The 57,143-nt window shown below is 71.0% G+C and carries 51 protein-coding genes and 3 pseudogenes (1 of these 54 running past the window's edge); 31 read left to right on the forward strand and 23 right to left on the reverse strand.

Annotated elements, in window-relative coordinates; all coding sequences use genetic code 11:
• The first annotated feature begins 101 nt into the window (after window positions 1-101).
• On the forward strand, window positions 102-1,937 hold the full coding sequence (locus tag KZX60_RS08640; RefSeq protein ID WP_348983748.1) for a hypothetical protein: 1,836 nt from the start codon (window positions 102-104) through the stop codon (window positions 1,935-1,937).
• A gap of 448 nt (window positions 1,938-2,385) precedes the next feature.
• Complete coding sequence (locus tag KZX60_RS08645) at window positions 2,386-4,113, forward strand: AAA family ATPase (protein ID WP_248117450.1); 1,728 nt, start codon at window positions 2,386-2,388, stop codon at window positions 4,111-4,113.
• Between the two features lie 143 nt (window positions 4,114-4,256).
• Here KZX60_RS08645 and KZX60_RS08650 read toward each other — a convergent pair.
• The 3 genes and pseudogenes from KZX60_RS08650 to KZX60_RS08660 all read right to left on the reverse strand — a co-directional run.
• Window positions 4,257-4,528 (reverse strand): annotated as a pseudogene (locus KZX60_RS08650) (phosphatidylinositol kinase); the annotation flags it as partial.
• 36 nt (window positions 4,529-4,564) lie between these two features.
• Complete coding sequence (locus tag KZX60_RS08655) at window positions 4,565-5,719, reverse strand: glycerate kinase (protein WP_248117452.1); 1,155 nt, start codon at window positions 5,717-5,719, stop codon at window positions 4,565-4,567.
• A gap of 29 nt (window positions 5,720-5,748) precedes the next feature.
• Entirely contained in the window at window positions 5,749-7,152 is a 1,404-nt protein-coding gene (locus KZX60_RS08660; protein ID WP_248117454.1) for a GntP family permease, read from the reverse strand.
• A 185-nt stretch (window positions 7,153-7,337) separates the two neighbouring features.
• On the opposite strand from KZX60_RS08660, the gene KZX60_RS08665 reads away from it, so the two are divergent.
• The 4 genes from KZX60_RS08665 (at window position 7,338) to KZX60_RS08680 (ending at window position 8,754) form a co-directional block, all read left to right on the forward strand.
• The gene (locus tag KZX60_RS08665) at window positions 7,338-7,598 is read left to right on the forward strand and encodes a type II toxin-antitoxin system prevent-host-death family antitoxin (protein WP_248117456.1); all 261 of its coding nucleotides are present in this window, start codon (window positions 7,338-7,340) and stop codon (window positions 7,596-7,598) included.
• Window positions 7,599-7,853, forward strand: a complete 255-nt coding sequence (locus KZX60_RS08670; protein ID WP_049159304.1) for a Txe/YoeB family addiction module toxin — start codon at window positions 7,599-7,601, stop codon at window positions 7,851-7,853.
• 1 nt (window position 7,854) lies between these two features.
• Window positions 7,855-8,316 (forward strand): uracil-DNA glycosylase family protein, encoded by a 462-nt coding sequence (locus KZX60_RS08675; protein WP_248117458.1) that lies wholly within the window; start codon window positions 7,855-7,857, stop codon window positions 8,314-8,316.
• Window positions 8,317-8,508: 192 nt separating this feature from the next.
• A complete protein-coding gene (locus KZX60_RS08680) occupies window positions 8,509-8,754 on the forward strand; it encodes a hypothetical protein (protein ID WP_248117460.1) in 246 nt (81 codons plus the stop codon).
• A 13-nt stretch (window positions 8,755-8,767) separates the two neighbouring features.
• Here KZX60_RS08680 and KZX60_RS08685 read toward each other — a convergent pair whose 3' ends face one another.
• From KZX60_RS08685 to KZX60_RS08715, 7 genes are read right to left on the reverse strand one after another with little or no spacing between them, the layout of a single operon-like run.
• A complete protein-coding gene (locus KZX60_RS08685) occupies window positions 8,768-9,550 on the reverse strand; it encodes an SCO1664 family protein (RefSeq protein ID WP_248117462.1) in 783 nt (260 codons plus the stop codon).
• A complete protein-coding gene (locus KZX60_RS08690; protein ID WP_248117464.1) occupies window positions 9,550-10,092 on the reverse strand; it encodes a DUF3090 domain-containing protein in 543 nt (180 codons plus the stop codon). The genes KZX60_RS08685 and KZX60_RS08690 overlap by 1 nt, the downstream gene beginning before the upstream one ends.
• A complete protein-coding gene (locus tag KZX60_RS08695; protein WP_248117466.1) occupies window positions 10,089-10,814 on the reverse strand; it encodes a histidine phosphatase family protein in 726 nt (241 codons plus the stop codon). Before KZX60_RS08695 ends, KZX60_RS08690 begins: the two co-directional genes overlap by 4 nt.
• 31 nt (window positions 10,815-10,845) lie before the next feature.
• Entirely contained in the window at window positions 10,846-11,235 is a 390-nt protein-coding gene (locus KZX60_RS08700) for a hypothetical protein (RefSeq protein WP_248117468.1), read from the reverse strand.
• Entirely contained in the window at window positions 11,232-12,638 is a 1,407-nt protein-coding gene (locus KZX60_RS08705) for a Dyp-type peroxidase domain-containing protein (protein WP_248117470.1), read from the reverse strand. The genes KZX60_RS08700 and KZX60_RS08705 overlap by 4 nt, the downstream gene beginning before the upstream one ends.
• Window position 12,639: 1 nt before the next feature.
• A complete protein-coding gene (locus tag KZX60_RS08710; RefSeq protein ID WP_248117472.1) occupies window positions 12,640-13,335 on the reverse strand; it encodes a hypothetical protein in 696 nt (231 codons plus the stop codon).
• 60 nt (window positions 13,336-13,395) lie between these two features.
• Complete coding sequence (locus KZX60_RS08715; RefSeq protein WP_248117474.1) at window positions 13,396-14,484, reverse strand: catalase family protein; 1,089 nt, start codon at window positions 14,482-14,484, stop codon at window positions 13,396-13,398.
• Window positions 14,485-14,593: 109 nt separating this feature from the next.
• Here KZX60_RS08715 and KZX60_RS08720 point away from each other — a divergent pair, with 109 nt between their 5' ends.
• Entirely contained in the window at window positions 14,594-15,187 is a 594-nt protein-coding gene (locus tag KZX60_RS08720; protein ID WP_248117476.1) for a TetR/AcrR family transcriptional regulator, read from the forward strand.
• Window positions 15,188-15,203: 16 nt separating this feature from the next.
• Here KZX60_RS08720 and KZX60_RS08725 read toward each other — a convergent pair whose 3' ends face one another.
• Window positions 15,204-16,817, reverse strand: coding sequence for an inorganic phosphate transporter (locus KZX60_RS08725; protein ID WP_248117478.1), 1,614 nt, complete (start codon window positions 16,815-16,817; stop codon window positions 15,204-15,206).
• A gap of 256 nt (window positions 16,818-17,073) precedes the next feature.
• Here KZX60_RS08725 and KZX60_RS08730 point away from each other — a divergent pair, with 256 nt between their 5' ends.
• The 3 genes from KZX60_RS08730 to KZX60_RS08740 are packed head-to-tail and all read left to right on the forward strand — an operon-like array spanning window position 17,074 to window position 19,642.
• On the forward strand, window positions 17,074-17,757 hold the full coding sequence (locus tag KZX60_RS08730) for a type 1 glutamine amidotransferase domain-containing protein (RefSeq protein WP_248117480.1): 684 nt from the start codon (window positions 17,074-17,076) through the stop codon (window positions 17,755-17,757).
• A gap of 41 nt (window positions 17,758-17,798) precedes the next feature.
• Window positions 17,799-18,809 (forward strand): NADP-dependent oxidoreductase, encoded by a 1,011-nt coding sequence (locus KZX60_RS08735; protein WP_248117482.1) that lies wholly within the window; start codon window positions 17,799-17,801, stop codon window positions 18,807-18,809.
• A gap of 26 nt (window positions 18,810-18,835) precedes the next feature.
• On the forward strand, window positions 18,836-19,642 hold the full coding sequence (locus KZX60_RS08740) for an alpha/beta fold hydrolase (RefSeq protein WP_248117484.1): 807 nt from the start codon (window positions 18,836-18,838) through the stop codon (window positions 19,640-19,642).
• 32 nt (window positions 19,643-19,674) lie between these two features.
• Here KZX60_RS08740 and KZX60_RS08745 read toward each other — a convergent pair whose 3' ends face one another.
• Window positions 19,675-20,166, reverse strand: a complete 492-nt coding sequence (locus tag KZX60_RS08745) for a MarR family transcriptional regulator (RefSeq protein WP_248117486.1) — start codon at window positions 20,164-20,166, stop codon at window positions 19,675-19,677.
• Window positions 20,167-20,277: 111 nt separating this feature from the next.
• Between KZX60_RS08745 and KZX60_RS08750 the strand changes: the two genes are divergently transcribed.
• Together KZX60_RS08750 and KZX60_RS08755 are read left to right on the forward strand one after the other, a co-directional pair.
• On the forward strand, window positions 20,278-20,697 hold the full coding sequence (locus tag KZX60_RS08750) for an organic hydroperoxide resistance protein (protein WP_248117488.1): 420 nt from the start codon (window positions 20,278-20,280) through the stop codon (window positions 20,695-20,697).
• Entirely contained in the window at window positions 20,697-21,122 is a 426-nt protein-coding gene (locus KZX60_RS08755) for a membrane protein (protein WP_036382887.1), read from the forward strand. Before KZX60_RS08750 ends, KZX60_RS08755 begins: the two co-directional genes overlap by 1 nt.
• Before the next feature lie 62 nt (window positions 21,123-21,184).
• Here KZX60_RS08755 and KZX60_RS08760 read toward each other — a convergent pair whose 3' ends face one another.
• The 3 genes from KZX60_RS08760 to KZX60_RS08770 form a co-directional block, all read right to left on the reverse strand.
• Window positions 21,185-22,369, reverse strand: a complete 1,185-nt coding sequence (locus KZX60_RS08760) for an amidohydrolase (RefSeq protein WP_248117490.1) — start codon at window positions 22,367-22,369, stop codon at window positions 21,185-21,187.
• A 29-nt stretch (window positions 22,370-22,398) separates the two neighbouring features.
• Window positions 22,399-23,970 carry an AbgT family transporter gene (locus KZX60_RS08765; protein WP_248117492.1) on the reverse strand — a complete coding sequence of 524 codons (1,572 nt, stop codon included), beginning with the start codon at window positions 23,968-23,970 and terminating at the stop codon, window positions 22,399-22,401.
• A 124-nt stretch (window positions 23,971-24,094) separates the two neighbouring features.
• On the reverse strand, window positions 24,095-25,609 hold the full coding sequence (locus KZX60_RS08770; protein WP_248117494.1) for an acetyl-CoA hydrolase/transferase family protein: 1,515 nt from the start codon (window positions 25,607-25,609) through the stop codon (window positions 24,095-24,097).
• A 68-nt stretch (window positions 25,610-25,677) separates the two neighbouring features.
• Between KZX60_RS08770 and KZX60_RS08775 the strand changes: the two genes are divergently transcribed.
• The 6 genes from KZX60_RS08775 (at window position 25,678) to KZX60_RS08800 (ending at window position 32,392) form a co-directional block, all read left to right on the forward strand.
• Window positions 25,678-26,241 carry a mismatch-specific DNA-glycosylase gene (locus KZX60_RS08775; protein ID WP_248117496.1) on the forward strand — a complete coding sequence of 188 codons (564 nt, stop codon included), beginning with the start codon at window positions 25,678-25,680 and terminating at the stop codon, window positions 26,239-26,241.
• Between the two features lie 261 nt (window positions 26,242-26,502).
• On the forward strand, window positions 26,503-27,837 hold the full coding sequence (locus tag KZX60_RS08780; RefSeq protein WP_248117498.1) for a DUF4921 family protein: 1,335 nt from the start codon (window positions 26,503-26,505) through the stop codon (window positions 27,835-27,837).
• Window positions 27,838-27,870: 33 nt separating this feature from the next.
• Window positions 27,871-29,529 carry an AarF/UbiB family protein gene (locus KZX60_RS08785; protein ID WP_248117500.1) on the forward strand — a complete coding sequence of 553 codons (1,659 nt, stop codon included), beginning with the start codon at window positions 27,871-27,873 and terminating at the stop codon, window positions 29,527-29,529.
• 5 nt (window positions 29,530-29,534) lie between these two features.
• Entirely contained in the window at window positions 29,535-29,762 is a 228-nt protein-coding gene (locus KZX60_RS08790) for a hypothetical protein (RefSeq protein WP_248117502.1), read from the forward strand.
• A gap of 89 nt (window positions 29,763-29,851) precedes the next feature.
• Complete coding sequence (locus KZX60_RS08795) at window positions 29,852-31,306, forward strand: serine hydrolase (RefSeq protein ID WP_248117509.1); 1,455 nt, start codon at window positions 29,852-29,854, stop codon at window positions 31,304-31,306.
• A gap of 102 nt (window positions 31,307-31,408) precedes the next feature.
• Window positions 31,409-32,392 (forward strand): cation diffusion facilitator family transporter, encoded by a 984-nt coding sequence (locus KZX60_RS08800; RefSeq protein ID WP_248117511.1) that lies wholly within the window; start codon window positions 31,409-31,411, stop codon window positions 32,390-32,392.
• A gap of 20 nt (window positions 32,393-32,412) precedes the next feature.
• On the opposite strand, the gene arfB is transcribed toward KZX60_RS08800, so the two are convergent.
• Window positions 32,413-32,853, reverse strand: a complete 441-nt coding sequence (gene arfB, locus KZX60_RS08805; RefSeq protein WP_248117513.1) for an alternative ribosome rescue aminoacyl-tRNA hydrolase ArfB — start codon at window positions 32,851-32,853, stop codon at window positions 32,413-32,415.
• A gap of 254 nt (window positions 32,854-33,107) precedes the next feature.
• Between arfB and KZX60_RS08810 the strand changes: the two genes are divergently transcribed.
• Window positions 33,108-34,199 carry a hypothetical protein gene (locus KZX60_RS08810; protein ID WP_248117515.1) on the forward strand — a complete coding sequence of 364 codons (1,092 nt, stop codon included), beginning with the start codon at window positions 33,108-33,110 and terminating at the stop codon, window positions 34,197-34,199.
• A 13-nt stretch (window positions 34,200-34,212) separates the two neighbouring features.
• Window positions 34,213-34,407 (forward strand): annotated as a pseudogene (locus KZX60_RS08815) (alkylphosphonate utilization protein); the annotation flags it as partial.
• 40 nt (window positions 34,408-34,447) lie between these two features.
• On the opposite strand, the gene KZX60_RS08820 reads toward KZX60_RS08815, so the two are convergent.
• From KZX60_RS08820 to KZX60_RS08830, 3 genes are all read right to left on the reverse strand, one after another.
• Window positions 34,448-36,232, reverse strand: a complete 1,785-nt coding sequence (locus KZX60_RS08820) for a bifunctional 3'-5' exonuclease/DNA polymerase (protein WP_248117519.1) — start codon at window positions 36,230-36,232, stop codon at window positions 34,448-34,450.
• A 50-nt stretch (window positions 36,233-36,282) separates the two neighbouring features.
• Window positions 36,283-37,572, reverse strand: coding sequence for a dicarboxylate/amino acid:cation symporter (locus KZX60_RS08825; protein ID WP_248117520.1), 1,290 nt, complete (start codon window positions 37,570-37,572; stop codon window positions 36,283-36,285).
• 206 nt (window positions 37,573-37,778) lie between these two features.
• Window positions 37,779-39,272 carry an alkaline phosphatase D family protein gene (locus KZX60_RS08830; protein WP_248117656.1) on the reverse strand — a complete coding sequence of 498 codons (1,494 nt, stop codon included), beginning with the start codon at window positions 39,270-39,272 and terminating at the stop codon, window positions 37,779-37,781.
• Between KZX60_RS08830 and KZX60_RS08835 the strand changes: the two genes are divergently transcribed.
• A complete protein-coding gene (locus KZX60_RS08835; protein ID WP_248117522.1) occupies window positions 39,261-40,724 on the forward strand; it encodes a sugar porter family MFS transporter in 1,464 nt (487 codons plus the stop codon). The genes KZX60_RS08830 and KZX60_RS08835 overlap by 12 nt on opposite strands.
• Before the next feature lie 111 nt (window positions 40,725-40,835).
• Window positions 40,836-41,678, forward strand: coding sequence for an alpha/beta fold hydrolase (locus KZX60_RS08840; RefSeq protein ID WP_248117524.1), 843 nt, complete (start codon window positions 40,836-40,838; stop codon window positions 41,676-41,678).
• Between the two features lie 71 nt (window positions 41,679-41,749).
• Here the strand turns inward: KZX60_RS08840 and KZX60_RS08845 are convergent, their stop codons facing one another.
• Window positions 41,750-42,697 carry a DUF808 domain-containing protein gene (locus tag KZX60_RS08845; protein WP_248117526.1) on the reverse strand — a complete coding sequence of 316 codons (948 nt, stop codon included), beginning with the start codon at window positions 42,695-42,697 and terminating at the stop codon, window positions 41,750-41,752.
• A gap of 146 nt (window positions 42,698-42,843) precedes the next feature.
• A pseudogene (locus KZX60_RS08850) lies at window positions 42,844-43,272 on the reverse strand (ferritin); the annotation flags it as partial.
• A 23-nt stretch (window positions 43,273-43,295) separates the two neighbouring features.
• On the opposite strand from KZX60_RS08850, the gene KZX60_RS08855 reads away from it, so the two are divergent.
• Window positions 43,296-43,802 carry a PACE efflux transporter gene (locus tag KZX60_RS08855; protein WP_248117528.1) on the forward strand — a complete coding sequence of 169 codons (507 nt, stop codon included), beginning with the start codon at window positions 43,296-43,298 and terminating at the stop codon, window positions 43,800-43,802.
• A gap of 4 nt (window positions 43,803-43,806) precedes the next feature.
• Here the strand turns inward: KZX60_RS08855 and KZX60_RS08860 are convergent, their stop codons facing one another.
• Entirely contained in the window at window positions 43,807-44,697 is an 891-nt protein-coding gene (locus KZX60_RS08860; RefSeq protein WP_248117530.1) for a patatin family protein, read from the reverse strand.
• A gap of 82 nt (window positions 44,698-44,779) precedes the next feature.
• Here KZX60_RS08860 and tpx point away from each other — a divergent pair, with 82 nt between their 5' ends.
• Window positions 44,780-45,280 (forward strand): thiol peroxidase, encoded by a 501-nt coding sequence (tpx, locus tag KZX60_RS08865; protein WP_248117532.1) that lies wholly within the window; start codon window positions 44,780-44,782, stop codon window positions 45,278-45,280.
• Between the two features lie 8 nt (window positions 45,281-45,288).
• Window positions 45,289-46,521 carry a S1C family serine protease gene (locus tag KZX60_RS08870; RefSeq protein ID WP_248117540.1) on the forward strand — a complete coding sequence of 411 codons (1,233 nt, stop codon included), beginning with the start codon at window positions 45,289-45,291 and terminating at the stop codon, window positions 46,519-46,521.
• 21 nt (window positions 46,522-46,542) lie between these two features.
• Here the strand turns inward: KZX60_RS08870 and KZX60_RS08875 are convergent, their stop codons facing one another.
• Window positions 46,543-47,340, reverse strand: a complete 798-nt coding sequence (locus tag KZX60_RS08875) for a ZIP family metal transporter (protein WP_248117542.1) — start codon at window positions 47,338-47,340, stop codon at window positions 46,543-46,545.
• Window positions 47,341-47,467: 127 nt separating this feature from the next.
• Between KZX60_RS08875 and KZX60_RS08880 the strand changes: the two genes are divergently transcribed.
• The 6 genes from KZX60_RS08880 to typA form a co-directional block, all read left to right on the forward strand.
• Window positions 47,468-48,949 carry an NAD(P)/FAD-dependent oxidoreductase gene (locus KZX60_RS08880; RefSeq protein ID WP_348983749.1) on the forward strand — a complete coding sequence of 494 codons (1,482 nt, stop codon included), beginning with the start codon at window positions 47,468-47,470 and terminating at the stop codon, window positions 48,947-48,949.
• Window positions 48,950-49,152: 203 nt separating this feature from the next.
• Complete coding sequence (locus KZX60_RS08885; protein WP_248117546.1) at window positions 49,153-51,030, forward strand: ABC transporter family substrate-binding protein; 1,878 nt, start codon at window positions 49,153-49,155, stop codon at window positions 51,028-51,030.
• A gap of 161 nt (window positions 51,031-51,191) precedes the next feature.
• Window positions 51,192-52,712: an ABC transporter permease gene (locus KZX60_RS08890; protein ID WP_248117554.1), complete on the forward strand. Its 1,521-nt coding sequence runs from the start codon at window positions 51,192-51,194 to the stop codon at window positions 52,710-52,712.
• Window positions 52,713-52,719: 7 nt separating this feature from the next.
• Window positions 52,720-53,922: an ABC transporter permease gene (locus KZX60_RS08895; protein ID WP_248117556.1), complete on the forward strand. Its 1,203-nt coding sequence runs from the start codon at window positions 52,720-52,722 to the stop codon at window positions 53,920-53,922.
• Window positions 53,919-55,964 (forward strand): ABC transporter ATP-binding protein, encoded by a 2,046-nt coding sequence (locus KZX60_RS08900; RefSeq protein WP_248117558.1) that lies wholly within the window; start codon window positions 53,919-53,921, stop codon window positions 55,962-55,964. Before KZX60_RS08895 ends, KZX60_RS08900 begins: the two co-directional genes overlap by 4 nt.
• A gap of 126 nt (window positions 55,965-56,090) precedes the next feature.
• Window positions 56,091-57,143 carry the 5' portion of a translational GTPase TypA gene (gene typA, locus KZX60_RS08905; protein WP_248117568.1) on the forward strand. 858 nt of this gene lie beyond the right edge of the window, so only the first 1,053 of its 1,911 coding nucleotides appear in the window; it begins with the start codon at window positions 56,091-56,093; its stop codon lies beyond the right edge, outside the window.

Below are 57,143 nucleotides of genomic sequence, written 5' to 3' on the forward strand. Positions count from 1 at the left end.
CGACTCGTACAAGTCCACCGCCCGCTGCCGGAACCCGTCCGTGTAGTTCTTCCTAGCCATCCCTTGGATTCTCGCTTCCCCATCATCGTGCTGGAATCAGCGTGTCCAAGATCAGGGGTCAAGCGCCCCGTTCGCAGTTCGGTGACATGCACACCGACATAACGCGCGCGTTCAAGAAGTACAACCTGTTCGGATTCACCGGCACGCCGATCTTTGCGGCGAACGCCGGCAGCGGTGGAAACCCTCAGCTGCGCACGACAGAGCAGGCGTTCGGCGACAAGCTGCATACCTACACGATCGTCGACGCCATCACAGACAAGAACGTGCTGCCGTTCCGGATCGACTACATCAACACCATCAAGGTCGGAAACCCCGACGACTCACAGGTGTCAGCGATCGACCGCGAGCGAGCTCTCCTGGACGTGCGCCGGATCCGGGACGTCGTGGCATACACCCTGGAGCACTTCGATCAGAAGACGAAGCGCTCATCGAGCTACGAACACGCAGTCGTGACGAATGTTGCCGACTCGGTGCGGGGCCGGCGTCAGGCGGAGGCGCTCAAAGAGCGGAAGCGAGTTCGCGGGTTCAATGCGCTGTTCGCGACCGCGTCGATCGATGCCGCCCGCCGTTACTACAACCAGTTCCAGATGCAGATGGAGGAGCTGCCACCGGACAAGCGGCTGAAGGTCGGACTGATCTTCAGCTACGGCGCGAACGAGGCCGAAGCCGGCGGAATCCTTGATGATGAAGCGTTCGACACCGATGCGCTCGACCGTGACACGCGCTCGTTCCTGGAAGACGCGATCCAGGACTACAACGACATGTTCGGGACCAGCTACGACACGAGTGCCGACCGGTTCCAGAACTACTACAAGGATCTGTCGCAGCGGATGAAAAACCGCGAGATCGACCTGGTCATCGTGGTGAACATGTTCCTCACCGGCTTCGACGCGACGACGCTGAACACGCTGTTCGTCGACAAGAACCTGCGCGCCCACGGCCTGATCCAGGCATACTCGCGCACGAACCGCATCCTCAACTCGGTGAAGACCTACGGCAACATCGTCGCTTTCCGCGACCTCGAGGAAGAGACGAACGCCGCCCTGGAGCTGTTCGGCAACAAGGATGCCCGAGGCGTCGTGCTGCTGAAACCGTACGGCGACTACTACGGCGAGTACGTCGACAAGGTTACCGAACTGCTCACCCACTTCCCGATCGGGCAGCAGATCGTGGGGGAGCAGGCGCAGAAGGACTTCATCCAGCTGTTCGGCGCGATCCTACGGCTGCAGAACATCCTCACGTCGTTCGACGACTTCGACGGCAACGACCCGCTCACCGAGCGACGCCGTCAGGATTACACCAGCATCTACCTGCGGCTCCGCGACGAGTACACGCGAGACCGTGACGGCGACAGAGAAGTCATCAATGACGACGTCGTGTTCGAGATCGAACTCGTCAAGCAAGTCGAGATCAACGTCGACTACATTCTCATGCTCGTCGAGAAGCTCCGCGCTGAGAAGGGCGACGGCGACGACAAGGAAGTCCGCGCCGAGATCAAGCGCGCGGTCGACGCGAGCCCGAGCCTGCGCAGCAAACGCGACCTCGTCGAGGACTTCGTCGAGTCGGTGTCGCTGCAGGGCGCAGTCGATGAGCAATGGCAGGCGTACATCGTCGCGAAGCGCGAGGCCGAGCTTCAGGAGCTCATCGAAACACACAAGCTCAAGCTGGAGGAAACGCGGTCGTTCGTGGATGCGGGTTTCCGGGACGGTCAGTTGCGCATGGCGGGAACTGAGATCACCCGTATCCTGCCACCCGTGTCACGGTTCAACCGCGAGTCCAACCACGGCGACAAGAAGAAGCGGGTCATCGAAGCACTCTCCAGATTTTTCGAACGATTCCGAGGACTTGCCACGGGGAATGAAGAGTCTAGGGACTGAGGCCAGCAACGAGTGGGATCATGAGTTCATGACCAAAGACAACATCGATCGCGCGTCTAGGGTCATCCGCTGTGAGCACTGGTCCGATGACGCTGGTCGATACTACGGCTGGCACCACCATGAAGGTCCCCACGCGTGCGACTGGACGAACCACGACGGAGAGTGCCCGTACCAGGCGTGCGTGAGGGCCAGCCTGTAGAATGGCCTGCGCCAGCCTGTCCTCGATCGGCCCGCCATTGACCTCGGGTGCTATCGTGGTGGGTAGTCGCCGATGGGCAGTGCCTTCGAGGTCGCAACGCCCCTGAATCCCCAGGTCAGAGGCTCAGAAGCCCGCTTCCCGGCAGCCCATGGGACAGCCTTAGCACCAAATGTTCCGAAATGACCGGAACGCGGTGGAGTTCAGGTTCAACGTTTAAACAGGAAAGCTGGTCCGCAAAGGGGTCCCTCCATGCGCCTAACTGAAGTAACTGTCGGCAACTATAGGTCCATCACTCAAAAAACCCACTTCAAAGTTACCACTCTAACGACTCTCGTTGGCCCAAATAACGAAGGAAAGTCAAACTTACTGCGGGCGCTGGTCCTGGGAATGACGGTAATTCGCCGCTGGGCCCAGATTAGCCCTGACATAACCAGTGCGGGAAGAGTAGAGGGTCCTGCCGCCAGGCACATGTTTAGGCTCCCACATTCTCAACGAAATCGACTGCCAGAATATGCGTATGTATGGCCGGAGGACTACCCGCTTAACAAGCAGGACTCCTCCCGGGCCCTTCCTACGGTAATTCGACTTCGATTTCAGTTAACCACAGAAGAAATTGCTGAGTTCAAACTGCAAACGGGGATTACGAGCAACGGAGATCTCCCCGTCGAGATAAAACTCGACCGTAGGTATATTTCCCTTGGTATTGTAAAACCTGGTCAGGGTGCCACTTCTCACCAGAAGAAGGCGAATCTGATAACGAAGTTTATTGCTGATCGAATTGCTCTCGTACAAGTTCCGGCAATTCGCACGGGCGATCAAGCAGTGTCACTTGCGAGTGAACTCGTATTGCTTCGCACCCGGTCCATGAAATTCAGTGAGGAATTCCTCGATCTCACTTCCCGATTGGACCAATTGCGAAGAGAGGCAGTCCAGACTGTTGCAACTGAACTCTCCGGTGCGCTTAAAAAATATATACCCTCGATTGATAGCCTCTCGCTGAAGATGGCAACGCTTGAGTCGTCACTCACTATCAATGATATGATCATCCATGATGGGGTCGAGACCTCGATCGACAAAAAGGGCGATGGGATCAAGAACCTTATCACGATGGCTCTAATTCAAGAGCTAGCTACTGAAAGGTCGGCCGCTCAGAGTGTCATCTTGGCCGTAGATGAACCTGAGGCCCACCTACATCCTGCATCCGTTCATGGGCTGCAGACCCTTTTCACCGAGATCTCTGAGGATCAGCAAGTTATCCTGGCGACACACGATCCAATCTTTGTAAATCGGGATAACGTGGGTTCAAATATCTTGGTGCGGTCAAATGCGGCAAAGCCGGCACGATCGGTCAAGGAAATTCGCCAGGCTTTGGGTGTGCATCTTGGGGACAATCTTGAATCTGCCGAGATCGTTGTTCTCGTTGAAGGGCTTACGGACCAGAAATCGATTCCGTTCTTACTTAGTCAATTTGACAAGAAGATCATGGATGACGTTAAAGGTGGACGTATCCAATTCCGTTCTACCCACGGTACCGGAAAGATTCGTTATCAGATTCAGCGCGAAAAGGCAACTATTTGCAAGATTCGTGTCGTAATGGATGACGATCAGGCTGGACGCGATGAATCTAAGAAAATTGAGGATAGTCGAATTCTTGCTTCCCGTGACATTTTTCTAGTCGGCGGGCGACGCGCGCCTGCTGAACTCGAAGATATAGTAGACCCTGCTGTGTATTTGACAGGATTGCAAGAGAAATTTGGCCGAGAATTTAGCGACCGCCACTTCGCTAATCGATCCAGAAAATGGTCCGAGAACTTCCTATCTGCATGCAGGTTACTTGGTGTAGCTGGGGAAGAGGCCACCCTCCTGGAGGATGCAAAATTGTCCGTATGCGACTCCATTCAGCAGACGAGAGGGTCCCTAGTTCGAGCCGAGTGCACTGACCATGTTAAGGCACTTGCGACATTTATTAGGTCGTAGCACGCGTAGCAACAAGCCTTGTTAAGGCCCTGAATTGAAGTCATCTAGTGTTCCTAGTGCTTTGGAGTTGCGGTTGAGGTGGGTTCGAGTCCATGAAGGGCGGCGAAGCTCTGGCAGCGGGCGGGGACCGCGGCCAATTCTTAGCTATCGAGCAACCCCGCCAGCCCCCGCCCCAGCTCACCGTCGAGCCCCTCGAGAACCCAGCTGACGCCGTCGGGCTCCTCCTCGCTCAGCGTCTCGTCCAGCCACCCCCACAGGACGGTCCGCAGCTTGTCCTCCGCGTGGAAGGAGAGCCCGTGGTCCACGCCGTGGCGGTGCCCGCCGGGCATGGCGAGGATGTGTGCCCCCTGAGGTCGGTGTTGTTGACAATCACGTCGAACACCGCCAATCCTCGCAGGGCAGGCGTCGAGTCCTCAGGGGCCAGGACGAGGCCCGCCCGTCCTTACCCTCCTCAACGTGTGAGCCCGGCGGGGGAGCAGGCCCTCACCAGCCGCCCGACGTCGCGGGCGGTCGCGGTCAGGTCCTCTGCCGTACGGCGGATCGCTGTCGCCAAGTCCTGAGGCCCGCGGCCAATGGGCACGATCGCGGTGATGCCCTCGTCGTAGAGGGTGTCCGTGTCCTGTCCCACGGAGCCGGCGAGGACGATCACCGGGATCGCACGGCCGGCTGCGCGCACGGCCTGGGCCACGCCGATCGGCACTTTCCCGGCCAAGGACTGGCCGTCGATGCGCCCCTCCCCGGTGATGACGAGGTCAGCGGTCTTCACGAGATCGTGGAAACCCGCCGTCTCGAGGACGACGTCGATACCCGGCTTCAAGGTGGCCCCGATGAAGGCGTGCAGGCCACCGGCGAGACCCCCCGCCGCTCCCGAGCCGGGGAGCGCGTCGATCGCGACCCCGAGGTCTCGCTCGACGATGCCCGCGAGATGGACCAGTCCGGTGTCCAGGCTCGCCACTGATGCAGGATCCGCCCCCTTCTGGGGGCCGAACACGTGGGCTGCACCCTGCGATCCCGTGAGGGGGTTGCTGATGTCGCACATCACCTCCACCTCGACGTCGCGGAGCCGGTCTCGTGCCGGGGTGGAGTCGATCCGCGCGATGCGGGTGAGGGTGTCGCCGGTCGGGACGAACTCCTCACCCGCGACGTCGAGGAACCGGACGCCGAGGGCTGCGGCAGCGCCCGTGCCGCCGTCCGTCGTGGCGCTCCCGCCGGCCCCGACGATGACTTTGCGCGCGCCAGCGGACACCGCGTCGAGGATCTGCTCGCCGACCCCGAACGTCGTCGCCCGTCCCGTGTCCTCGCGTCCGGAGGCGAGAGGGAGCCCGGCACATGAGGCTGTCTCCACCACCGCCACGTCCGGCTCGATCAGTCCGTAGTGGACGGGCACGCGTTCGCCGTAGAACACCCCGCAGACTGTCGCGGATCGCAAGGCGCCCCCTGCGGCAGCCACGAATGCCTCGACGGTGCCCTCCCCGCCGTCGGCAATGGGCACCACGAGAACCTCGGCGTCGGTGACCGACGCGAGACCTGCCGCGATCGCGGAGCCCGCCTCCCGCGACGACAGGGCCCCCTTGAACGAGTCTGGGATGACGATGATGCGCTGCACGCGTGGATCTCCTAAGTCAGGTGACGGGGTCAGACGAGGACGAGGCCGAGGATCCAGATGAACACGATGGAGGTGAGTCCCATCAGAAGCGTGACCATCGTCTGGGTGCGGTAACCCTGTGAGGGCGTCATGCCGCTGAAGTTGGTGACCACCCAGAAGTACGAGTCGTTGGCGTGGGAGACGGTCATGGCGCCGGCCGCAATGGCCATGACCACGAGAGCACTGGCCACCGGGGTCTCGAAGCCCAGTGCAGGCATCATCGGGAAGACCATGGCCGACGTGGTCGTGAGTGCCACGGTGGAGGAGCCCTGCGCGGTCTTCAGGGCGGCGGAGACGAGGAAGGGGAAGAACAACCCGATGGCCGACAACTGTGCAGCGTTGCTCTCGATGAAGGTGACGAGGTCGGTGGCGGCGATGACGCGCCCCAGCACACCACCGGCCGCCGTGATGAACAGAATGGGGCCGACGACCCGGAGGGTCTCCTCTGTCAGGTCGTAGAACGTCTCGCCACGGCGCACGCTGAACAGCACGCCGACTGCGCAGAGGGTTCCGACGGCGAGGGCGATCATCGGCGTGCCGAGGAATCGGGCGAAGTCGCCCGCGGGGCCGGTCCACTTCAGGACGGATGCGAGCGAGCCCAGAGCCATGAGCAGGATGGGGGCGATGATGGGCGCGAAGGACGCAGCGGTCCCAGGCATCCGCCCGTAGGACCGGCGAAGCGCGTCGTAGGCCGCCTCGAGCTCATCCGCGTCCTCCGTGCCGGTCTCCTCAGGGGAGGTCACCCTCTTGCCGATGTAGAGGGCGTACAGGTACGCGACGAGGAGCGCGGGGATCGAGACGAGGACGCCGAGGCCGATCACCAACAGAAGGTGGTCACCGATGCCGAGGTTCTGGGCGGCTGCGATGGGCCCCGGGGTCGGTGGGATGAAGACGTGCGAGGTGTACAGGCCCGCGGCCAGGGCCACGGTCATCGCCACGGGTGACGCCCCGGTGCGACGGGCTAAGGCCTTACGGATGGGGTTGAGAATGACGAACCCGGAGTCGCAGAACACGGGGATGGAGACCACCCAGCCCATGAGCTGCATAGCCAGGACGGGGTAGCGCTTGCCGACGACCCTCACGAGCGCATCGGCGATCCTGAAGGCGCCGCCGGTGCGCTCCAAGATGAGTCCGATGAGCGTGCCCAGGATGATGACGATGCCGATCGAGGTGAAGATCCCGGAGAATCCCTCCCCGATCACGTCGGCGATGCCCTTGACGGGCGCTTCCCCTTCGGCGCCGGTCGACTTCACCAGCGGGATCCCACCGATGATCCCCAGGGCGAAGGCGATGGCCATGATCGAGAGGAAGGGGTGGACCTTCCATTTGGAGATCATGACGATCATCAGGGCGACGGCGAGGATGAAGACGAGCAAAAACGGTATTCCAGTCATCGGGTGTCCTTTGTGCGGCAGGGGATTCCAGCCAGACTAGGACCGATGGGACTTCAGCGGCGATGTTCTGGCGAGCAGGGCTCGGTCGTCTCGATGGTCCTCTGCATCCCGCAGGGTGCCTCCTGAGGTCCACCTCACCGACTGGTACCATAAGCAAGTACCACATCGCGCCGGAGGAGGCCCGCATGTCCATCAGTGCCAGTGAAGCCCGCAAGACCCTGTTCCCGCTCATCGAGCGAGTGAACGCGGACCGCGACGCCGTCGAGATCGTCTCCCGCAGGGGCAACGCCGTCCTCATGCCCGCGGACGAGTACGCCGCCTGGCAGGAGACCGCCTACCTGTTCCGCTCCCCGGCCAACGCCCGACGGCTGCTGGACGCCTACGAGCGCGCCCGCGCAGGGAGCGTTGAGGAGCACGCTCTGGACCGCATGGACGGGGACGCCTGAGTGCGCCTCGTGTGGGACCGCTCCGCCTGGGAGGACTACACGCACTGGCAGACCACAGACCGCAAGGTCCTCAAGCGGATCAACACCCTCATCGACGCCGCCCTGCGTGATCCCTTCGAGGGGATCGGCAAGCCCGAGCAGCTGAAGTACGGCGCGGCCGGGGCATGGTCCCGGCGCATCACGGAGGAGCACAGGCTCGTCTACCTCGTCGACGGCGAGGACCTGATCATCCTCCAGGCGAGGTATCACTACTGACATGCGCTTCACCCAGGCCGAGCTCCAGCAGTTCCGCGACCGCACCGTCCCCGACCTGCTGCCGGACCCGCTGCGGCTGCTGTTCATCGGCATCAACCCCGGCCTGTGGACCGCCGCCACCGGTGCGCACTTCGCCCGCCGCGGCATCGGGATCTCCAACCTCGTCCCGCGGGCCTCCGCCCGCGCCGACGAGCTCACCGCGGAGGAGCTCGCCGCTGCCCCCGCCCGCCTGGACGCGCTCGTGGCAGCGCACGCGCCGGCCGTCGTCGCCGTGTTGGGGGTGACGGCCTACCGGCAGGCGTTCGGACGCCCGAAGGCGGCGCTGGGGGAGCAGGAGACGCCGTGGCCGGGCACGCGGCTGTTCGTGGCGCCGAACCCCAGCGGGCTCAACGCCCACGCCACCCTGGACTCGCTCGCCGCGGATTACCGCGCGGCCGGTGCCGCGGCGGGGCTCGTGGACTGAGTGCACCCGCCGTCCCTGCGGCCGCGCTGGACCCCCGCTGGGATCTCCGATCGAGTGGGCACCGTGCGCACGCGAGTCACCACCTCGCTCCTGGGCCTCGGCCTGACCGCCGCGGCCCTCGGGCGCTGCCAGACGTAGACGTGGACCTCGACGTGCTCCACAGACACCACCCTGCGCAGCTGAGGGATCTCCGTGTCAGGCAACGCGTTCCAGGACCTGCCCTTCCCCGTCTCCGGGCCGATCCTCGGCAGCGCCGGCGATGGATTCCGGCTCGAGACGGCGAGCGAGGAGGGGACGGCCACCTTCTCCGCCGGCGGCACCGAGGGGGGCACCTACTCCTGCGGAGCGGGGCAGACGCTCCTGATCGGTGACAGTGCGCTGCTGTGCCGCGCCGTCGGCGAGAACTCGCTGGACTTCACGATCAGCCGGACTCGCTGACGCCTCAGGCCCGTCAGAAGAGCGGCCAGGGCACGGCCGGCGTCAGGCCGCTCGGGGCCGGGAAGATCCCGTCGTCGAGCAACCGGGCACAGCGTTCGGCAAGGGCTTCGACTTCCTCGGCACTCAGCAGCTCCGCCAGCCCCCGCCCCAGCTCACCGTCGAGTCCCTCGAGAACCCGGGCGACGCCGTCGCGCTCCGCGGCACTCAGCTCCTCACCGATCCATCCCCACAGCACGGTGCGCAGCTTGTCCGCCACATGGAACGTGAGCCCGTGGTCCACCCCGTAGCGGTGCCCGCCGGGCATGGCGAGGATGTGGGCGCCCTTGCGGTCGGCGTTGTTGACGACCACGTCGAACACCGCCATCCGGCGCAGCGCCGCCGAGTCCTCATGGGCGAGGACCAGCTGATTCCCGCCCTCGTCCTCGCCCTCCAGGATCGTGAGCCACCCCGAGGCCGGCACCTCGTCCGCCGGGAACAGGTCAACGGCGTCCTGCTCAGGATCCTGCTCCTGCCAGAGCTGCACCATGCCCTCGCCGAACGGGCCGTCGCGCAGCCAGGTGCGCGGCACGACGTCCCACCCCAGCGCCTCGGACACCAGGTACGCGGCCACTTCGCGGCGGGCCAGGGTTCCGGCGGGGAAGTCCCAGAGCGGGGCCTCGCCGGCCACCGGCTTGTAGACCACCGGGGTGTCACCGATCCGGCCGAGGAACGTGGCGTTGGACGCCGTCGTGATGCGGCCGGTGAGCGTCAGCTCCCCGGCCATCAGCTCGCCGGCGGGCACGTCCGCGGCGCTCATCAGGAGTCGGGGAGAGTGCAGTCGTGGCCGTCGGGGTCGATGGGCTGACCGCAGTCCGAGCAGAACGGACGCCCGGCGTCCACGACCTCCCGGGTGCGCCGGGCGAACGCCCGGGCGGCGCCGACGGGCATCCGCACGCGCACGGCCTCGGCGTCCGCCTCGAGCGCCGGGTCGGCGTCGTCGTCGGAGAGCGGGTGCGCGTCGATGAGCACCTGCGCGGTGGTGGGGTCCCAGCCCAGGCCGATGGCCCCCACCCGGAACCACTCCTGCACCGGGTCCAGCGGATCGTTGTCCACGAGTTCCACGGGCGTGCTGGCCGGGACGCTGTGCGGGTTCCCCTCCAACGCCATCAGATCGTCGAGGATCTCGTCGAGCATCTCCGCCATCAGGGCCGCCTGCTGCTTCTCCAGGGCCAGGCTCACCAGCCGGGGCCCGGTGCGCACCTGCAGGTAGAACGTGCGGGCTCCAGGACGCCCGAGCGTCCCGATCACGACCCGATCCGGCCAGTCGAACTCATGGACGGGGGCAGGTGCATCAGTCATGTCACGATCCTAGGCGTCCGCTCGTCCACCGCGCCGGGGCCGGTGCCCGCACCGCCGCCCACCGGCGCGTCGTCGGACGGGCCGAGGGCCGCCAGCCAGGACAGGTCCCCGGCGTCGGTGTTGGTCGCCCAGACCCGCGGGCGGGCCGGACCGTAGCTCACGATGGACACGGAGGCGGGCCCCACCTCGATCCGCTGGAACAGATCCAGGTGCGTGCCGAGCGCATCGGCCAGGATCGACTTGATGACGTCCCCGTGGCTCACCGCCACCCACACCGCCCCGGGCCCGTGCTCGGCTTCGACCGCGGCGTCGTGCCGGCGGATCGCCGCCACCGCGCGGGCCTGCATGCCCGCCATGGACTCCCCGCCGGGGAAGACGACGGCGGACGGCTGGGTCTGCACGCTCGCCCACAGGGGCTCGGTGGCCAGGTCGCTGAGCATGCGCCCCTGCCACTGGCCGTAGTCGCACTCGGTGAGGTCGTCGTCCACCAACGAGGGCACCGTCCCCGGCTGGCGATCGAGGAGGGCGCGGGCCGTCTGCGCGCACCGCTCCAGGGGACTGGCCACCACCGCGGCCACGGGCACAGCCGCGATCCGGTCCCCGGTGCGTGCCGCCTGCTCCCGTCCGTGATCATCCAGGCTGACCCCGGGGGTCCGCCCCGCCAGCAGTCCGGACGCGTTGGCCGTGGTGCGGCCGTGCCGCACGAGAAGTACCGTCGCCATCACCCCAGCCTACTGACGGGGGAGGCGGGCCTCAGAGGGATGGGCGGCGGGGCAGGGGAGTCCACCGCAGGGTGAGGCCCCCGACGGCGGCCAACGCCGCGTGGGCGTCGTCGGCGGCGTCCTCCAGCCCGTCCGCCACGTCTTCACCCGCCGAGGTGAGCAGCAGGACCACGTGGTCGTCCACGTCGGGCCGGCCGCCCGGGTCGGCGCGCCAGCCGCCCCTGCCCCGCACGCCGTTCTCATCCCCGGGCAGGGAGCCCAGCCACGCGGCGGCCGCCCGGGTCGCCCCGGGGCCGACGACGTCCAGCCGCAGCGTCGCGGGGGAGCCGTCGTTGCCCGGCGGGGTGCCCCACAGCCAGTCCAGGTCCACCTGCCACGGCTGGGCGCCCGCGGGGCCGCCCGGGGACGGAGGCTGCATCACGCCTCGGCGTCAGACTGGTCCGAGGTCCAGCCCGCCTCACCGATCCACCGCAGGGCGCTGAGCGAGGGCATGAAGAGGTACTCGCCCCCGGCCATCCGGTTGAAGGTGGTGATGCCGTTGATGCGCTTGCGGGCCGGATCGGCGGGGATGGTGAACTGCCCCTGCGTGGGGTCGTCCTCGTGCAGACCGACGATCGGGTCCCGCTCGGAGCCGAGGTCGACGAAGTTGCCTCCGTTGATCCACTCCTGCTGCATGAACTCGATCGTGTCGAAGGCCCGGGCACTGATGAAGATGAAGTAGATCCCGCGGTCCTCCTTCGCGTCGTCGGCCGAGCTCACCTCAGGCGACCACCCGGGACCGTAGGTCGAGGAGCGCCGGATGATCCGCTTGATGTTGACGTCGGTCATGATCGACAGGTCGCTGTCCCGCGGGTTGAGGCGACGCATGTGGCTGGAGTGCGGGCACATCATGCCCTTCGGGTCGTCCTCGAAGGTGAAGTCGTTGCGCCGCTCCGGGTCGTTGCCCAGCTCCTCGTCGTCGTGGTCCGGGGAGAGCACGAGCGGGGCGCCGCTGCGCCACCGGCCGAACATCTTCGCGGCGATCCGGTGCTGCTCCTCCGGGTCCGGGCTCTGCGAGGCAAGGTACTCGTTGAAGGCGCCCACCCGGCTGGCGAACTTGCGCAGCACCACGTAGGTCCCGTTGCGGCCCAGCACGTCCGGCTGCGGCACAGCCAGCGGAGAGCCGGTCTCGCTGTTCTCGCCCAGGATGAACTCGCCGGCGGAGATGGAGCGCTCCTGGCCCGGCTGCGGTCGCACCCCGCTGCCGGCCACCGTCGGCTGCGAGATGGAGTCCCGGAAGCCGAAGGGGTTCTTGTTCAGCTCGTCCACCCCGAACCGGTGGGTGGCCGCCAGGGTCACTCCGGTGGAGTGCTCCAGCACCTCCCGCGCCTGGTCGAGGGCGGCGTCCAGGGCGTCGGCGTCGGCCGCGTAGATCGTCAGCGCGATGTGACAGGCGTCCTGGGTGAACGCCTCGTCCCAGTGCTCCGGGGCGTTCGGCCCGGTGTCCACGAGCTGCTGAGCGCGGGCGGCCATCCCCTGCTGGTAGGGCAGCGGGAAGCTGGCCAGGGAGTCCTCGGGCAGGCCGAGGGCACGCAGGCCGGCGTAGCTGACCGCCACACCGGTCCAGGACTGCAGGTCGTCGGCCCAGTCCTGCGCGGAGGTGACGTACTCGGCCAGGCGGCGGACGAAGTCCCGGCCACCTTCGGCCTCCTCCACGGTCAACATGGCGTGGGCGCCGACGTAGGGCTCAGGCCGCTCCCGCAGCACCAGGCCCTGGATGTCGTCCAGGTCCAGCTCGACCCGCTCCCGATCGAAGCGTTCCTTCAGGTTCTTGAGCACGCCCATCTCAGTAGTCCACCGCCTCGGGGGTGGAGATCGTGTCCGTGAGCTGCTTCAGGGCGGCCGCGGTGTCCTCGTCCAGGTCGGTGCGCCCGGCCATCTGGTCCAAGAAGGTGTTCACCGCGTGTTCAGTGCGCTGCAGCCGACGCGTGTCCACCACGGTGACCTGCGGGTTCGCCACGAACCACCCGGAGGCGGTGAACTGGTGCTCGGCGATGAAGTCCTTCACGGCCGGGCTGTCGATGCCGGGCCACCCCTCCACGTTCTGGAAGAGGAGGTCCATCAGCTCGGGGATCTTGGTGGCGAAGTCGTTGATGTACGCATCCCAGTCGCCGTCGTAGGCCGTGGCGAAGAGGATCCGGGTGTTGTCGTCGAAGAAGACGAAGCGCATGTCGTGGAGCGTGGACACGCGCTGGGCGCCGTCCATGTTGCCGCGGGTCAGGTCGAAGATGCGCTGCAGCCGTTCGGCGCCGCCCGGCTTGAGCCGGGCGATCGCGGTCAGCTCCGAGACCTTGCCCGAGCGCATCCCCACGCGGCCGGCGGAGTCGGCCGTGCCGGACAGGTCCGGGTTGTGGTCGCGGACCATCGCCTCGAGGGCGATCTTGGCCAGCGTGGGGGCGTCCTGGGCGGCGTCCTCGACGGCGCGCTTGATGTCGTCGAGACGGCTCTCGTCCTTGAGCCGGGGGTCTGAGCGGTCAGTCATGAGGTCCTCCTTCGAGAATCCTTTGGGGTGAGTGGTGAGTGGTGAGGGGCGAGGCCGGGATCAGTCCGGGATCTCGTCGAGCGACGTCGGCTCGGGGGCCGGGCGGTCGTTGAACTCGTGGCGGTAGCGGGTGGACTGCTCATAGGCGCGCTTGCGGACGCGCATGATGGAGCCCAACGGCTGGTGCTCGACCACGCCGTTCCACGGGTTGAAGGTGAGGACGTCGTCGCCGTAGACGCGGCGGCGAGGGCTGTAGGTGTCCTGCGGGGCGATCCGCAGGGTCGCGACGGGCTGATGGGGGGCCTGCTCCTCGTCCCAGAGCACGGAGGCGTCCTCCACCGGCATCTGCTCCAGGTCCGTCGCCAGCTGGGCCCGCAGCGTGTACTCCGCGCCCTCGCGGGAGAAGAAGTCCGCGACCACGTCCCGGATCGAGGAGAAGTCCTCCACGTCCATGTCCTGACCGGTCAGGGCCCGCACGTTCGCGGACTCCGGCGCCAGCGAGACCTTGGCGATGTGGTCGCCGTAGCGCAGGGCGCCCTGGGTGAAGTACGTCTCGCCGAGGACGTGGGCGTTGTCCCGCCCCAGGCCCTGCAGGGTGGCGCTCGGGGTCCCGCCCACGGCCTCCACGGCCCCGCGCACCACCCGGGCGGCGCCGGTGGCGAGCCGCTGCAGCAGCTCCGGGTTCTGGGAGTTCTTCTCCAGCAGCCCCAGCATCTCCTGGTAGCGGCCCACGGTGCCGAAGGCCAGCGTGGGGAAGTTGACCATCAGGAAGTCCTGGTTGTGGCCGGCCGGCTCGGACAGCAGGCGCTCGCCCTCCACGCCGAGCACCTTCAGCGCCCAGCCCCGCGGGGCGGGGGTGCGGTCGGTGTGGATGTCTCCGGGGGCCGAGGACAGCCGCGCGACCGCCTCGTAGCGTCCCGGGCGGGCGAAGATGCCCTGGGTCAGCTCGGGAGCCAGGCCCTCGTGCACCTCCAGGGTGGCCTTGAGGATGGCGTGGCTCTTGGCGTGGGCGTCTCGATGGGCGTGCCGATGCCGGCCGGCGGCCCGGCGCTGGGCCTCGCCCATCTGCTCGAGGATCTCCCGGGTGATGGTCTCCTCGCGCTCGGCGGGGTGCTCGACGTCCGGTGTGAATCGCACGGGTTCGGTCATGAGTGCTGCGCCTCCCTCTCCACGGGTGCATTTACGCTACGATCAGTCGCGCAACCGTCATCAGCGATGCTAGGGCGGTCACAGGATCCGCGGCAAGGGCAGGAGGGCGGTGCAGACGAAGACCGCGAACCGAAGCGCGGGCAGGCCCCGCCGTCACGGCGTGGAGGAGACGGTGCTGGCGGCCGCCGTCGCGCTGGCCGGCGACGAGGGGTACGCCGGCGCCACCGTGGACGCCGTCGCCGCCCGGGCGGGGGTAGCCAAGACGACGGTGTACCGGCGGTGGCCGTCCAAGGAGGCGCTCGCCGTGGACGCCCTCGCCGCCGCGCTGGCCCTGCCGCCCGCCGATCCCGACGGGCCGGAGCCGGACGCGACGCTGTGCCGCGCCGTCCGCCGTCTGGCCGCGCAGATCCAGACCACCCCGGTCCGGGCACTGCTCGGCGGCCTGCTGACCCAGGCGATGCGCGACCCCGAGACGCGGGCGCGGCTGCGCTCGCGGTTCCGCGAGCCGTTCCTCCGGGAGGCCCTGGCGGATCCCGCCGGGGACGCCGACCTGGACCCCGCCGCGGTGGACCTCGCCTTCGACCTGGTCGTCGGCACACTGCTGCACCGGCTGGCGACGGTGGGAGACGTCGGCCAGGCCGAGCTGGAGGCCATCCTGGGGGCCGCCGTCGGTCTGCTCTCGGGCCGGCCCGCGTCCGGGTGAGGCCCGAGGCGCTGCATCAGCTCCCGAACACGGCGCGCAGCACCGTCACGCCGAGGGCGCCGATGAGCGCGGCGGCCGGGAGGGTGATGACCCAGGCCAGCGCGATCGGCTTCATCAGACCCCAGTTCGCCGCGCGGTTCACGATGCCCACGCCGAGCACGGCACCGATCAGGATGTGCGTCGAGGAGACCGGCAGCGCCAGCATGGACGCGGCCATGACGACGCCGGCCGCGGCGAGCTCGGCGGTGAAGCCGGAGGCGGGATGCATCTCGGTCAGCCCGGTGCCGACGGTGTTGATCACGTTGCGGCCGATGAACCACAGACCGCAGACCAGGCCGATGCCGCAGGCCAGCATGAGGGCCCCGGGCACGGCGGCCTCGGCGTTGATCTCCTCGGTGCGCAGCACGTCCACGATGGCCGCGAACGGACCCACCGCGTTGGCGATGTCGTTCGAGCCGTGGCTGAACGCGAACGCGGACGCCGTGAACACCTGCATCCAGCTGAACAGCAGGTAGGTCGACCGGGACAGGGACTGCTTCTTCAGGGTCTTGGCGAAGATGAACACGGCCATCCACACCGCGGCGCCCACCATGAGCATGATGAGGATGTTGCCGACGTTGTCGATGTTCAGGTCCAGGTTCTTCAGGCCCTTGAACAGCAGCATCGAGGAGATGACGATCGAACCGCCGGCCGCCAGCAGCGGCACCCAGATCTCCAGCGCGTGCTGCGAGTTGACCTCGTCCTCCTTGGACTCGATCGCGTCCAGCTCGCGGTAGAAGTCCGATTCCAGCTCGTCCGCGTCGTAGTCGTGACCGGAGGACTTGGTGGCGGCGTCGCGGGCCATGGCGTTGGTGTAGGCGATCTGCTGCACCTCGGAAAGACGCTCGAACGCCGTCTTGTGCTTCTTCCGCAGCTCGATGCGCTCCAGCCGCAGCTCGCGCATCTTGGCGTCGGCCTCCTCGTTGTAGACGAGGATGTGCTTCTTGATCGCCCGGTACAGGGCCCAGGCCACCAGCCCACCCAGCGCGGGGGAGAGGACCCAGGACAGCGCGATCGTGCCGATCTCGCTCCACTGCACCATCTCGAAGCCGCCCGCGCCGGTCTGCAGGCCCAGGGTCACCGCGGCACCGACGATGCCGCCGACGATCGAGTGCGTCGTGGAGACCGGCCAGCCCATCTTGGTGGCGATGAGCAGCCAGACCGCGGCGCCGATCAGGGCCGCCAGCATGATGTACACGAAGTCCATCGGCGGCAGCGCCACGCTGTCGAGGTCCACGATGCCGCTGCGGACGGTCTCGGTGACCTCACCGCCGGCGATCACGGCGCCGCTGACCTCGAAGACCGCGGCCACCAGCAGGGCCTGCTTCAGGGTCAGCGTGCCGGCGCCCACCGAGGTGCCGAACGAGTTCGCGACGTCGTTGCCGCCGATGTTGAAGGCCATGAACATGCCCACGACGATCGTGGTGATCAGCAACGTCGTGTGGGCGGTGTCGGTGTAGCCGAGGGCCCAGGAGATGCAGAGGGCGAGCGCACCGATGGCGAGCACGCCGAAGGCGAGGTGCCAGGTGGTGTCGGGCCCCAGGAGGCCGGCGCGCTGCAGCTCCGGGGCTTCGGTGGTGGAGGAGGACATGACGGGTCCCTTCTGCTCGGAGTCGGCCCCGCTGGTCGGGGGAGACCACGCTCGCCACCCTCGGGCAGGGATCTGACGCCGTCGTGACGGCCGGCTTGCGCGCACGTGAACCGTCCTTGACGGGCCCGAGTCCTGCGCCCGGGGGCGGGTTCGCCGTCGCTGCGGCGTGAGGCTGGTGGGCGCCGTCACCCTTGCCCGCAATTCGGTTGTGTACGACCATGAGAGTGCAGCCCCCGCCAACGAAAGGGCCCCAGACATGTCCCGCATCCTGATGATCCTCACCTCGCACGACCAGCTGGGCGACACCGGCCGCAAGACCGGGTTCTGGCTCGAGGAGTTCGCCTCGCCCTACTACGTCTTCACGGACGCCGGCCACGAGGTCACCCTCGCCTCGCCCCGCGGCGGCCAGCCGCCCATCGACCCGACGAGCTCGCAGCCGGAGATGCAGACCGACGCCACCCGCCGGTTCGACCAGGACGAGGAGGCCAAGGCCGCCCTGGCCCATACCACGCCCCTGGCGCAGGTGGACGTGGACGGGTTCGACGCCGTCTTCTACCCGGGCGGTCACGGCCCGCTGTGGGACCTGGTGTCCGACGCCGACTCCCAGCGGATCATCCTCGACAGCGACGCGGCCGGGCGCCCGCTCGGCCTCGTCTGCCACGGGCCCGGGATCCTGCACCCGATCACCACTGCCGACGGCACCCCGTTCGTGCGCGGCCGTCAGGTCGCCGGGTTCACCAACGGCGAGGAGGAGGCCGCCCAGCTGACGGACGTCGTCCCGTTCCTCGTCGAGGACTCGCTGATCGCCGCCGGCGCGGACTACCGCAAGGGCCCGGATCAGGAGAGCTTCGTGGTCACGGACGGCACCCTGGTGACCGGCCAGAACCCGGCCTCCTCCGCCGACGCCGCCCGCCGCCTCCTGGACCTGCTCGCGCGCTGACCCCCGCCGAGCCCGCCGCTTCGACCCCCGAGGAGACCACCATGAGCACCCCCACCCACACGCGCGAGATCCACCTCGCCTCCCGCCCCCACGGCGCCCCGACGCCGGAGAACTTCCGCCTCACGGAGGTCGAGCTCCCCGAGCTCGCCGAGGGCCAGGTCCTCGTGCGCAACACCGTGATGTCCGTGGACCCGTACATGCGCGGCCGCATGAACGACGTCGAGTCCTACGTGCCCCCGTTCCAGCTCGACGCCCCGCTCGACGGCGGCGCGGTGGGCACCGTGATCGCCTCGCGCCACGCGGACGTGCCGGAGGGCACGTCCGTGCTCCACGGCCTCGGCTGGCGCGAGCACGCCGTCCTCGACGGCGACACCGTCCAGGTCGTGGACACCTCCCAGCTCTCGGACAGCACCTACCTTGGCGTGCTGGGCATGACGGGTCTGACCGCCTACACCGGCCTCGTGCACGTGGCCGAGATGCAGGAGGGCGACGCCGTGTTCATCTCGGGCGCCGCGGGGGCCGTCGGCTCGGTCGCCGGCCAGATCGCCCGCCTCCTGGGCGCCTCGCGCGTCGTCGGCTCGGCCGGCACGCCCGAGAAGGTGGCGTGGGTGAAGGAGCTGGGCTTCGACGCCGCGTTCAACTACCACGACGGCTCGCCCACGGACCTGCTGGCCGAGGCCGCGCCGGAGGGGATCGACGTCTACTTCGACAACGTGGGCGGCGACCACCTCGAGGCCGCCATCGCCGCGATGCGGGTCGACGGCCGCGTGGCGATGTGCGGTGCGATCGCCCAGTACAACTCGACGGAGCCGCCGGCGGCCCCGCGCAACCTCGCCCTGGCGATCGGCAAGCGCCTGACCCTGCGCGGCTTCGTCCTGCAGAAGTACGCGGCGCAGGTCCGTCCCGAGTTCCTCGAGCGCGTGGGCCCGTGGGTCGCCGACGGGAAGATCCAGTGGGACGAGACCGTCCGGGAGGGTCTGGAGAACGCGCCCCAGGCGTTCATCGACCTGCTCGAGGGCGCCAACACCGGGAAGATGGTCGTCCGGCTGTGACGAGCGACGGCGCACTCGGGGGCGGCATGGACACCTTCCGGCATCAGGGCCTGACCTTCGACGTCCGGGACGGCGGGCCGGCCGAGGGGGAGGTGGTGCTGCTGCTGCACGGCTTCCCGCAGGACGCCACGTCCTGGAGGCACGTCGAGCCGCTGCTGCACGCCGCGGGGCTGCGCACCCTCGCCCCGGATCAGCGCGGCTACTCCCCGGGGGCCGCTCCGCGGGCGACGGCGGCCTACCGCCTCCCGGCGCTCGTGGGGGACGCCGTCGCACTGGCGGACGCGGCGGGGGCGCGGCGCGTCCACGTCGTCGGCCATGACTGGGGCGGCGCCGTCGCCTGGGCGCTGGCCACCGCCCACCCCGAGCGCGTCGCGTCCCTGACGGTCCTGTCCACGCCGCATCCGGCCGCCCTGGCCCGCGCCCTGCGTGGCCCGGACCAGCTGCGCCGCAGCTGGTACATCGCCGCCTTCCAGGCACCGGCCCTCCCCGAACGGATCCTCGCGCGACGGCTGGGTTCCCTGCTGCAGCGGGGGCAGGTCCCCGGGGCGGAGCACTACGCCCGCCGGTTCTCCACCCCGCAGAGCCTGCGCGGCCCGGTGAACTGGTACCGGGCGAACCCGGATCTGGTGAGCACCACGCGCAACGCGCCCGTGTCGGTCCCCACCACGTATGTGTGGGGCACTCGGGATGCGGCCTTGGGCCCGCGGGCCGCCGAGCTCACGGCGGGGCAGGTGGCGGGGGAGTACCGGTTCGTGGCGCTCGACGCAGACCACTGGCTGCCTGAGCGCGAGGCGGACGCCGTCGCCCGGGCGATCCTGGACCGGGTGCGCTGACCGCGCTCCGCGCGCGGGCCGCTCCCGCCGTCTCAGCGCGGCCCGACGGCCTCGGTGATCCGGTTCAGCTGGTCCATGAGGGCCCGGCGCTCGGTGGCGTCCAGGGGGATCCGGGTGAGGGCGTCCGCCGGGACCGTCCGGGCGGACGCCCGCAGCGCCCGCCCCTCGTCCGTCAGCCGCACCAGCACGCGCCGCTCGTCGTGGACGTCGCGCTCCCGCGTGACGAGCCCCATGCCGGCCAGGCGCCGCACCAGAGGCGTGATGGTGCCGTTGTCCATGCCGAGCCGGTCCCGCAGCGCCCCGACCCCCAGCGCCCCGGCGGCGTTCGGCGTCGACGCATCCGTCTCGGCCGAGGCATCACTCTCCGCCTGCCACAGGGTGAGCATCACGAGGTACTGCGGGTAGGTGAGGCCGAGGCGGGACAGCAGGGGACCGTAGCCGCGCGTGACGGCGCGCGCCGCCCGGTGCAGGGCGAAGCAGAGCTGGTCCTCGAGGGCGAGGCTGGGGGTCGGCGCGGCATCCATGGGAGCGATTCTAGTGGTCGCTGGGGAGCGACTTGGTTGCGCGCGACCTAACAGGGTGGCAGGCTGGAGCCGACTCGTCCCGTACGGGGCGGGCGGATGAAAGGACCTCCCATGGAGACCATCTACACCGCCGAGGCGCTCAGCACCGGCGCCGGCCGCGACGGCCATGTCCGCACCACCGACGGGCGGGTCGACCTCGACCTCGCCGTGCCCACCGAGATGGGCGGCTCCGGCCAGGGCACCAACCCCGAACAGCTGTTCGCCGCCGGCTACGCCGCGTGCTTCCACTCGGCCCTGCAGATGGTCGCCCGCGCCTCCCGTGCCGACATCACCGACTCCTCCGTCGGCGCGCGCGTGGGCATCGGCCGCCAGGGTGAGGGCTTCGGCCTGGAGGTCACCCTCGAGGTCGTGCTCCCCAATGTCCCCGCGGACCAGGCCCGCACCCTCATGGAGCAGGCGCATCAGGTGTGCCCCTACTCGAACGCCACCCGGGGCAACATCGACGTCGTCCTCGAGCTCGGGGAGGCGTGATGACGAAGCACCGGCAGCCCGTCCCCCTCTCCCAGACCGCCGCCCGCCTCGGCCTCGGCGGGTTCATGACCGCCGCGGGGCTGTCCCACCTCACCGTGGCGCGCCGTGAGTTCCGCGCCCAGGTGCCCTCGTGGGTCCCGCTCCCGGCGGACCTCGTGGTGCTCGGATCCGGCGTGGCCGAGATCGGCCTCGGGGCCGCTCTGCTGGCGCTCCCCGGGCAGCGCCGCCTGACCGGCACCGCCCTGGCGGCCTTCTACACCGCGATCTACCCCGGGAACATCGGGCAGTACGCCGAGCGCAAGGACGGCTTCGGGCTGGACACGGACGGCCGCCGCCTGGCGCGGCTGTTCGGCCAGCCCGCCCTCATCGCGGCCGCCCTGTGGGCCGCGGGAATCCCCGAGCGGGAGCAGGGCGGGCGCCGCTGACGCCGTCGCCGGTCCTGCGGCCCTGGGCCGGCTCCGGGCACGTGCCCGGAGCCGGCGTGATCTCACCCCGCCGCGAGGCGCGGCCCGTTCCGCAGGACCTCGACGACCAGCCGCAGGGCGATCGGGAAGGCGTCCTCATCCAGACCGAACCGCGGGTTGTGGTGACCTGCGTCGAAGCCCTTGGCGGCGTTGCCGGCCCCCACGAACACGTACGTGGCGGGCGCGGTCCGGGAGAAGGCCGCGAAGTCCTCGCCGCCGAGCATCGGCGGGTCGGTGATCACCGAGCCCGGGAACAGGTCCTCGCACAGCTCATGGACCACAGCGGTGCGGGCCGGGTCGTTCCACACCATGTCGTAGCCGCGCAGGTAGTCCAGCTCGCAGCGCAGACCGGGGTTCGCCGTCTCCAGGCCGCGGACCATGTCCCGCATCGCCGCCTCGACCGTGTCCCGCACGTCGTCGTCATGCGTGCGGACCACTCCACCGATGTGCGCCTCCGGCGGGTACACGTTCAGCGCCGACTGACGCCCGGCGTCCATCCAGGTGGTGGACACCACGCACGGGTCCAGGCCGGCCACCCGGCGGGACGGGATGAGCAGGAACTGCTGGATCAGGGAGCTGGCCGCGGTGACCACGTCCACGGCGTCCTCCGGGGTGGACGCGTGGGCGCCCTCGCCCCGCAGGTGCACCTCGAACAGGTCCGAGTTCGCCGAGGCCGGGCCGGGCTTGATGTCCACCGTGCCCGTGGGGAGGGTGCTCCAGTAGTGGAAGCCGAAGAAGTAGTCGACGTCCGCGAACCGGCCCGTCTCCACCATCTCCTTGGCGCCGCCGGGCGGGGTCTCCTCCGCATGCTGGAAGATGCCGAGCACGGTGCCGGTCAGCTCGTCCAGGTGATCGTGCGCCCAGACCAGGGCGGACATGATGGTGGCCGTGTGCCCGTCGTGACCGCAGCCGTGCATGCGACCCGGCGTCGTCGAGGCGAAGTCCAGGTCGGGGCGGTCCTCGGTCATGGCCAGCCCGTCGATGTCCGCGCGCAGACCCAGGGTGGGGCCGGGGCGGCCGGTGTCCAGGGTCACCACCAGGCTCGTCGGCGTGAGGTTCTCGAACGTGGCGCCCGGCAGGCGCGGCTCCAGCTCGGCACGGATGTAGCGGACGGTCTCGTGCTCCTCGAACGAGGCCTCCGGGTGCTGGTGCAGGTGACGGCGCCAGGCGACGAGCTGGTCCTGGTAGGCGTCGATGTCGGCGGACATGGGGGTCTCCTCTCGGTCGGGGCGGGACGTCACGGGGTGGGCAGGTGGATGGGGCCGTCCGGCCCCATCGGCCAGCCCAGCAGGTACCAGACGACCATCATGGCGGTCCACACCAGGCCCATCGCGAGCGAGTATGGCACCAGCGTGGAGATGAACGTGCCGATGCCGAGCTTCTTGTCGTAGCGCTGGGCGTAGGTCAGCACGAGGGCGAAGTACGGGAACATGGGCGTGATCGGGTTCGTGACGGCGTCGCCGATGCGGTACACCATCTGCGTGAACGCCGGGTGGTAGCCCAGCAGCATCATCATCGGGATGAAGATCGGCGCCAGGATCGCCCACTTGGCGGAGGCCGACCCGACGAAGAGGTTCACGACGGCGGAGATCGCGATGATCCCGAGGATCAGCACGATGCCGTCCTGGCCCTCGAGCAGTTCGGCGCCGCGGATGGCCAGGATGGCGCCCATGTTGGACGCGCTCACGTAGGACAGCAGCTGCGAGGCGAAGAACACGACGACGATGAAGCTGGCCATCGTGGCCATGGACTCCACCATCATGCGGGCGACGTCCGAGGAGCGCGTGATCGTCTTCGCCCGGACCCCGTAGACCAGCCCCGGGATGAAGAACGCCAGGGCAAGGATCAGCCCGATGCCGTTCATCAGGGGCGCGTCGGTGGTCAGGGAGCCGGTCTCGGCGTTGCGCAGGAACGAGCCCTGGGGGATGCAGGCGGCCACGACGAGCGCGGCGAACAGCGCCAGCGCCACCAGGGCCCAGCGGTTGGCCCGGCGCTGGACGTCGGTGATCTCCATGTCCCCGGCCTCGACGTCGTCCGCCTCCTGGTAGGTGCCCAGGCGGGGGATCGCGACCTTGGTGGTGATGAGCCACAGCACCGGCAGGAGGACGACGACGGAGGCGGCGATGAACCACCAGTTCATCGGGACGGTCGTCTCGATGTCGGGATCGATGATGACGGCGGCCTCCTGGGTGAAGCCCTGGACCAGGGCGTCGGACATGCCGATCATCAGGTTCGCCGCGAAGCCCCCGGTCGCGGCCGCGTAGGCCAGGGCGATGCCGGCGATCGGGTGCCAGCCCAGCTTGTGGAAGATCAGGGCGGCCAGCGGGGGCAGCACGATCGGGGCGGCGTCGCCGGCGACGTTGCCCAGCAATCCGATGAGCGCGATCGCGGGGATGATCAGGCCCTTGGGGGCGCTGGTCATGGACTGCGTCAGGCCGACCTCGAACCAGCCCGACCGCTCGGCCACGCCGATGCCCAGCATGATGATGAGCACCTGTCCCAGCGGGGCGAAGGCGCCGAAGGTCTTGGCGGCGTCGCCGATGACGACGCGCATGCCCTCCGTGCTGAGCAGATTGGTCGCCACGAGGGTCTCACCCGTGCCCGGGTGGACCGCGCTCCAGCCGCCCAGGCCGGCCACGGCGGACGCCACCAGGGTCAGGGCGCAGAGGCCCGCGAAGATGATGATCGGGTCCGGGAGCTTGTTGCCGCTCCATTCGATCACGTTGAGGAACCTGTTGAGCAGGCCCCCGGGGGCGCGATTCCGGGGTGAGGCGTCGGCGGCGGTGGACCCACCGGTGGGCGAGGTCATGGGACTCCTCCGAGGTGCGAGAGACGGTGAGACCTCGGCCACAGGGGCGAGGTACGGCTCATCGTAGGGTGCCCCGTCGCAGGTGTCCCGCAGGTGTCTCGTGGGTGTCCCGTCCGGCGGGCCGTCAGCCGTGACGCATCGTCCCGGTCTCGAGGAAGCGCTGGTGCCAGGACAGGGCCTCGCCCAGCAGGTGTGGGGTGTGCAGGCCGTCCGACCCGCGCATCGCGCGGTCGAAGTAGTCCCGCAGCTGCTCCCTGTAGTCCGGGTGCGCGCACGTGTCGATGATCGTGCGGGCGCGCTGCTTGGGGGAGAGGCCGCGCAGGTCGGCCAGGCCCTGCTCGGTGACCAGCACGTGCACGTCGTGCTCGGTGTGGTCCACGTGGGAGACCATCGGCACGATGCAGGAGATCGCCCCGTTCTTCGCGACGGACGGCGTGAGGAAGAACGAGGTGAACGCGTTGCGGGCGAAGTCGCCGGAGCCGCCGAGGCCGTTCATCATCTTCGTGCCCATGAGGTGCGTGGAGTTCAGGTTGCCGTAGAGGTCGGCCTCGAGCATGCCGTTCATCGCCAGGATGCCGAGGCGGCGCACGAGCTCCGGGTGGTTGGAGATCTCCTGGGTGCGGATGATGAGCTTGTCCCGGTACTGGTTCACGTGGGAGTTGAAGCGCTCGGCGGCCTCCGTGGAGAGCGAGAACGCCGTGCACGAGGCCATGGAGAGGGTTCCCGAGTCCAGCGCGTCGAGCATGCCGTCCTGCACCACCTCGGTGAAGGCGGTCAGCCCGTGGAAGCGGGACTTCACGAGTTCGGCCATCACGGCGTTCGCCACGTTGCCCACGCCCGACTGCAACGGCAGCAGGCGCTCGTCGTACCGGCCCTGGGCCACCTCGTGCTCGAAGAACTCCACGAGGTGCTGGGCGATGGCCACCGAGTCGGCGTCGGCGGGCTTGAACGCCGAGTTGCGGTCCGGCGCATGGGTCTCGACGACGGCCACCACCTTGGCCGGATCCACGCCGAAGTCCGTGACGCCGATGCGATCCGCCGGGTGGGTGACCCCGACCGGCTTGCGGTGCGGCGGCAGGGCGGTCTCGTAGTAGACGTCGTGCAGGCCGTCCAGGTCCTCGCTCTGCCACGAGTTCACCTCGAGGATCACCTGGTCTGCGAGGTCCAGCCAGGACTTGTTGTTGCCCACGGACGAGCTCGGCACGAGCCGGCCGTTCTCCCGGATCGCGGACACCTCGACCACGGCGGTGTGCATCGGGCCGTAGAAGCCCTCCCACACGGTCTGGGCCAGGTGGGAGAGGTGCGTGTCGATGTACTCCGTCTCACCCGCGTTGATCCTCGCGCGCATCGTGGGGTCCGTGTTGAACGGGGTGCGCAGCGCGACGCCGTCGGCCTCGGCGAGCGCGCCGTCCATCTCCGTGGACGTGGAGGCGCCGGTGTGGAGGTTGATGCGGAAGTCCTCGCCGCGGGCGTGCGCGGCCTTGATGCGCTCGGCGAGCGCCATGGGCACGGCCTTCGGGTAGCCCGATCCGGTGAAGCCGCTCATGCCCACCGTGGTCCCCGGCTGGATGAACGCCGCCGCCTCCGCCGCGGACATCACCTTGGCCTTCAGTCCGGGATGATGGATGCGAGACGACATGGAGCCTCCAGGGGCGTGATGCGGACGAGGACGGGCAAGGGCCAGGGTACCTGTGCCAGGGTGTCGGCATGCGCTTCACCCAGGCCGAGCTCCAGGAGTTCCGCGACCGCACCGTGCCGGACCTGCTCCCGGACCCGCTGCGCCTGCTGTTCGTGGGCATCAACCCGAGCCTGTGGAGCGCCGCCACGGGCGCGCACTTCGGCCGACCCGGCAACCGCTTCTACCCGGCCCTGCACCGGGCCGGCATCACCTCGCACCTCATCGACGCCTCCGGCGGCTATCCCGACGTCGGCCTGGCCGAGCTCCGGGCGAAGGGCATCGGCATCTCCAACCTGGTCCCGCGGGCCACGGCCCGCGCCGACGAGCTCGTGCGGGCCGAGCTCGAGGCCGCCCCCGCCCGGCTGGACGCCCTCGTCACCGCGCACGCGCCCGCCGCCGTCGCGGTGCTGGGGGTGACCTCCTACCGGACGGCGTTCGGCGTGCCGAAGGCGCGCCTGGGGGAGCAGGACTCGCCGTGGCCGAGCACCCGCCTGTTCGTGGCGCCGAATCCGAGCGGGCTCAATGCCCACGCGACGCTGGACTCGCTCGCCGCGGACTACCGGGCGATCGCGAGCGCGGCGGGGACCCTGTAGACGAGGTCAGCTGCGCGCCCGAGTCTGGGCGAAGGACGCAGACCACCGCCATCCGTGGCAGCAGGCAGACGCATCGGCGCCTCACCGCTCCGGCGTCGGAACGTCGGTCCCGTCGTGGTCAGCGAAATCCGGCAGACGCTCGCGCCGCGGATGGCCCGGTGAGCCGAGACGGCACGGGAGGGGCCGCTAGCCTGGTCCCGACGCCGACGCCGACGCCGACGCCGACGCCGACGCCGCCGCCGCCGCCCCGCGAGGAGAGCCATGCTCCAGCCCCACCAGCACGCGCCGCAGTTCCTCCGCACCATGGCGGACGGCACGATCAAGCAGGTCAACCCGTTCAGCGGCACCGAGGTGTGGACCGTCCCGGGGCGGGCCAACCGCCCGCTGGGGCTCGCGCGGCCGGAGCCGCGCCCCCTCGATCCGGCTGAGCACGACCGTCACTGCGCGTTCTGCGCGGGGCGATACCTGGAGACCCCGCCGGAGAAAGCCCGCGTCGTCCGCGGCGCGGGAGGGTCCTTCGAGACCCTCGCCGGCCTCGGTGCTGAGCACCTCTTCGACACCGTCGCCGCGTTCCGCCGGGTCCCCAACCTCTTCGAGATCCTCAGCTACGACTACTGGCGCGCCAACTACGGCTACGCGCTCACGACGGCGGCGCGGCGCCACCGCGATGACTACCTCGCCTCGGAGGCCGGCCGGGCCCACGTGCGCGCCGTCGTCGAGACGAAGCTGCGGGCCGCGGGGAGGAGCCCCGACGAGATCGACGCGATGTCCGAGGACGAGACGATCGATGCGGCCTCGGGGTTCTTCGGCGGCGGGCACGACGTGATCATCGCCCGGCGCCACTACGTGGACGGCGCCGCGGACGACCACCGGCTGGCCAGCGCCGGCACGCTGACCCTGGACGAGCACCACGCGTTCATCGCCTTCACCGCGGAGGCCGCCCGCGCGCTGTACGAGGCCAACCGCGACGTCCGCTACGTCTCGGTGTTCCAGAACTGGCTCAAGCCCGCCGGCGCCTCCTTCGACCACCTGCACAAGCAGCTGGTGGCCATCGACGAGCGTGGAGCGCAGAACGAGGCGGTGCTCGCGCGGCTGCGCGCCGACCCGAACGTCTTCAACGAGGACGCCGTCAACTACGCGGCCCGCCACAACCTGGTGATCGCGGAGAACGAGCACGCCGTCATGTTCGCCGGCTTCGGGCACCGCTACCCGACCCTCGAGGTGTACTCCAAGAGCGCGGAGTCGGATCCGTGGGCCCAGGCGCCCGAGGAGCTGCGCGGCATGTCCGACCTGCTCCACGCCGCCCACGCCGCGACCGGCGCGGACGTGCCCTGCAACGAGGAGTGGCACACCCGCCCGGCCGACGTCGAGGCCGGCATGCCGTGGCGGGTGTGCCTCAAGTGGCGTGTCTCCACGCTGGCCGGCTTCGAGGGCGCGACGAAGATCAACGTCAACGCGGTCAGCCCGTACGGCGTGCGAGACCGCGTGGTGGACCGGCTCTTCTCCCTCCGGGCCGAGGGGACGGTGGCGCCGGACATGCTGATCGCCGCCGAGGCGCCGTGCCGGCCGAACATGCTGCGCTACGCCAGGCGGTAGGGGCGGGCCGTCCCCTCGCGTAGCGTGGACCCCATGGCCCGCCAGCTCCAGCGCTACCGTGAGATCGCCCACGTCATGTCCCGGAACGGCCTCTACGCGACGGCCGTGCAGGCCGGGCTCGGCCGCTGGCTGCCCGCCACGGACCGGCAGGCTCACCTGGGAGGCGTCGACGCCGCCGCCCGCCCCGAGCTCGTGGTGCGCACCTTCGAGGAGCTCGGGACCACGTTCGTGAAGCTGGGCCAGCTGATCTCGACCCGGCCCGACCTCTTCCCGGAGAGCTACTGCCGTGCGTTCGCCCGGTTGACGGACAGCACCACCCCGATCCCGTTCGAGGCGCTCGCCGAGACCGTGCGCGAGGACTTCGGGGCCTCCGTGGACGAGATCTTCGCGTGGTTCGACACGACGCCGCTGGCGACCGCCTCGATCGGCCAGGCGCACCTGGCGCGGCTGCGGGACGGGCGTGACGTCGTCGTGAAGATCCGCAAGCCCGGCGTGGTGGAGGAGGTCCAGACCGACCTGGAGATCCTGCGGACGCTGGCCGGGCGCCTCTCCCGTGCCTTCCGGACACTGCAGGACATGGACATCGTGGGGATGGTGGAGCAGTTCGACCGCTCCCTGCGGGCCGAGCTGGACTACCTCGTGGAGGCGCGGGCGTGCGAGGAGATCGCGGCCAACTTCGCCGGCACTCCGGGCGTGCGCTTCCCGTGGATCGACTGGGAGACCACGTCCTCGCGCGTGCTGACCATGCAGCGCCTCTCCGGCCTGCGGGTGGACGACGTCGACGCCCTGGACGCCGCCGGCGTGGACCGGGAGGACCTCGCCTACCGCGCCGCCGACGTCCTGCTGCGCATGGTGTTCGAGCACGGGGTGTTCCACGCGGACCCTCATGCGGGCAACCTGTTCATCGAGTCCGACGGCACGATCGGGTTCATCGACTTCGGCTCCGTCGGCCGGATCAGCCCCGCTGTCCGACGCCAGTTCGCCCGCATGGCGATGGCGTTCGCGAGCCAGGACACCGACGGGCTCGTGCGGGGGCTCCTGGAGATCGCGCCTCCGCGAGGCACCGTGGACCGGCGCCGCCTGCGCTGGGAGGTCTTCCGCATCACCTCCCGCCTCGACGGCGCCGAGCTCGCGGAGATCCGCGTGGACCAGATCGTCTCCCAGGTCTTCGCGATCGTGCGGCACCACCGGCTGGCGCTGCCGCCGGAGCTCGTGCAGCTGTGCCGGATGCTGATCATCGTGGACGGCGTCGGCGTGCGGCTCCACCCGGGCTTCGACTACTCCTTCGTCCTCACCCCGTTCGCCGCGCGCATGGCCGGGGAGCATCTGAACCCCCGGCGCCTCGCCGCACGCGTGGCCGGCGCAGCCGCGGCTGCGGCCGAGCTCGGCTTCGACCTGCCCGGGTACGCGCGCAAGTTCCTCGAGCGCCTCGACGACGGCGGCGTGGACGTGAACCTCAAGACCGGCGAGCTCGAGCCCCTCGTCGCCCGCGTCGAGCGCACGGGGGACCGGATCGTGGCCGCGATGGTGGTGGCCGCGATGATCTCCGGCGGCACCAACGTGCTCGTGGCCTACAAGGACCAGCTCGGCCGGTACGCGGCGCCCGTGGTCGCCGCCGGAGGAGCCGCGCTCACCGGCGGCAGCGTCTACCTGGCGTGGACCGGGCGTCCGCGGCGCAAGCCCCGGCGCTGAGGGCCGTGTCGCGCCGAGCGGAGGAGGCCGACGCCCCGCCGATCCCCTCGCTCGCCGAGGTCGAATGGATGCGGCAGGGGCGCAGCGCCCCCGAGCACCCCTCGAGCGAGCGTCCCACCGCGAGCCGGCAGGACGCGGCCGCCACGTCGAACTCGCTGTGCAGGCGTGTGCGTCCCTGCGCAAGGGAGTACCGGCGCCGCGTGCGGCTGACGCGCTGGGCCGTCGTCGTGTAGCCCACCGAGGTGCTCTCGAAGGCGAGGGTGCGCCGGTCGACACCGGCGGTGCCCTCCAGCGCCTCGGCCCGGTCGTAGGGTGGGTGACCATGGTCACCCGCACGCCGCCGCAGCTCACCCCCGCCCGCCTCCGCGAGATCGCCCCCTACCTCTCCCGATGGATCGCCACGCAGGTGGAGACCCGCCAGGTCCCGGGCGCTCAGGTCGCCGTCCGGATCGGGGACGAGCTGGTCCTCTCCGAGGCGTTCGGCGTCGCGGACGAGTCCTCGGGCGATCCCCTCACCACGGACCACCTCTTCCGGGTGGCCAGCCACTCCAAGACGTTCACCGCCGTCGCCGTGCTGCGCCTCGTCGAGGACGGTCGCCTGCGGCTGGACGACACCGTGGCCGACCTCCTCCCGCGCTGCGCGGACACCCCCCTCGCAGGCGCCACCGTCCGCGAGCTGCTCAGCCATACCTCCGGCGCGATCCGCGACGGCGTGGACGCCGACTTCTGGGTGCTCGACGAGGACTTCCTCGACCCGGAGGCCCTCCTCGCGGTCGTCCGGGAGCACGGCGCCGCCTATGCCCCGCAGGAGCACTTCAAGTACTCGAACATCGGCTACGGGGTCCTCGGCGCGATCATCGAGCAGGTCACGGGCCGGGACTACGCCGAGCACGTGGCGGACGACGTCGTCGCGCGCCTGGGCCTGACGGACACCCACCCCGAGCTCACGGACGAGCTCGACCGCCGTGCCGCCGTCGGCCACACCCGCGCGCACGGCACGGGCCGCGACCGCCGGCGCGTGACCATCGACCAGGCCACCACCGGCGCGCTCGCGGCCGCCACCGGCTTCGTCTCCCGCGCCGAGGAGCTCAGCAGGTTCTTCGGCGCCCTCGCGCTGGGGCGCAGGGAACTCCTCACCGACCGCACCCTGCGCCTCATGCACCGCGCCGAGGCCACGTTCGAGCGCGTCACCGGCACGGGCACCTACGGACTCGGCCTCATCGGAACGACGGTGGGGGAGCGGCGGATGGTCGGCCACTCGGGCGGGTTCCCCGGGCAGATCACCCGCACGCTCGTGGACCCGACGGACGGGCTCGCGGTCTGCGTCCTCACCAACGCGGTGGACGGGCCGGCCGAGTCGCTCGCCGTCGGGCTCCTTCAGCTCGTGGACCTGCTCACGGCGCCCGCCGCGGACTGGCAGGCCCTGCCCGACGGCGTCGCACCCGCCGATCTGGACCGCCTCACCGGCCGCTACGTCTCGCTGTGGGGGGAGATGGACATCGTGCGCGGCGGTGACCGGCTCGTCCGCCTCGACCCCACCACCCCCGGCCCCCTCGACGCGAAGGAGGAGCTGCGCGCCCTGGACGCCACCACGCTGCGCGTGGAGGACACGGACGGCTTCGGCGCCGCGGGGGAGCGCATCCCCTTCGAGCTCGACGACGACGGGCGTGTCACCCGGGTGCGCGTCACCGGCGTCAGCAGCTGGCCCGAGGAGGCGTTCCTGGCCCGGCGCGGCGAGCACTGGGCGCGGGGGGACGCCGGGTCCGCCCAGGAGTGAGGCGCGCCGACCGACCGCGAGCTCCATGAGTGACGGATTTCGCGCGGCCGGCACGGCCCTCCGCGCGGGGAATTCGGGCCGGAAGGGAGCAGACTTCTGCCCATGAGTCACACCGGCCTCGAGGAAGCACCCAGGACGACGTCGCAGGACGGAGGCGGCGAGGGCCTGCTGACCGTCCTCATCGCCCTCGGCGTGAACGCGGCGATCGCGATCGTGAAGTCGGTGGTCGGCGCGATCACCGGATCGGCGGCCATGGTCGCGGAGGCCGCGCACTCGTGGGCGGACGCCGGCAACGAGGTCTTCCTGCTCCTCGCGGAGAAGCGGGCGGTCAAGGCCGCGGACGAGCGGCACCCCCTCGGCTACGGCCGCGCCGCCTACGTGTGGTCCATGGTCGCGGCGTTCGGCCTGTTCGCCGTCGGCGCCGCCGTCTCCGTGTGGCACGGCATCTCGGTGTGGGGCGTGGACGAGGGGGAGTCGGACTACACGCTCGCGTACATCGTGCTCGCCGTCGCCTTCGTGCTCGAGGGCTACTCCTTCCTCAACGCGCATCGCCGCGTGAACAGGGACGCCGAGGAACGGCGCATCAGCCGCTTCCAGTTCCTCCAGCGCACCTCCGACCCCACGCTCCGTGCGGTGTGGGTGGAGGACGCCTCGGCCCTCACGGGCCTCGTGATCGCCGCGGCGGCCATGTTCCTGCACCAGGTCACGGGCGACGCCCGCTGGGACGCCGTCGGCTCCATCCTCGTGGGCGTCCTGCTCGGCGTCGTGGCGGTCTTCCTGCTCGCCCGCAACATGGCGTTCCTCGTCGGCGAGGTGGGTGACCCGGCCGTGCGCGCCCGCGCGCTGCGCTGGCTCCAGGAGCGGCCCGAGGTCGTCTCGGTCAGCTACCTGCACCTCGAGTACGTCGGGCCGGAGCGCATGCTCATCGTGGGGGCGGTGGACCTGGCCGGGGACGAGCGTGAGAGTGAGGCCGCGATGATGCTGCAGCGCGTCGAGGACACCCTGCTCGAGCACCCGAACGTCGCCGCGGTCGTGCTCTCGCTCTCCAACCCGGGCCACGCCCCGCTGGCCCTGGACGAGGGCTGAGGGTCTCCGCGCGTCAGCGCTCAGTGCGTCTCAGGGCGCCGGCGCGCCTGCTTGACCTCGCCGCGCTGCCGCTTCGCCTCGAGGCGGCGGCGCTGGGACCCGCGCGTGGGCTTCGTGGGCCGGCGGGGCACGGGCGGAGCGATCGCGTCCCGGACCAGACCGGCGAGGCGCTCGCGGGCGGCCGCGCGGTTGCGCCGCTGGGAGCGGTGCTCGTGAGCCTCGACGGTCAGGACCGTTCCGTGCAGCCTCGTGGCCAGGCGGTCGAGGGCCCGCGCGCGCTGGGCCTCGTCGAGCGCTGTGGTCGTGGCGAGGTCGAGGCTGAGCTGGACGCGGGAGTCCGCGGTGTTCACGCCCTGCCCGCCCGGCCCCGACGCGTGGGAGAACCGCTCCGTCAGCTCGTCGGCGGGCACCCGGAGCCCGCGCGGTGCGCCGGGGCCGGGGCGGACGCGCAGCTCATCCACGGCGCCGCCCGGAATCGGCTCGCCGGGCCCAGGCGGGGGCGGGGCGCCGTCGGCGCGGGGTCAGGGGGTGCATCCACCCAGGATCCCACCGGCCCTCTCCGGGCGCCACGACGGCGCGGGCTCTCTGGTCCGCGGACCTGCCGACGGGGGCCGTGCGGCGCACCGGGGAGGCGGCCACGCCTGTTAGCGTTCATGCTGGGCGGGCCGTGAGCGGACGGCCCGCCGTCGGCCACGCACGAGGGGACAGGACCGTCATGAGGAAGACCACCACGATCGCCGCACTGGGACTGGCGGGGGCGCTCACGCTCTCCGGCTGCGGGATGTTCGAGCCGAAGCCGGACGAGGTCCTGCGCTCCGCCTTCGAGGACGTCGACGCACAGAAGCAGCGCCGCACCGAGATCCGCACCACGGCGAGCGAAGAGCAGCTGCGCCACGCGATGGAGTCCGCCGACGGAGCGATGTCCCCTGAGGACCGCGAGTCGCTCGACCGTGTGATCACCACGCTCCGGGACACCACGGTCGTGATGGACGTGCGCAGCACCACGGACCAGACGCTCGGCACCCTCGCCCGGCCGGAGGACATGGACTGGGGCATGGACGTGAAGGTGAAGGACTCCATGGTCCTCCAGGCGCTCGAGACCGGGGACATGGACCTGTTCGTCCGGGCGGACCTGCCGGCGCTCATGCGGCTGAGCGGCAGCGCAGAGGCCCCGACGCTCGCGGAGATGCAGAGCCAGCTCGACGCGATCCCCTCCGGCATGGAGTGGATGCGCACCCTGGTCACCGGCGGGTGGCTCGGTCTCGACAGCACCCTGGCCGAGCAGGTCACCCAGGGCCTCGAGGAGCAGGCCGGCGTGGACACGGAGGGCCTCACGGGGGAGGAGCGGCAGCAGCTGCAGGACGCCCTCCTGGACCACAGCGACACGGAGAAGGTGGAGGACGGCCGCTACCGCATGCGCCTGCGCGTGAAGGAGTACGTCGAGGCGAACAAGGACCTCGTGGGCAAGCACCTCGCCGCGCAGAGCGGCGAGGAGACCCCGGACGTGGACGAGCTGCTCGCCCGGCTCAACGACGGCACCCTGGACATGGTCTACACCGTGGAGGACACCGTGATGCGTCGGGTCGAGACGGACCCGATGCAGTTCGCCGACCTGATGGAGCCGGCGGCGGACGCCACGGAGGAGGAGCGGCAGCAGCTCCAGCGCATGCGCGACTCCGAGATGCCCATCGCCCTGGACCTCTCCGAGGACGTGCGGGACTTCGCGGTGCCGGACGGCGCCGTGCGCCTCACGCAGCAGGACCTCATGATGCTCTCGCTCATGACGAGCGGCGCCCTGCCGTCCTGACGGCCCTCGCACCGGCGCCCTCCTGACGTGCCCCATGTGCGGCCACGAATGGTCCGCCGAGGAGGGCGACGCGCCCGCGGAGGCCGAGGCCGCCGTCGTGACCCGGGACGCGGTGGGCAATCCGCTGGCCGACGGGGACGACATCGCGGCGAAGGTGCCGGGCGCGGGCCAGATGTACCTGAAGTCCTCGGTGGTGAAGAAGGCGTGAGCGGCCCCGCCGGCGCCGCGCGCGTCGTGGGCAGGTCCCGTCACTTCGCCTCGGCGTAGGACCCCATGCTCGCCACGGTGAGCGGGAAGTCCACGGGTGCCTGCCCGAACAGCAGGCGCCCCGCCGCCGTCGCCGCGTCCGCCACGAGGGCGCGCACCGCCTCGGCCTCCTCCGCGGGTCCGTGGAGGACCACCTCGTCGTGCACGAAGAACACCAGCTGCGTGGCCATCCCCGCGGCCCGCAGCCGCCGGCGGATCTCGCCCATCCAGCACAGCGCCCACTCGGCCGCGGTGCCCTGCACCACGAAGTTGCGCGTGAAGCGCCCGGCCGAGCGCCGCCGACGTCGGGCCGAGGACTCGGCCGCCTGCGTGGACACGTCCGCCACCGACTCGAGCCATTCCCCATCCGGTGCCGGCGACCAGCGGCCCAGCCACGTGGAGACCTGACCCCCGGCCTCGCCCACCGCGGCCGCGCGCTCGAGCAGGCCGATCGCGGCCGGGTAGAGGCGGCGCAGGTGCGGCATGAGCGCGGCGGAGTCGCCCGTCGTCGCCCCGTACATCGCCCCGAGCAGCGCCACCTTGGCGCGGGCGCGGTCGGCCAGCGCGGTGCCCGCGGCGCGTCCCTGCTCGGCGACCTCGCGGTACAGGTCCGGGGTGGTGCCGGCCCGGGCAAGCGCTTCGTCGCGGGCCATCGCCGCGAGGATCCGCGGCTCCACCTGGGACGCGTCGGCCACCGTGAGGGTCCAGCCGGGATCCGCGCGCACGGCGTCGCGCACTCCGGAGGGCACCTGCATGGCGCCGCCCCCGTGGGCCGCCCAGCGGCCGGTGACGACGCCGCCCACCAGGTAGGTGGCGTGGAAGCGGCCGTCCTGGCCCACCCACTGGTCCAGCCAGTGCCAGCCGTTGGCGGTCCAGAGGCGGGCGAGCGCCTTGTACTCCATCACGGGCGCCAGGAGCGCGGCCCGCTCCTGGCGCGCCGCCCCGCCCTGCTCGATCCACCGGTTCAGCTCCCACTGCCGCGTGGACTCCACGGTGACTCCGGCCGTCTGCAGGGCCCGCAGGAGCGTGGGCTGCGAGTCCGGATTCATGCCGGGGGCCCCGAGGGCCGCGCCGATCCGCTCGGCGAGCGCCTGCAGCCGCGCAGGGCGCTCCCCCTCGGGCGGGCGCGGCCCCAGCTGCTCCGCCAGCAGGGCCTCGTGCACGGGCCGGCTCCACGGCAGGCCGGCGGCGCGGATCTCCGCGGCCACGAGGGCCCCCTGGGACTCGGCGGCCACGAGCAGGCGCAGCCGGTGGGGGTGCGCCGAGCGCTCGACCGCAGCGCGCTGGGCTCTCAGCTCCGCGGCAAGCATGAGCGCGTCCGGCCCGGTCTGCGCCGCGCCGGGCAGGTCGAAGAACGCGTCCTGGGCGGGATCGTGGCGGGGGCGGACGGCGGGGTCCTCGGGCTCGAGGACGGGGATCTCGCACACGGGCCGGTAGCCCGCGCCGCCCGAGCCGCCGGTCGGCCCCACCCCGCTGCCGGGGGCGGACGCGGCACGCGTCAGGATCCGCTGCACGAGCCCGAGGTCCCAGCAGCGGTCCACGTGCACGCCCGCGGCGATCCACGGCGCGTACGCCTCGGCCACTGAGGCCAGCACCCAGCGCACCTGCGCCGCCTCCGCGCCGAGGCGGGCAGGCAGGCCCCGGACGACGTCGGGCGCCTGGGCGCGGCGGAAGCGCACCGCGGGCTCGGGGGCGCCCTCGCCGTCCGGGACGACGACGGCGGACCACTCGTCCGGCGGCGCGGCCGCGCCGCCGGAGGCGGGGGAGGGGCCGAGGACGATGAGCATGCGCCCCATTGTCCTCGGCCGGGACGCGCAGGGGCGTCAGCCGCGCGGACTCAGTCGGCGGTCGTGAGGCCGGTGGGCTCCGTGGGGCCTGCGCCGCCCGTCGCCGCCGTGATGCGGTCGCCGGCGACACGGTCGACGATGAGCGCGATCGCGCCGTCGCCCGTCACGTTCGTGGCCGTGCCGAACGAGTCGATGGCGAGGTAGGTCGCCACCATGAGCGCGACCTGCGGCTCCGTGAAGCCGAGCATCGAGGCCAGTAGCCCCGACGCCGCCACGATCGCCCCGCCCGGCACGCCCGGCGCGGCCACCATCGTGATGCCCAGCATGAAGATGAAGCCGATCATCACGGGGACGTCCACGGCCTGGCCCGAGAGGACGAGCACGGCCAGGGAGAAGGAGACGATCTTGACCGTGGACCCGGCCAGGTGGATGGTCGCGGCGAGGGGCACCACGAAGGAGGCCACCGGACGGCGGACGCCGAGCGTGCCCACCTGGCGCAGGGTCACGGGGATGGTCGCGGCCGAGGACGAGGTGCCCAGCGCGGTGGCGTAGGCCGGGAGCATGGCCCGCAGGGCCGTGAACGGGTTCCGGCGCGCGACCGCGCCGGCCACGGCGAACTGCACGAGCAGCAGGACGAGCGTGAGGACGAAGACGAGGGCGATGACGCCCAGGAACGTGAGGACGACCTCGGCGACGCCTCCGGCGGCGGCCATCGTCAGGAACGTCGCGAAGACGTAGAACGGCAGCAGGGGCACGATCACGCCGCTGATCACCTTCTCGACGATGCTCCGCAGCTCCTCGAAGCCGTGCTGCAGGGTGCCCCGCGGGATCAGCGTCATGCCGATGCCCATCACGAACGCGAGCACGAGCGCGGTCATGACGCCGAACGGCGGCGCCATCTCCACCGTGAAGAAGGCCTCGGCCTGCCCTGCGGTGGGGTCGGTCACCGAGGAGATGGAGCCGGGCGTGAGGAGGTGCGGGAACACCGCGAGCCCGGCCGCCAGCCCGAGGAATCCGCCGAACACGGTGGAGGCGTAGGCGATCGCCGCGGTGAGCCCGAGCCACCGCCCGGCGCCGCGGCCCAGCTCGGCGATCGCCGGCGCCACGAGCGCGAGGATCAGGACCGGGACGATGAAGCCCAGGAACCCGCTGAAGAGCCCGGCGAAGGTGGCCGCGGTGCGGGCGAGCCAGTCGGGGGCGATCAGGCCGAGGACGATGCCCAGGACGATGCCGGTCAGGACGCGCGCGAGCAGGCCGAAGCGGGGGCGCCGAGCGGGGGCGGCGTCGGCCGTGGCGGGGGTGTCGAGGCGCGCGGCGTCCTCGGAGGGCGAGGGGGACATGGGCGAGACGCTAGCGCGACCCAGGCCGGGCGATGGGCGAACTCTCGTTCATTGCGGCCGGCGGCCATGCCCGTCACGACGGGCGGCCGCGGCTCCCGGTCCTGCGTCCCCGCCGCCTCCTCCCGGCACGCGCCGACGGCGACGCCTCCCCGCCCGGGGCGCGTCGCCGTCGTCGTGGGGAGCCGGGCCGGAGCCCGGCACCGGGGTCAGCGCGCGGTGAACGTGCGCGAGTAGACCGTGGTGCCCTGCGCGTTGATCAGGCGGACGCGGAACTCGTGGCCGTCCTCGGGGAGCTCCACGTGCCCGAAGTACTGGTGCTCGCCCGTGCGCGGGGAGCCCATGACGGGGCCGTGCGCCTCGAAGTCCAGGCGCGGGCCGAACGTGCCGTCCAGGGCGTTGGGCCCGAAGGAGCCGGCGTTGATGGGCCCGGCCACGAACTCCCAGAAGGGCTCGAAGTCGGTGAACGTCGCGCGCTCGGGGGAGTAGTGATGGGCCGCGCAGTCGTGCACGTCTCCGGTCAGGAACACGACGTTCTTCACGCCGTGGTCCTTGATCGCCTTGAGGAGGCGGGCCAGCTCGCGCTCGCGGCCCAGCGGGAGGTCGTTGGCGATCACCTTCCACGTGGCGGTGGAGGCGCGCAGCTCGCGGATGAGCCACTGCAGCTGCTCCTCGCCGAGGATCGGCGTCTCGGTCTGCTCGAGACCGGGGGTGTTCTCGCCCTTGAACGTGCGCATGTCGAGGGCGAAGACGTCGAGTGAGGGGCCGCGGGAGATCTTGCGGTGGATGCGGGCCGGCTCGAAGCCGTCACCGCCGCGCAGGGCGCGCCCGTCGGCGATCGGCATGTACTCCTGCCACGCGCGGCGGGCGCGGGCGGCGAGCGTGTCCACGTCCCTCACCTGCGTGTAGCGGGGGTCCTTGAGGACCTCGCCGGGCCACCAGTTGTTGGTGGTCTCGTGGTCGTCCCACTGGGCGAGCACGGGGACGTCCGCGTACATCTCGCGGAGGTTGACGTCCATCATGTTGTAGCGGTGACGGCCGCGGAACTCGTTCAGCGTCTCGGCCACCTTGGACGTCTTCTCGGTGGTGATGTTGCGCCACGTGGGCTCGCCCCTGACCTCCACGGTCTCGGGGATCGGGTTGTCGGCGTAGATCGTGTCCCCCGAATGGAGGAAGAAGTCCGGGTTGGTGGCGTGCATGGCCGCGTAGCCGCGCATGCCTCCGATCTCGGGGTTGATGCCGTACCCCTGGCCCGCGGTGTCCGCGGTCCACACGAAGGACTGCGCGGCGGTGGTCTTCTTCCCGAAGCGCGTGCCGGGGGCCGTGGTGAAGTGGGCGACGGCGGACTCGCCGAGGCGGCCCAGCTCGTCCTCGAACGCGTAGGTGACCTCGAAGCGGGTGCCGGGGGGCAGCCTGCCCGCGACGATCTTGGCGGTGTGGTCGGTCTGACCGGAGACCCAGCCCGAGCGCAGGGTCACGCCGTGCTGGAAGCGCCCGCGCAGCACCTGCCCGGACTCGTCCACGGCGCGGAGCACGGCGCGCAGGCGGGAGGTGCTCGAGCTGCGGGCCCACAGGACGGCGGAGTTCGACGACACCTCGCCCGTGGCCACGCCGGAGGGCAGCATGAGGCGGGAGGAGACGAGCCCGGAGTGCCGCGAGGCGGCCCCAGCGAAGACGGGAAGCGGCCCACCATGGCAGAGCAGCACGCCCCCGCGGGGCAGGTCACCTCGCGACTCAACGCCAGGGTGGTGGGCATCAGCCTCGCCGCCGCCCTCGGCGGGTTCATGTTCGGATTCGACACGTCGGTGATCAACGGTGCGGTGGACGCCCTCGCGGCGGACTTCGCGCTCGGCCCCGCCCTCACCGGCTTCGCGGTCTCCTCCGCGCTGATCGGCTGCGCGGTGGGCGCCTGGTTCGCCGGACCGCTGGCCAACCGCCGCGGCCGCATCCCCGTCATGGTGATCGCGGCCGTGCTCTTCCTCGTCTCGGCGATCGGCTCAGGCTTCGCCTTCGGGGTCGTGGACCTGATCCTGTGGCGTCTGGTCGGCGGACTCGGCGTCGGCGCCGCCTCGGTGATCGCACCGGCGTACATCGCGGAGGTCAGCCCGGCCCGGGTCCGCGGCCGGCTGGGATCGCTGCAGCAGCTGGCGATCGTTCTCGGCATCTTCGTGGCGCTCCTCTCGGACGCGCTGTTCGCCAACGTCGCCGGCGGCGCCGCCGAGACGCTGTGGTTCGGCATGCCGGCGTGGCGCTGGATGTTCCTCGCGGCGGCCGTGCCCGCGGTTCTCTACGGCGTCTGCTCCCTGCGCCTGCCCGAGTCACCGCGCTACCTCGTGGCCCGGGGCCGGCTCGACGACGCCGCCCACGTGCTGCGCGACTTCACCGGCGTCGCCGACCCGGCCCCCATGATCGAGGACATCCGCCGCTCGCTGAACTCCGAGCAGCGGGAGAGCCTGCGCGACCTGCGCGGGGGCGCCCTTGGCCTCAAGCCCATCGTGTGGGTCGGCATCCTGCTCTCCGTGTTCCAGCAGGCCGTGGGGATCAACGTGATCTTCTACTACTCCACCACGCTGTGGCGCTCGGTCGGCTTCGGCGAGTCCGACGCCCTGACGATCACGGTGATCACCTCCGTCACGAACATCGTGGTGACGCTGGTGGCCCTCGCCCTCGTGGACCGGGTGGGGCGCCGTCCGATGCTGCTGGTCGGCTCCGCGGGCATGGCCGTGAGCCTCGGCGCGATGGCCTACGCCTTCTCCACGGCCACGGCCGTCACCGCGGCCGACGGCTCCTCCTCGGTGGTGCTCGCCGCTCCCATGTCCACCGTCGCGCTGATCGCCGCGAACGCGTTCGTGGTGTTCTTCGGCGTCTCGTGGGGCCCCATCACGTGGGTCCTGCTCGGCGAGATGTTCCCCAACCGCATCCGCGCCGGGGCGCTCGCGGTGGCCGCGTCCGCCCAGTGGGTGGCCAACTTCGCGATCTCCACGACGTTCCCGGCGCTGGCGGACCTCGGCCTGATGTTCGCCTACGGCCTGTACGCGGTGATGGCAGCCCTCTCGTTCCTCTTCGTCGCCACGATGATCCCGGAGACCAAGGGGCGCGAGCTCGAGGACATGTCCGACGCGGCGCACACCCGGGCGCCCCGCGTGACCGGCTGAGGCCGGCGGCGGCCGGTGCCGGGTGCCCTCGCGGACGCGCCCCGTGTCCTCGAGGGCGCCGGAGGCGAGGACGCCGCGCCCCTCGGCCCGCGCGGCACTACCCTGGAGCCCGTGCCGACCACCGACTCCTCCTCCTCCCCGCTCACCGACGTCGAGCCCCTCGCCTCCACGACGGTGGGATCGGGCCCGCACCGCGTCGCATTCCTCCACGGCCTCATGGGCCGCGGCCGCAACTTCACGGGCGTGGCGAACGCGCTCGCCGACGACTTCACGCTCGAGCTCGTGGACCTCCCGGACCACGGCCAGTCGCCGTGGACCGACGCGGTGGACTACCCCGGGATGGCCGACCGCGTGGCCGAGCACCTGCGCGCCGGGCTCGCCGCGGACGGGCCCGTGCACCTGCTCGGCCACTCGATGGGCGGCAAGGTGGCCATGGTCCTCGCGCTGCGCCACCCCGATCTCGTGGAGCGGCTCGTGGTGGTGGACATCTCCCCGCGCATGTCCCCCTCGGCCACGGACGAGTTCGTGCACCTGCTCGGCACCATGCTGGAGATGGACCTCGGTGCCTACTCCACGCGCGCCGAGGCGGACGCGGCGATGGCCGAGCACGTCCACGACGAACGTGTGCGCGGCTTCCTCCTCCAGAACCTGCGCCGCGAGGGCGGGCACTTCTCATGGCAGCCCAACGTGCGGATGCTCTTCGAGCACCTCGAGGAGGTCGGGCGGTTCCCGGACCCGGTCGTCCCCGAGGACCCGGACCGCGTGTTCGACCACCCCGTGCTGTGGCTCGGCGGCGAGAAGTCGGACTACATCCTCGACGAGGACGTCCCGGAGATGAAGGCGCTCTTCCCGCGCGTCGTGCGCGTCATGGTCCGCGACGCCTCGCACTGGGTGCACGCCGACCAGCCGGAGGCGTTCGTCTCCGCCGTGCGTACCTTCCTCACGGCGGACTGACCTGCCCCCCCAGACGCCGAGGGCGCCGTCGGAGAGGATCCGACGGCGCCCTTCCTGCGTCCGACGCGGGGTCAGTGCTGCAGGGTCTCCTTCTTGCCCCGCAGGCGGCCCATCACGGCCATGACGGCCACGGCGACCGAGCCCCAGAGCAGGCCCCACAGGGCGGAGCTCAGGGTCTCCACGAGCCAGCCGACCACGGAGCCGGCGGCCTGGGTGACGGGCTCCACGAGGTGGTGCTGGGCGTCGTACAGCCACGGCAGGCCGAGCGCCGAGAGCTCCATCAGCACGATGTGGCCGCCCACCCACAGCATCGCGACGGTGCCGATCACGGTGATCACGGTCATCACGATGGGCATGGCCTTCACCAGGCCGTGGCCGAACGAGCGGGCACCGGAGGTGCGGGCGTTCTGGTTCATGTGCAGGCCGACGTCGTCCATCTTCACGATCAGCCCCACCACCCCGTACACGCCCACGGTGATGACGACGGCCACCACCGCCAGGATCGCCGCCTTCATCCAGAAGCCCAGGTCGGCCACCTCGTTCATGGAGATGACCATGATCTCCAGGGACAGGATGAAGTCCGTGGTGATGGCCCCGCGCACCACGGTGTCCTCGGCCTCCGGACCCCGCTCGACGGCGGGCTCCTCGTCGTCGGCATGCCCGTGGCCGGTGAGTTTGCCCCACACCTTGTGCGCGCCCTCATAGGACAGGTAGGTGCCGCCGGCCAGCAGCAGCCACGGCAGGATCCAGGGGGCGAGCCAGTCGAGCAGCAGCAGCGCGGGCAGGATGAACACGAGCTTGTTGCGCAGGGAGCCCTTGGTGATCCGCCAGATCATCGGCAGCTCGCGGGCCGGGGCCGCGCCGGCCAGGTACTGCGGGGTCACCGCGGCGTCGTCGACCACCACGCCCGCCGCCTTGGCCGCGGCGCGTCCCGCTCCGGCGGCCACGTCGTCCACGCTCGCGGCGGCGAGGCGGGCGAGGGCGGCGACGTCGTCGAGCAGGGCTACGAGTCCAACCATGGTTCCTCCTGGGGTGGGGCCGACGGGCGCGCCGGTGCGCGGACAGGGCGCAGGTCGAGCATAGCGGCGAGGACGGACACGGCACCGACCCGGTCCCGTGGGGGACCGGGCCGGTGCGTGCGCGGCCGACGAGGCCGCCGGTGGGCTCAGGCGTCGTTCTCGGTGGTCTCCACGGGACGGGAGCCCAGGCGGCTGTCGATGCGGAGCAGGCCCGAGCCGTCGTCGCCGACGAGCTCGAGCTGGCCCACGATCTCGGAGACGGTGGCCTCCTCCTCGATCTGCTCGTCCAGGAACCAGTTCAGCAGCGGGCGCGAGTTGAGGTCGCCCGCGGACTCGGTGGCCCGGTACAGCTCGCGGATCGCCTCGGAGACCTTCTGCTCGTGCGCGAGCGCGGCCCGGAAGATCTCCAGGGCGGTCATGCTCTTCGCCTCGGGCGGGGCGGCGATCGCGCCGATGCGGGCGAAGCCGTCGCGGTCCGTGACGTGGTCGATGAACGTGTTGGCGTGGACGATCTCCTCGTCCGCCTGATGGCGCAGCCACGCGGCCATGCCGGAGAGCTCGAGGTCGTCGGCGGCGGAAGTCGCTAGGGTGAGCCGCGATGCCCACCGATCCCGTCCTCTCCCCGTCCTCTCCCCGCGGCCCCGGCGGCCGCCGCGCCCTCGTGGCCCGCCGGGTCTTCCGCACGCCGCTGCAGCGCCGCGTCGTGTACGCCGTGGTCTTCGAGGCGCTGGCCATCCTCTTCACCACGGGGATCCTGGCGGCGCTGGGCAAGCCCGGAGGGTCCTCGCTCGCGGTCGCCGTGGTGTCCTCGACCGTGGCGCTGATCTGGAACGTGGTCTACAACTCCCTCTTCGAGCGGTGGGAGCGCACCGCGGGCATCGCCGGCCGCCCCTGGTGGGTGCGCGCCCTGCACGCGGTGGGGTTCGAGGGGGGTCTCATCCTCTTCCTCGTCCCCGCTGTGGCGCTCATCCTCGGTGTGAGCCTGTGGGAGGCGTTCCTCATCGAGGCGGGCCTGCTGGTGTTCTTCCTCGTCTATGCGGCCGTGTACGCGTTCGTGTTCGACTCGGTGTTCGGGCTGCCCGACTCGGCCGGCGGCGCCGGGTGAGCCCTCAGAGCCCCAGGAACTCCCGGATCGCGGGCATCTCGCGGCGCGCCTGCTCCAGCCCGAGCGCGTGGGCCGCCGCCAGCTTCGCCACGGAGCGCTCGCCGTTGGCGACCGGCATGGTCTCCGGGACGAACAGGTAGGCGTCGCCGGAGCGCTCCATCTCGAAGAGGCGCTCGCGCGTGGCGTTGTAGCGCCGCCACCGCGTGAGGAGGGCCTCGGCCACGGCCGGGTAGCGGCGGAAGGTCCGCTGGTAGAAGGCGGGGAAGCGCTCGGGTCGCTTCACGTACCCGCGCTCGCGGGTCATCACGACGAGCAGCTTCGTGAACCCCGCCCGATCCGCGGCCGTGACGGGCACGCCGCCGTCCACGCCGAGGGCGCCGTCCACGAAGACCGTGCCCTCCGCGTGCACGGGGGGCATGAGCACCGGCATCGTGGAGGAGGCGCGCACGCGCACCATCAGGTCGCCGAGCGAGGTCATGTCGGAGCGGTCCCACCAGCGGGTCTCGCCGGTGCGGGCGTCGAAGCCGGCCAGCACGAGGCGGGCCGGGTTGGCCTCGAACGTGGCGAAGTCGAAGGGCAGGTCCGCCTCCGGCAGCCCGGCGTGCTCATAGATGTACTCGGCGTTGAACAGGCCCTTGCCGCGCACCCACGTGCGCCAGTTCCCGAACCTCGGGTCGTCCGCGAAGTCCACGAACGCGGCGCGGGCCCGCTCGGCGTCCCGCGCCAGGTAGTTCACCGAGTTGGAGGAGCCGGCCGAGATCCCGGCCACGAAGTCCACGTGGATCCGCTCGCGCAGCAGCTCGGCCACCACGGCGGAGGTGTAGGAGGCGCGCATGCCGCCCCCCTCGAACAGCAGCGCGACGTCGGTGACGTTCGAGGTCAGGGGTTCATGCACGGCGGCTCTCTCCTGTTCGCCCACCGCCGACTCCGGGCGCGGACGCGCCGCGGCGGCTCGCGCTCATCCTAGGCTGTCCACCATGGCGACCACCCACTTCCGCGGCACCCCCGTCCACACCGTCGGCGAGCTCCCCTCGCCCGGTGAGCAGGCTCCGGCGTTCACGCTCGTCGGCCAGGACCTCGCCCCCGTGTCCCTCGCGGACCTGACGGGACGCACGGTGGTGCTCAACGTCTTCCCCTCCCTGGACACGGGGGTGTGCGCCGCCTCGGTGCGGACCTTCAACGAGCGCGCGGCGGACCTGGAGGACACCACGGTCCTCGCCGTCTCCGCTGACCTGCCGTTCGCCGCCGCCCGCTTCTGCTCCGCCGAGGGCATCGAGAACGTGCGCCCGGCCTCCGTGTTCCGCTCCGACTTCGGGGCCGTCTACGGCGTCGAGCTGGCGGACGGCCCCATGGCCGGGCTGCTGGCGCGCGCCGTCGTCGTGGTGGACCCGGAGGGCCGCGTGGTGCACACCGAGCTGGTCCCCGAGATCACCGCGGAGCCGGACTACGAGGCGGCGCTGGCCGCCGTGCGCGCCTGAGCACGGCCATGCCTCCGTCGGGCGGGCCGCCCGCCGGATGGCCTCCCCGCGGCGCCCGACGACGCCGCTCCCCGCTGGCGACGCTCGTCTCCGTCCTGGGCGTGCTCGGCGCGATCGTCCTCGCGGTGGGCGTCACCCTCCTCGTGACCGGTGAGATCCGGGACCTGGCCGCGGCCGACCGCCCGTCGGCGTCCTCCGCGGGGCGGTCCGACGCCGGCGCGGGCGGCGCCGCCCCGCCCGCCGCGGACGCGAGCGGGCTGACCGCAGCGCTCGAGGGCGCCCACGACGGGATCGCCGTCGACTGGTCCGCCCCCGGGGGGAGCGGCGAGGGCCTGGACGCGGGCGTGGAGGTCACCGACGCGCCCGGGGTGCTGCTGGTGGACACGGTGCTGGGCTCGATGATGGGCACGGGCACCGGGATCGTGCTCTCCGCGGACGGGCTCGCGGTGACCAACTACCACGTGGTGGAGGACTCCTCCCGTGTCTTCGTGACCGTGGCGGACACCGGGGAGCGTCACGCGGCCACCGTGCTCGGCCGGGACGCCCAGCACGACATCGCGGTGCTGGACGTCGACGGCGTGGACGACCTGGAGGTCGCGAGCGTGTCCACGGGCCCGCTCCGCCGCGGCGCCGAGGTGGCGGCCGTGGGCAACGGCAGCGGGCAGGGGTTCCTCACCGCGGTGCGGGGCGAGGTGCTCGGCACCGGCCGCTCGATCATGGCCGCCACCGAGGGCACGGACGACTACGCGCGCCTCACCGGTCTGGTCCAGACGGACGCGGACGTGGTGCCGGGCTACTCCGGCGGCCCCCTCGTGGACGCGGACGGCCAGGTGGTGGCCGTGACCGTGGCCGCGAGCGACGGCACCACCGCGCAGGACGTGGACGGGTATGCGATCCCGTTGCCCGTGGCGCTCTCCGTCGTGGAGCAGGTGCTCTCCGGCGAGGAGACGGACACGGTGAGCATCGGCGCGGACGGCGCGCTGGGCATCGTCGTGGCCTCGGCGCCCGAGGGCGTCAGCGTCCTGGAGGTCGGCCCGGACTCCGCGGGGGAGGGGATCGGCCTGGTGCCGGGCGACCTCATCCTGGCGATCGACGGCCAGGACGTGGGCGGGGACGCCAGCGCGATGTCCCGCCTGGTGAACGACCACAACGTGGGGGCCCGCATCACCGTGACGTGGCAGACCGCGGGCGGCGAGGAACGCGAGGCCGAGGCCGTGCTGCAGGAGGCGCTCGTCCACTGAGCCGTGCGACGCAGGGTCGGGTCAGCCGAGCAGTGCGAGGGACAGGGCCATCACCGCGGCGCCGCTCAGCGCGCCCGCCCCGGCGGTGGGAAGGCCTCCGGCCGCGCGCGCCGCGGGCAGCAGGGCGGCCAGGCTGAGGGCCGTCATCACCCCGGCGACGGCGGCGAACACCACCGCCAGCAGGGCCGGGGTGATGAACGGGGAGAGCAGCAGGTAGAGCACCACGGCGCCGACGGGCTCCGCGAGCCCGGTGAGGGCCGCCCATCCGAATGCGCGCGCCCGCGATCCGGTGGCCTGGCGCACCGGGACGGCCACGGCCACGCCCTCCGGCACGTTGTGCACGGCCATCGCGACGGCGAGCGCCACGCCCACGGCCGGGTCCTGCAGCGTGCCGGCGAACGTGACGAACCCCTCGGGGGCGTTGTGCAGGCCGATCGCCCCGGCTGTCATCAGGCCCAGACGGTGCAGCCGCCGGGCGTCGAGGGCCGGGGAGGACGCGTCCGCCCGCGGGGACGCCGCCGGGAGGTCGGCGGGGCCGGGGAGGAGGCGGCTGAGGAGAAGGACCACGCCGGCGCCGGCCAGGACCGCGGCGGCGGCCGCGGGGAGGGCCAGCGGGCCGAGGCTCGGGGCCAGGTCCGCGACGGACGCGGGCACCATCTCGAGGGCAGACACGCCGACCATGACGCCCGCGGCCAGCCCCAGCGCGAACCCGAGCCCACGCCCCGTGGGCGGGCGCCCGACGACGGCGAGCAGGCCTCCCAGCACCGTCGCGGCGCCGGCGAAGCACGTCAGGGCCACAGCGGTCCAGAAGGGATCCACCCGACGATCACCTCCTGCGGACGGGGCCAGCGGCGTGCGACCATCCTACGGAGACCGGGACCGGCGGCCCCGCCGGGAGCCCGGCGCCGCAGTCCGACGACCCGCACCGGAGGTCCCCGTGTCCCACATCGCCCCCACCCTCGGCACCGGCTTCGACCTGCCGGACGTCGACCCCGGCCGCGCGGTGGTGGTCGGCTCCGGCCCCAACGGCCTCACCGCGGCGGCCCTGCTGGCCCGCGCCGGCTGGGAGGTGGACGTCTACGAGCGCAATGCGGCGCCCGGCGGCGCCTCGGCCTCCGCGCCCGTGCTGGGGGAGGGGACCGTGGTGGACCTCGGCGCCGCCGGACATCCGTTCGGCGTGGTGAGCCCGGCCTTCCACGAGCTCGACCTCACGGCGCACGGGCTGCGGTGGGTGCACCCCGCGGTGCCCATGGGCCACCCGCTGCAGGACGGGCCGGCAGCCATCCTCCACCGCGACCTCGACGCCACCGCCGACGGGCTGGGCGAGGACGCGCGGGCCTGGCGGCTCCTCCACCGCGCGGTGGTGGGGCACCCCGCTGAGATCGTGGAGAACGTGCTGGGCCCCATGGTGCGCCCCTGGCCGCACCCCGTGACGATGGCCCGGTTCGGGGTGCGCGCCCCATGGCCCGCGGCCCTGCTGGCCCGGACAGTGTTCCGCACGGAGCAGGCCCGCGCGCTCTACACCGGCTCCTCCGTCCACGCCATGATGCCGCCCGGACGGCCGCTCACGAGCGCGTTCGGTGCCCTGTTCGGGGCCCTCGGCATGAGCACCGGATGGCCGGTGGCGGAGGGGGGCTCCGGCTCCATCGTGGCGGCGCTCGTGAAGGTGCTCGAGGCGCACGGCGGCCGCCTGCACCTGGGCCACGAGGTGACGGACCTGCGCTCCCTGCCCGAGGCCGACGCCGTCCTGCTCGACCTGACGCCCCGTCAGGTGCTGGGAATGCGGGGCGCGGACCTCCCTGCCTCCTACGCGCGCCGCCTTCGCCGGTGGCGCTACGGCGCCGCCGTGTCCAAGGTGGACTTCCTCCTCGACGGGCCCATCCCCTGGCGCGACGCGCGGCTCGGCGGCGCGGGCACCGTCCACCTCGGGGGGACGGCGGAGCAGATCCAGCACGCCGAGGCCGAGGCGGCGGCCGGCCGCATGCCCGAGCGGCCGTTCGTGATGCTGTGCCAGCAGCAGTCCGCCGATCCCTCCCGCGCCACGGGGGCCGCCGAGGGGCGCACGGTGGTGTGGTCCTACGCCCACGTGCCGCACGGCCATCCGGGCGACGTGCGCCCCGTGATCGAGGCGCAGATCGAGCGCCATGCTCCCGGCTTCCGGGACCGGATCGTCCGGGCGCACGCCACGCGTCCGGCGGACCTGGAGGCGTGGAATCCCAACCTCGTGGGCGGGGACATCGCGGGCGGATCCATGGGCGGGGCCCAGTTCCTCGCCCGCCCCACCGCGAGCCTGCGTCCGCACCGCGCGGGACGCCCGGGGCTCTACCTGGCCTCCTCCTCGACCCCGCCCGGGGCCGGCGTGCACGGCATGTCCGGCGCGTGGGCGGTGCGGACGCTCCTCAAAGAGCGTGGGGGTGCGGCGGCGTGAGCAGAGCCATTCCGGCGGGTGCCGAATGACACCCGTGTGACGGTGCTTTCGCATTCCGGCCCGATCCAGCTACAGTGTGGTGCATCTCACGGAGAGGCCCTGACTAGGGCCGGTCCGGAGGCCGTCTCGAACCCTGGAAGCCCCTTGCGGCGCACGAAGGGGGAGGCGCCCATTGCACCTTCTGATGATTGGAAGCCCCTTCCATGAAGTACACCAAGCTCTCCGCCGCCGCGGCCCTCGCCGCCGGCTCCGCCCTGATGCTCTCCGCGTGCGCCCCGGCCGGGCCGGCCGCCTCGGGCGACGGCTCCAAGGCCGCCGGCTCCGGCGACGCCTCCGCGTCCGGCTCCGGCGAGGTCCTGACGGGCGACAAGGGTCAGAAGCTCACCGCCAAGGCCGACGGCCCCTCCATGGCCGACCTCGGCGACGTCAAGACCGAGGACGGCTCGATCGCCTACTCCGTGGGCGCGGACGACTTCCTCTCCTACAACGGCGTGCAGTCCAACACGTACACCACGTACAACTCCGCCGTGGTCGACCGCATGTTCTCCAGCTTCTACTACTTCGGCACGGACGGCTCCATCATCCGCAACGAGGACTTCGGCAAGTACGAGAAGGTCTCGGACGACCCGCTCAAGGTCAAGTACACGATCAACGAGGACGCGAAGTGGTCCGACGGCACTCCTGTCACCGCCGCCGACTTCATCGTGCAGTGGGCCGCGGACAATCCCACCATCACCGATCCGAACGGCGAGAAGGACGAGGAGGGCAACCTGCCCCCGCTGTTCGACTCCATCACGGGTGACCCCGGCACCTACATCCCGGAGGCCCCGGAGGGCGAGGCGGACAGCAAGGAGTTCACCGTCACCTACGCCGAGCCCTACGCGGACTGGGAGATCCTCATCGGCTCCGCCCTGCCGGCCCACGTGATCGCCGAGCAGTCGGGCATGGAGCTCACCGAGCTCGTCGACGCCGCCAAGGCCAAGGACGCCGAGGCCCTCGCGCCGGCCGCCAAGTTCTGGAACGAGAAGTGGGACTTCAACCCCGGCGAGCTCCCGGACCCGGCGCTGATCCCCTCCATGGGCCCCTACAAGTTCAAGGAGAACGGCTGGCAGGCCGGCCAGAGCATCACGCTCGAGGCCAACCCGGAGTACTGGGGCACCCCCGCCGCCACGAAGGAGCTCGTGCTCCGCTTCGCCGACCCGAAGACCCACGTGCAGTCCCTGCAGAACGGCGACCTCGACGTCATCGAGCCGCAGGCCACCGTGGACACCCTGGAGCAGCTCAAGGGCCTCGGCGACCAGGTCAACATCCAGACCGGCGACCAGCTGACCTGGGAGCACATCGACTACAACCGCGGCAAGGGCTCCGTGTTCGCGGACAGCCCGGAGCTGCGCGAGGCGTTCGCCCTCTGCGTGCCGCGCCAGGACATCGTGGACAAGCTGATCAAGCCCATCTACCCCGAGGCCAAGGTCATGAACGCCCGCGAGGTGTTCCCCTTCCAGGACACGTACGACGAGGTCATCGCCGAGTCCTACAACACCGAGCTGGACCAGCCGAACATCGAGAAGGCGAAGGAGCTCGTCGAGAAGTCGGGCGTGGACAAGCCGACCGTCCGCCTCGGATACCAGGCCGGCAACCCGCGCCGCACCGAGACCGTCGCGCTCATCAAGTCCTCGTGCGACCAGGCCGGCTTCGACATCCAGGACACGAACAGCACCGTGTTCTTCAAGGAGGTCCTCCCCGCGGGCGACTTCGACGCCGCGCTCTTCGCGTGGTCCGGCTCCGGCCAGAAGGCCTCCGGTGCCAACATCTACAAGACCACCGGCGCCCAGAACCAGATGAACTACTCGAACCCCGAGGTCGACGCCGCGTGGGACAAGCTCGCCTCCTCCCTGGACGAGGCCGAGCAGTTCGAGCAGGTCAAGAAGATCGAGAAGCTGCTGTGGGAGGACTTCCAGGCCATCCCGCTGTACGCGCACCCCGGTATCGTGGGCCACAACGCGAACGTCGCCAACGTCCGCGACACCGCCGCCCAGTCGGGCGCGCTGTGGAACGTGGAGCAGTGGAAGCGCGTCCAGTGACGCGTGGCTGACGCCCTGCACGCGTGATGCCCTCCAGTGATGGGCACGCGCCGCAGACCCCGGTGAGAGCCCGGCCGTGACCCGGCCGGGCTCTCTCCGTGAACCGCGGCTCCGCCGCACCTCCTCATCCTCCGCACGCGCACGGAAGGCCACCCCCTGTTGTGCTGAAATTCATCCTCAAGCGCCTCGGCAGCTCGATCCTCGTGCTGTTCGGCGCCTCGATCCTCCTCTTCTTCCTCACGGTCCACTCCGGTGACCCCCTCTCGGACCTGCGGGAGTCGCAGAGCAACAACCGCGAGAACCTGATCGCCGCCCGCACCGCCTTCATGAACCTCGACCAGCCGTGGTACGTCCGCTACTGGGACTGGCTGAAGGGCGTGGGCGGCTGCGTCACGGGCAGCTGCGACCTCGGCACGAACCGCTCCGGCCAGCCGGTCGGCGAGCTGCTCAGCCTGGCCGCCGCCTCCACCCTGCGACTCGTCGTGCTGGCCACCGTGCTCGCCATCATCATCGGCGTCGCGGTGGGCATCATCACCGCCATCCGCCAGTACTCGGGCCTCGACTACGCGGTGACGTTCCTGATCTTCCTCTTCTTCTCCCTGCCCGTCTTCTGGGCCGCGGTGATCCTGAAGGAATACCTGGGCATCCGGTTCAACGACTGGATCGCGGACCCGACGCTCAGCTGGCCGGCCCTGCTCCTGGCCGCGCTGATCGCCGGCCTGATGCTGCAGGCGGTCATGGCCGGCGACGCCAAGCGCCGGCTCTTCACCTTCGCCACCACCGCGGCCTTCGTGGTCCTGGTCGGCTGGCTGCTGTTCGCGATGGACTTCTGGCGCAACCCGCGGATGGGCCCGATCGTCCAGCTGCTCATCGGCCTGGCCGTCGCCGTCGGCGCCACCATCGTGGTCGCCGGCCTGCGCAACCGCTCGGTGCTCAAGGCGGCGCTCGTCACCGTGGCCCTGGGCATGGTCGGCTACTACGCCACCTACGGCCTGCTGATGACCAACCCCTCCGGGCTGCTGCTCGCGGGCCTCGGGGTGCTCACGATCCTGGTGGCCGTCCTCGTGGGACGCCTCCTCGGCGGCTTCTCCAAGGGCTCCGCCGTCGCCGTCTCCATCGTGACGGCGCTCCTGATGGGCGTGGCCATCGTGGCCGAGCACCTGATGAACTACTGGCCGACGCTCCTGCGCATGAAGCCCCGCCCGATCTCCGTGATCGGCTCGGGCACCCCCAACATGGAGGGCCACTTCTGGGTGCTCTTCCTGGACCGCGGCGCGCAGCTCGTCCTGCCGACCATCCTGCTGACCATCATCTCGGTGGCCACGTACTCGCGGTACACGCGCTCCTCCATGCTCGAGGTCTCGCGCCAGGACTACATCCGCACGGCCCGGGCCAAGGGCCTGGGCGAGCGCCAGGTGATCCTGAAGCACGCGTTCCGCAACTCCCTCATCCCCATCACCACCATCATGGCCTTCGACTTCGCGGGCCTGATCGGCGGCGCGGTGATCACGGAGCAGGTGTTCGGCTGGAAGGGCATGGGTGAGCTCTTCGCCACCGGCCTGCGCGAGGTGGACCCCATGCCCGTCATGGCCTTCTTCCTCGTCACCGGCACCGCCGCCGTGCTGATGAACCTCGTGGCGGACGTGCTCTACGCCGTCCTCGACCCCCGAATCCGAGTGTGAGAGCCCCATGACGACTGACAACACCTCCACGCCGGTCTCGAAGACCGAGGCGCAGCAGATCTTCGACCTGGCCGAGGCCGAGGACGCCAAGCTGCGGCAGACCTCCGGCAAGTCCTTCTCGCAGGGCGCGCTGGTCCGGAAGCGCTTCTTCCGTCACAAGGCCGCGATGATCTCCCTCGTGGTGCTCGCGTTCGTGGCGATCATGGCCTTCACCTCCATCGGCTACGGCGGCCTGCCCGGCTGGTGGGACAAGTCCTACACCGACGCCGCCCCGATCGTGAACGAGGGGCGCCCCACCATGTCGCTCGTCCCTCAGTTCCTGGGCGGCGAGGGCATCCGCTGGGGCGAACACCCCTTCGGTCAAGAGTCGACGGGCAAGGACTACTTCGCCCTCGTGATGCGCGGCACCCAGCAGTCGATGATCATCGCGATCATCGTGGGCCTGCTGTCCACGGTGATCGGCGCGCTCATCGGCGCCGTCTCCGCCTACTTCGGCGGCTGGGTCGACTCGGTTCTCATGCGCCTGACCGACCTGATCATCGTCATCCCGCTGCTCGTCCTCGCGGCCGTGCTCGGCCAGATGGCGGCCGGGCTGAAGATGGGCATCTTCCCCCTCGCGGTGGTGCTCGGGCTCGTGTCCTGGACATCGCTGGCCCGCCTTGTGCGCGGTGAGGTGCTCTCCCTCCGGGAGAAGGAGTACGTGGCCGCGGCCACCGCGATGGGCGCCTCCTCGGGCCGCATCATCCTCAAGCACCTGCTTCCCAACACGATCGGCGTGATCGTCGTGAACGCCACCTTCGCGATCGCCGGCGCTGTGCTGCTGGAGACCTCGCTGTCCTTCCTCGGCTTCGGCGTACAGGCCCCCGACACCTCCCTGGGCCTGCTCATCAGCCAGTACCAGAACTCCTTCACCACGCGTCCGTGGCTGTTCTGGTGGCCGGGCATGATCATCCTCGCCGTCGCCCTCTCCGTGAACTTCCTCGGCGACGGCCTCCGCGACGCCTTCGACCCGCGCCAGGCCGGCGCCGGGCGCCACAAGCGCGGCCTCTTCGGCCGACGCGCCGCCATGACCGAGGCCGGCGCCGTCACCGCCGGCGGCCTGCAGACCGCCCCGACGGCCCGCGCCGCCGAGGACGTCGATGCCGCCGAGGACGTCGCGCCGACCGAGGCCGACGCCCGTCGCGGCCGTGACGGAGGCGGCGCACTGTGAGCTCGAGCGCGAACGACAAGAAAGGCCGTTTCATGTTCGGCAAGAAGAAGAAGGACGTGGCCCCGGCCACCGAGACCGCGCTGACGCAGCCGGCCCCGACCGACGGCCCCGTCACCGCGGCGGACTTCCCCGAGGTGGGACCGCACGGCGTCGACGCCGCCGGGACGCACGGCTCCTCCGCCGTCGACCTCGACGCCGTGGGTGCCGCGGTGCCCGGCTCCTCGGGCACCGCGTCCGCGGATGCGGCAGACGTCCGCCCGGCCGCCCCCGTGGTCGGCGAGCGCACCGTCGTCGAGCCCGCAGGCGAGGGCGTCGTCGCGGGGCCGACCACGAGCGCGATCGGTGTGGTCACCCGCCACGACGACCGCGCCGGCGAGCCCGTGCTCGCGTTCAAGGACGTGGACGTGCAGTTCAGCACCGAGTTCGGCCCGGTCCACGCCGTGAAGGGCGTGACGTTCGACGTCAAGCCCGGCGAGGTCGTGGCGCTCGTGGGCGAGTCCGGCTCGGGCAAGTCCGTGACCAGCTCCACCGCGATGGGTCTGCTGCCCTCGAACGCGGACATCACCGGCTCGGTGCGCCTGGCCGGCCAGGAGATCCTCACGATGTCCCCGGGACGGCTGCGCTCGGTGCGCGGCAAGGACGTGGCCATGGTCTTCCAGGAGCCCATGACCGCCCTGAACCCCGTGCTCACGGTGGGCGACCAGCTCACGGAGGCCCTCGAGCTGCACGGCATCGCCTTCGGCACGGAGGCGGACAAGCGCGCGATCGAGCTGCTCACCATGGTGGGCATCCCGGACCCGGAGAACCGTCTCAAGCAGTACCCGCACCAGTTCTCCGGCGGCCAGCGCCAGCGCATCGTGATCGCGATGGCCATCAGCTGCTCGCCGAAGATGATCATCGCCGACGAGCCCACCACGGCCCTCGACGTGACCGTCCAGGCGGAGATCCTGGAGCTGCTGCGCTCGCTGAAGAGCAAGATGAACACCGGCATCCTGCTGATCACGCACAACATGGGCGTGGTCGCGGACATGGCGGACCGCGTGTGCGTGATGCTCCACGGCGAGCTCGTGGAGCAGGGCTCCGTGCACCAGGTGCTCCAGCACCCGCAGCACCCCTACACGCAGAAGCTGCTCTCGGCCGTGCCCCGGCTGGGCGCCGCCTACCAGGTGGCCGAGCCGGAGCCCGTCACCTCCACGCAGACGCGGGCCCGGTACGCGATCGAGGCGGAGAACCTCAACCTCGAGTACGACCACCGGGGCAAGAGGAACCGCGTGGTGCACGACGTCAGCTTCACGGTGGCGCCCGGGGAGATCCTGGGCCTCGTGGGCGAGTCCGGCTCGGGCAAGTCCACGATCGCGAAGTCCGTGCTCGGGCTCCTCCCGATCGCCTCGGGTGCCCTGCGCATCCAGGGCGAGGACCTCGCGACGATCCCGAAGGCGCAGCAGAAGGCCCTGCGTCGCCGGATCGGCGTCGTGTTCCAGGACCCGGCGGCCTCGCTGGACCCGCGCTTCCCGATCGGCGACATCATCACCGAGCCCATGGTGGTCCACGGCGTGGGGGACCGGCGCTCGCGCCTGGCCCGCGCCGAGGAGCTCCTGGACGCGGTGAAGCTGCCGCGCAGCGTGGTGAACCGCTTCCCGCACGAGCTCTCCGGCGGCCAGCGCCAGCGCATCTCCATCGCGCGTGCGCTGACCCTGGATCCCGAGGTGCTGATCGCGGACGAGCCCACGTCGGCGCTGGACGTCTCCGTCCAGGCCGCCGTGCTCGACATGTTCGCCGAGCTGCAGCACCGCTACGAGTTCGCGTGCCTCTTCGTGTCCCACGACCTGGCGGTGGTGGACATGCTGGCGCACAAGGTGCTCGTGCTCAAGGACGGCAAGCAGGTGGAGCAGGGTCCCGTGGAGGAGGTGCTGCACCACCCGCGCGAGGAGTACACCCGCCGGCTCCTGGCCGCGGCCCCCGTGCCGGACCCGGACCAGCAGGCCGAGCGGCGTCAGCAGCGCCGCGAGTTCCTCGCCTCCCTCGGCGAGGGCGTGTACTGACGGACCGGACGGTCGCCCCGTCCGTCCCCCCGGCCCGACGACGGCGGCCCCGGCGCGTATGATCGCACCGGGGCCGCCGTCGTCGTGCGCCCCGCCTCTTTGACTGCCGAACCGGACAGGACCCCCATGACCTCGACCGAAACCCGCCGCTCCGATCTGCGCAACGTGGCCATCGTGGCCCACGTGGACCACGGCAAGACCACCCTCGTGGACGCCATGCTCCGCCAGACCGGATCCTTCGCCGCGCACGGCGACGTGGCCGAGCGCGTCATGGACTCCGGCGACCTCGAGCGTGAGAAGGGCATCACCATCCTCGCCAAGAACACCACGGTGTTCTACTCCGGCCCGTCGGCCCCCGAGGGCGAGACCGTCACGATCAACGTGATCGACACCCCCGGCCACGCCGACTTCGGCGGCGAGGTGGAGCGCGGCCTGTCCATGGTGGACGGCGTCGTCCTGCTCGTGGACGCGTCCGAGGGCCCGCTGCCCCAGACCCGCTTCGTGCTGCGCAAGGCCCTCGCGGCCAAGCTGCCCGTGGTGCTCGTGGTCAACAAGACCGACCGCCCGGACGCCCGCATCGACGGCGTCGTCTCCGACTCCATGGACCTGCTGCTCGGCCTGGCCTCGGACCTCGCCGAGGAGGACCCGGACCTGGACCTGGACGCCGTGCTGGACGTGCCCGTCGTGTTCGCCTCCGGCAAGGCCGGCCGCGCCTCCGTGAACCAGCCCGAGGACGGCGCCCTGCCGGACGCCGAGGACCTCGAGCCGCTGTTCAAGGTGATCATGTCCAACATCCCCGCCCCCACCTTCACGGAGGGCGAGGTCCTGCAGGCCCACGTGACCAACCTGGACGCCTCCCCGTTCCTGGGCCGCCTCGCGCTGCTGCGCATCTTCAACGGCACCCTCAAGAAGGGGCAGACCGTGGCCTGGGCCCGCCAGGACGGCCAGCTGAAGAACGTCAAGATCACCGAGCTCCTCGCCACCCGCGGCCTCGAGCGGGTCCCCGCGGAGTCCGCCGGCCCGGGCGAGATCGTCGCCGTGGCCGGCATCGAGGACATCATGATCGGCGAGACGCTCACCGACGCCGAGAACCCCAAGCCCCTGCCGCTCATCACGGTGGACGATCCGGCCATCTCCATGACCGTGGGCATCAACACGTCCCCGTTGGCCGGCCGCGTC

Source organism: Micrococcus sp. EYE_212 (assembly GCF_023147585.1).
GTDB lineage: Bacteria > Actinomycetota > Actinomycetes > Actinomycetales > Micrococcaceae > Micrococcus.

Coding starts and splice junctions, on each gene's coding strand:
- KZX60_RS08645 (WP_248117450.1), top strand. CDS start 2,386: ATGCGCCTAACTGAAGTAACTGTCGGCAACTATAGGTCCATCACTCAA.
- KZX60_RS08660 (WP_248117454.1), bottom strand. CDS start 7,152: ATGACTGGAATACCGTTTTTGCTCGTCTTCATCCTCGCCGTCGCCCTG.
- KZX60_RS08665 (WP_248117456.1), top strand. CDS start 7,338: ATGTCCATCAGTGCCAGTGAAGCCCGCAAGACCCTGTTCCCGCTCATC.
- KZX60_RS08675 (WP_248117458.1), top strand. CDS start 7,855: ATGCGCTTCACCCAGGCCGAGCTCCAGCAGTTCCGCGACCGCACCGTC.
- KZX60_RS08685 (WP_248117462.1), bottom strand. CDS start 9,550: ATGAGCGCCGCGGACGTGCCCGCCGGCGAGCTGATGGCCGGGGAGCTG.
- KZX60_RS08690 (WP_248117464.1), bottom strand. CDS start 10,092: ATGACTGATGCACCTGCCCCCGTCCATGAGTTCGACTGGCCGGATCGG.
- KZX60_RS08695 (WP_248117466.1), bottom strand. CDS start 10,814: ATGGCGACGGTACTTCTCGTGCGGCACGGCCGCACCACGGCCAACGCG.
- KZX60_RS08705 (WP_248117470.1), bottom strand. CDS start 12,638: ATGGGCGTGCTCAAGAACCTGAAGGAACGCTTCGATCGGGAGCGGGTC.
- KZX60_RS08710 (WP_248117472.1), bottom strand. CDS start 13,335: ATGACTGACCGCTCAGACCCCCGGCTCAAGGACGAGAGCCGTCTCGAC.
- KZX60_RS08715 (WP_248117474.1), bottom strand. CDS start 14,484: ATGACCGAACCCGTGCGATTCACACCGGACGTCGAGCACCCCGCCGAG.
- KZX60_RS08725 (WP_248117478.1), bottom strand. CDS start 16,817: ATGTCCTCCTCCACCACCGAAGCCCCGGAGCTGCAGCGCGCCGGCCTC.
- KZX60_RS08730 (WP_248117480.1), top strand. CDS start 17,074: ATGTCCCGCATCCTGATGATCCTCACCTCGCACGACCAGCTGGGCGAC.
- KZX60_RS08735 (WP_248117482.1), top strand. CDS start 17,799: ATGAGCACCCCCACCCACACGCGCGAGATCCACCTCGCCTCCCGCCCC.
- KZX60_RS08740 (WP_248117484.1), top strand. CDS start 18,836: ATGGACACCTTCCGGCATCAGGGCCTGACCTTCGACGTCCGGGACGGC.
- KZX60_RS08745 (WP_248117486.1), bottom strand. CDS start 20,166: ATGGATGCCGCGCCGACCCCCAGCCTCGCCCTCGAGGACCAGCTCTGC.
- KZX60_RS08750 (WP_248117488.1), top strand. CDS start 20,278: ATGGAGACCATCTACACCGCCGAGGCGCTCAGCACCGGCGCCGGCCGC.
- KZX60_RS08755 (WP_036382887.1), top strand. CDS start 20,697: ATGACGAAGCACCGGCAGCCCGTCCCCCTCTCCCAGACCGCCGCCCGC.
- KZX60_RS08760 (WP_248117490.1), bottom strand. CDS start 22,369: ATGTCCGCCGACATCGACGCCTACCAGGACCAGCTCGTCGCCTGGCGC.
- KZX60_RS08765 (WP_248117492.1), bottom strand. CDS start 23,970: ATGACCTCGCCCACCGGTGGGTCCACCGCCGCCGACGCCTCACCCCGG.
- KZX60_RS08770 (WP_248117494.1), bottom strand. CDS start 25,609: ATGTCGTCTCGCATCCATCATCCCGGACTGAAGGCCAAGGTGATGTCC.
- KZX60_RS08775 (WP_248117496.1), top strand. CDS start 25,678: ATGCGCTTCACCCAGGCCGAGCTCCAGGAGTTCCGCGACCGCACCGTG.
- KZX60_RS08780 (WP_248117498.1), top strand. CDS start 26,503: ATGCTCCAGCCCCACCAGCACGCGCCGCAGTTCCTCCGCACCATGGCG.
- KZX60_RS08785 (WP_248117500.1), top strand. CDS start 27,871: ATGGCCCGCCAGCTCCAGCGCTACCGTGAGATCGCCCACGTCATGTCC.
- KZX60_RS08795 (WP_248117509.1), top strand. CDS start 29,852: ATGGTCACCCGCACGCCGCCGCAGCTCACCCCCGCCCGCCTCCGCGAG.
- KZX60_RS08800 (WP_248117511.1), top strand. CDS start 31,409: ATGAGTCACACCGGCCTCGAGGAAGCACCCAGGACGACGTCGCAGGAC.
- KZX60_RS08810 (WP_248117515.1), top strand. CDS start 33,108: ATGAGGAAGACCACCACGATCGCCGCACTGGGACTGGCGGGGGCGCTC.
- KZX60_RS08820 (WP_248117519.1), bottom strand. CDS start 36,232: ATGCTCATCGTCCTCGGCCCCTCCCCCGCCTCCGGCGGCGCGGCCGCG.
- KZX60_RS08825 (WP_248117520.1), bottom strand. CDS start 37,572: ATGTCCCCCTCGCCCTCCGAGGACGCCGCGCGCCTCGACACCCCCGCC.
- KZX60_RS08835 (WP_248117522.1), top strand. CDS start 39,261: ATGGCAGAGCAGCACGCCCCCGCGGGGCAGGTCACCTCGCGACTCAAC.
- KZX60_RS08845 (WP_248117526.1), bottom strand. CDS start 42,697: ATGGTTGGACTCGTAGCCCTGCTCGACGACGTCGCCGCCCTCGCCCGC.
- KZX60_RS08855 (WP_248117528.1), top strand. CDS start 43,296: ATGCCCACCGATCCCGTCCTCTCCCCGTCCTCTCCCCGCGGCCCCGGC.
- tpx (WP_248117532.1), top strand. CDS start 44,780: ATGGCGACCACCCACTTCCGCGGCACCCCCGTCCACACCGTCGGCGAG.
- KZX60_RS08870 (WP_248117540.1), top strand. CDS start 45,289: ATGCCTCCGTCGGGCGGGCCGCCCGCCGGATGGCCTCCCCGCGGCGCC.
- KZX60_RS08885 (WP_248117546.1), top strand. CDS start 49,153: ATGAAGTACACCAAGCTCTCCGCCGCCGCGGCCCTCGCCGCCGGCTCC.
- KZX60_RS08895 (WP_248117556.1), top strand. CDS start 52,720: ATGACGACTGACAACACCTCCACGCCGGTCTCGAAGACCGAGGCGCAG.